We start from the raw sequence: 57,671 nt of genomic DNA on the forward strand, positions 1-57,671 counted from the left end.
TCCTGAGCCAGGATCAAACTCTCCATCAATTCCTGCACCCCGCTCCCGCAGGGTGCCTACTTACTCTCTTAAAGCCCTCGCCTTTCTCAGGGAACCCTCATACGCTGTTCAGTTTTCAAGGTTCAGTCCCTGGCTACTTCAGGTTCCAGGGTCCACCGGGTTCTAATCGTACCACCGCAAAAACCCTTTGTCAAGAAGTCGACTTGCATCAACCAAAAGGTACTCGAAATGAGGTCATTGCATCAAGACAAAAAGTACTCGAAGAAGGGAGGTGCCATGGATGGTTCGAACTCTAGATGACCATAAAACTCTAGATGACCATAACATGAGAGGAGAAGAAACCATGGCGCTCACTTCTTGGTACTGGCGTAGGAGGGCCCGCAGGATCGTACAATGATGCTCTCTGGAGAAGGTGGAGCAAGAGCAAGCCAGGAGGGAGCAGGAGGCCAAGAAGAAAGGAAAGATCTACGAGCGTCGGAAAGACACGGAGAAGACAAAAGCCGGGTCCTAAGGCACAGAGGAACTTCACCGATCCGGAGTCACGGATCATGAAGAACTCCGACAAGGCGTTCATTCAGGGGTACAATGCCCAGGCGACGGTGGATGCGGAGACTCATATCATAGTGGCTGCTGACCTCAGCAATCAGGCAAGCGACTGCCCACACTTCAAGGAGCAGATCAACAGGTCATAGAGAATACCGGCAGGAAGCCCAAGGAGACTTCGGCCGATGCAGGATACTATAGCAGTGACTTTGGGCTATACGGTTACAAAGGCATAGCCGAACTCCCCCTGTTCTCTGGGGCTGGTCTCAGGCTAGCAGCCTGTGTGGGAATGATGGATTTGTTCATTGAGGCTCCACATAAGGTCTAGCCCTATCCAGCTGAACCCCTCGGGGTCAACCTCCGTGCGGCCTCCCATCTCAACCCTGGCGCACTCCCAAGCTGGAATGATCCAAGTGCACAAGGCCGCTACAATGATGATGCCCAGCAAGATCGTAGAGGTGTGAGGGGTCTTGAAACGCATGGTCTGGTCGCTCCCTTCTCCCAATCTGGTGTCACCTGAAGAACAGAAGCCGAATGATGGCTGCCCGCAACACCCTGCCTTACCTTCATCTACCGGGCACTGTCTTTCCTCATAGACCACCTCCCTGGACCAAGAACAGGCCCAGCGTATTCTCCCATCGAGGATGAGAGCGCTAGACCTGTCTGTTAACGTGGGCGAGTTTCCTCCGCCCACCACGGGCGGTGAAATCCTGCTTTGGCACGGGAGCCACAGGCTAAATCGCACGGCCTGGACAGCGGGGGGACCGAAAGGGCCAAGCGTCGCCTCCTTGGCCCTCCCACCCGTCCATGCTATGGTATTCCCAGGTCCCCCCGGCGGATTTCCCCCAGACACTCAGTCACTGCCTGCACCGTTCTTTCGATACAATTATGGTCATGGGCCAAGGAGAGAAACATCGCCTCATAGGGGGATGGCGGCAGCCATACACCCCGGTCCAGCATACCCCAGAAGAACCGGCGATATCTCCTGGCGTCGCTTGCCATGGCGTCCCCCATGTTCCTCACCTCCCCCTCGGTAAAGAACGGTGTGAGCATCGATCCAACTCTATTCACCCTGAGAGGCAGGCCCATCCTCTCCGCTGCCTTCTCCAATCCTTCCTCCAAGGCCCTGCTATTCTCCTCTAACCGCTGGTACACGCCGGGTAATTGGAGTCGCATGAGGGTCACAAGACCCGCGGTCATGGCCAGGGGGTTTCCGGATAGGGTGCCTGCCTGGTACACAAGACCGGATGGAGCCACGTGCTGCATGATGTCGGCCCTGCCCCCGTAGGCGCCCACGGGAAGGCCCCCGCCAACGATCTTCCCAAGGCACGTGAGGTCGGGCACTACACCATAGAGCGCTTGGGCCCCACCGTAGGCCACCCTGAACCCCGTTATCACTTCATCGAAGATCAGGAGCGACCCATGCCAAGTTGTCACTGACCGGAGTACCTCCAGGAAGCCCTTCACGGGGGGAATCACCCCCATGTTCCCCGCCACCGGCTCCACGACTACGGCGGCTATCTCCTCTCCAAACCGGGCGAACACCTGGTTTACCGCGTCTATGTCGTTATAGGGGGCGATTAGGGTATCTGAGGCGACGGACCCAGGCACTCCAGGCGAATCGGGCAGGCCCAGAGTGGCCACCCCGGAGCCCGCTTTGACCAGGAAGGAGTCAGCGTGTCCATGGTAACAGCCCTCGAACTTCAACACCTTGTTCCTGCCGGTGTACCCCCGGGCCAGTCTCAAGGCGCTCATGTTGGCCTCAGTGCCTGAGTTAACCATTCTAACCTGCTGTACTGAGGGGAGAGCCTCTGCAATGGTCCGAGCCATGAGCACCTCCAGCTCTGTAGGCGCGCCGAAGCTGGTACCCCTGCCCACGGCGCCCTTCAAGGACTCCACCACCTCCGGGCAGGCATGGCCGAGAATGAGTGGACCCCAGGATAGTACGTAGTCAATGTACTCATTGCCATCGGCATCATACACGAACGAACCCAGCGCCCGTTCCAGGAACACCGGATTCCCCCCCATGGACTTGAAGGCCCGGACGGGGCTGTTCACACCCCCAGGCATCCACCGCGTGGCCTCCCGGTACAGCTCTTCAGAACACCTTCTCAACCGCCTACCCCTCCTTCAGCCACCCGGCTGCATCCTTGGCATGGTACGTTATGACCATGTCTGCGCCCGCCCTCTTCATGGACGTCAGGATCTCCATGACTACCCTGCGCTCATCCAACCAGCCGTTGGCCGCCGCCGCCTTTACCATGGAGTACTCTCCGCTCACATTGTAGGTGGCTACCGGCCGATCGGAGGCAGCCTTCACCTTGGCCATGATATCAAGGTAGGGCAGGGCAGGCTTCACCATGACGATATCGGCGCCCTCATGAATGTCCATAAATGCCTCTTTCACGGCCTCCCGAGCGTTGGCCGGGTCCATCTGGTAGGTTAGACGATCCCCAAAAGAGGGATCTGAAGCAGCAACCTCCCGGAACGGACCGTAGAAGGCCGAGGCGTACTTGGCCGAATAGGCCATGATCCCCACATCCACGAACCCCTCCGCGTCGAGGCGCTTCCGGATGGCTCCAACCCTTCCGTCCATCATGTCCGACGGGGCTACCAGGTCTGCCCCTGCCTTAGCATGGCTCAGCGCCGTTTCCGCCAGTACCTCCAGGGATTCATCATTCAGCACCCTGGACCCCCGGACCAACCCGCAGTGACCGCTGGAGCTATATTGGCAGAGACAGACATCGGTGATCACCAAGAACGAAGGGAATGCCTTCTTGAGCACGGAGACCGCCTCCTGAACAACTCCCCCGGGCTGGAAGGCCATGCTGCCTGCCTCGTCCTTCCGGTCTGGCACTCCGAACAGGATAACCGCCCCAACACCGCGATTGGCCGCCTCGAGCACCTCATTACCAAGGAGGTCAACAGAAAGGCGGGCCACCCCCGGCATAGAAGGAATTTCCTGGCGGACACCCTTCCCCGCGGTAACGAACAACGGATAGATGAGATCCTCCACGTGCAGCTTGGTTTCCCTAACCAGATTCCTCAAGGCAGGGCTGGCTCTCAGTCGCCGTCCCCTGGTTACTGGATACAAGCGCCTTTCCTCCCTTTTACGTCTTGGATGATTGCCTCCACCAAACCCTCAGCGCTATGAACAAGAGACACCGCATCAACCCTTATCCCCAGGCGGCCCGCGGCCTCAGCGGTAACCGGCCCGATGCAGGCAACACGGGCCTTCACCGGCAGACCCGTCCCTCCGTGAAGGGACTCTACCAAGCCTTCCGCCGTGGAAGGGCTGGTGAGGGCGATGTAGTCCGCAAGATTGCCGGAAAGGACCCTCCCTAGCCTCTGGGCCCCATCCGACCTGGACCGTGTCACGTAGGCAGTAACTGTCACGGGCTCATATCCCAACCCCTGGAGACCCGCTGGCAGTGTGTCATCGGCCCGGTCGCTCCTGGGCATCAACACCCTTCCCGATCCCTCGGGGAACTCGGCAAGTATGCCCTGGGAGCTGAACTTGGATGGTGTGAAATCTGCCCTGAGCCCATGTGTCTCCAATCTCCGGGATGTCTCCGGGCCGATCGCCAGGATCCGGGTACCGGCGAAGGCCCTGGCGTCGAGCTCCAGCCGGGCTAGCCGCCGCATCACGCGTTCCACTCCGTTAGAGCTGGTGAAGATCACCCATTCGAAGAGACTCAGGTCACTAAGGGCCTGGTCCAGTCCTCGGTAACTCGGCGGCTCCAGCACCTCGATGGTAGGAACGACCAGCGCGTGTCCCCCCCTGTCCCTGATGGCCTGCACCATAGCCCGGGACCACCTTCTCTCCCTGGTTACCACCACCCGCACGCCGAAGAGAGGCAGGCGCTCGTACCAGGAGAGGTGGGCCCTCAGCCCGACCACCCCACCTACTACCAGCACCGAGGGGGGTTCGAAGCCCTCCTCCCCGGCCCTCTCCCGTATCTCCCCCAGGGTGCTCACCAAAACCCTCTGAGCGGGGGTGGTGCCCTGGTGGATCAGGGCTGCAGGTGTGGATAGATCAAGTCCTCCCTCTATCAGATCCTGGGTCACACTGGCCAGGTTCTTCACGCCCATCAACACTACCCGGGTTTGCCCCGGCGGCTGCCCCTTGACCTTGCGGTGCCCAGTGGATACAGAAAACGCTGAGGCGTACTCCCGGTGGGTCACAGGGACCCCGGCGTAGGCCGGCACCGCAACGGCCGAGGTGACCCCTGGTACCACATGGAAGGCTATGCCCCGGGCAGCCAGGACCTCCGCCTCTTCACCCCCCCTTCCGAGGACGAAGGGGTCGCCCCCCTTCAGCCTCACCACGCGAAGTCCCTTGAGCGCCTTCTCCACCAGGAGGCTGGCAATCCCCTCCTGTCCCAGGCCGTGTCTTCCCGGCCACTTGCCCACGTCAATGAGTTCCGCTCCTTCCGGGGCCTCTTCCAACAGGTCTTCCGAGACAAGGCGGTCGTAAATCACCACATCGGCCTCTCTGAGATACCTGAGTCCCTTCTCAGTGATCAGCCCTGGATCACCAGGTCCTGCGCCCACCAGGTAGACAACACCGCTCATGACACCCCCGCCTCTCTCACACACCTGAGTATCTCACCGGCACCCTTCTTGAGAAGAGCATCCGCCAAGCGCTTGCCGGTGTCTTCAGGCTCCCCGCTACTCTCCCGGCAGTCATCCCTGAGAACCATGGAGCCATCGAGGCTGGCCACCATCCCGCTGAGCTGGAGTTCGCCCCCCTTGACCCTGGCCAGGGCTCCGATGGGCACCTGGCATCCGCCCTCCAGGGCTGCCAGGAAGGAGCGCTCCGCATTCACCTCTCTGGACGTGTCGGGGTGATTCAGCGCCTCTACCACCTGCCGGGCCTCCTGGTCGTCCGCCCGCACCTGCAGGGCCACCGCTCCCTGTCCTGGAGCGGGCAGGAATGCCTCCGGCTCCAGGATCTGGCCTGCCAGACCTCCCAGCCCCAACCTTACAAGGCCCGCCCGTGCCAGGATCAGGGCATCGTACGAGCCTTGCCACATCTTCCTTATACGAGTCTCCACATTCCCCCTCAGGGGAGAAACCCGGAGGTCTGGCCTGAGGTGAAGGATCTGCGCGGTCCGCCTCAGGCTAGATATCCCCACCACCTGCCCTGCCCCCAGTTGTGCCAGCCCGCCGCCCTGGGTCACCACCATATCCCTGGGATCAAGCCGTTTAGTTACCGCCGCTATCATGAGACCCTCGGGAAGGCGAGTTGGCATGTCCTTAAGGCTATGGACGGCGATGTCGATGCGTCCTTCAAGAAGCGCCTCCTCAATGTCGGCCACGAAGAACCCCAGGGTGCCGTGACCTACCAGCGGCACATCAGGTGACCGGTCTCCCTCGGTCCGTATGACTACTCTCTCCAACTCAAGATCGAAGAGCTGCCTGAGCGCCCCGACCACTTCGGCCGCCTGGACCAGGGCCAGCCTGCTACCCCTGGTCCCTATCCTCAACGTCCTCAAAGGCAACACCCCCCAGAAAACCGGTGTGAACAATGGTCCTCACCAGGTCGGGCAGACCGTCTAGCCTCCTGGCCAAGGCGGTCTCCACGGAATCCGCCATTTCCCTGGCCAACCCCGGGTCGGCCAGCATGTCCAAGACCTGGCGACGCAACCCCGGGTCTATTTCCTTGAGCTGTGGCCTCAGCCATCGCAGGGCGATGCAGAGCCGTTCCATGGAGGCCGGGATGGAGTCGGCCAGTTCCCGGACGAGCCTCGCTGCCAGGAGGGGGCTGCGTCCTCCCGTGCTCAATGAGAGGGTGAAGGGTCCCTTGCGGGCGGAGGCAGGCAGGATGAACGTCGATCCACCTAGGTCGTCCGCGACGTTAACCAGAACCCCCATTCCCCGGGCATCCCTTCTTACCGCCTCGTTTACCTCCCGGGTAGCTGCCGCTATTGCCAGGAACGCCCCCTTCAGGTGGGCCCTGCTATAGCACTCAGAGACCACCACCGCTCCTTCCACCCCGGACCCGGCTAGTCCCCCAGGGCATACCAGTGTGACGGAGGCCCCGCATTGCAGGAGACTTCTTGCCTTCCTCAAGGCCACGGGCCCACCGCCCACCACGAGACACTCCCTTCCCTCCACATCCAGGGCCAGCGGGTAGAGCCTCACTGTTCCTCACCTGCCCCAAAGGCCTCTGCTATGAGGCGAAGCCCCTCAAGGTCCCCACTGGCGGCCAGTTCCCTCATACGCACCAGGGGCTCGTGGAGCACCTGATCCAGAATGCGGTGGGAAAAGGCCGCCACATGCCTGGACTGGGCAGGGGTAAACCCACCGGCCTTCCGGTGAAGCCTATCCAGTTCCTGAAGCCTTAGGCGCTCGATCCTCTCCAGTAGGTGGGATATGGCCGGGGCCGCCATTCTCCGGTGACTCAGCCAAGCCAGGAAAGCCTCGGCCTCAGCTATCACTATGGCCTCCGCCCTCAGATACTCCTCATCAAGACTGCCCTCAGGCAGGGCCAAGCCGTCCACGTTGACCAGGTGCAGCCACTTAAGGTCCTCTATGCCCGGCTCCACGTCCCTGGGTACGGCTATGTCGACAACCGGGAGAGGTCGGTAGCCCCGGCGGGCACCAGCCCCTTCCAGGTGATGCCTTCTTATAACGGGGTGGGGTGCCCCCGTTGAACTTATGACTCCGTCCGAGAGCGCAAGCCAGTGGACCAGCCTGTCAAACCCGGCGGCCTCTCCCCCGAAGGCCCGTGCTACCTCCGAGGCTCTTCCTTGATCCCTGCTGATGACGGCCAGGGTGCCTATCCCCCTCTCTCGCAGGTGACGCGCGGCCAGCTGGCCCATGAGTCCTCCCCCTACCACCAGCACGGTGCGGTCCTGCAGCGTGCCTAGGCACATCCCCAGCACATCCACGGCCCGGTTGCTAAGGGATGCGCCCCTCCCCACTTCCGTCTCCCGGTGCACCCTCTTGCCTGCGGCTATGGCCGCCCGGAATAGGGCGTGGCCCAAGGCCTTTATCGCACCCCTGGTAGCGGACGCCTCGTAGGCGTCTCTGACTTGACCCAGCACCTGGCTTTCCCCCAAGACCATGGACTCAAGTCCAGATGACACCCGGAAAAGGTGGATGACGGTCTCGGTGCCGGAGCGGAGGTAGATGTGACTTTCTGCATCCTCCCAGGGTATCTCACGTGCTGATACCAGTCCCCTCACGGCTTGCAGGACGTGCTCTTGCTGCTGGGCCACTGCGTAAACCTCAGTCCGGTTGCAGGTGGACAGGAGGACTGCTTCATCCGCAAAGTCCAGTAGGTGAGCCAGTCCCTCGTCAAAGAGGCGCCCGGTGAAAGCCAGGCTCTCCCTGATCTCCAGGGGTGCCGTCTTGTGGCTTAGACCGCAGACGAACAGTTCCACGCTACTCCCCCCTCCGGGCCGCCCGGATCAATGCGTTCACCGCAGCAGCTGCCATGGGGCTTCCTCCCCTGGTGCCAAGGAGGGTGATATAGGGGATACCCGAGGCCACCAGTTCATCCTTGGATTCAGCGGCTCCCACGAACCCCACGGGCATGCCCACCACCAGCATAGGAGAGGCCGAGCCCTCTAGGCTTAGTCTAAGCACCTCAAGAAGGGCCGTAGGTGCGTTGCCCACCACCACTATCCCCTGGTTCCACAGGTGCTGGAGCTGGCGCATCCCCATGGATGCCCGGGTAGCGGCGGTCTTCTCAGCCTCCTCTCCAACCCCGGGTTGCTCCACGGCCACGGCTAACGGACCCCAGTAGCCCCTGATACCGCAGGCCACCATGGCCACATCGGTAACGATGGGCCTAGAGGATCGCAGGGCTGCGATCGCCCTCTCCACAGCCTCCGGGTGGAAACGGAGGCACCGGGCGATCCCGGGGTCGCCGGAGGCGTGTACCACCCTGACCACCACGTCCCCCTCCGGTGCGGAAAGGGGGTATCCGCTGAGGAGGTCCCAAATTATCCTCATGCTCTCAGCCTCTATCTCACAACCCCTCACCCTGGATCACCTCCCTGGCCCGCTCCACAATCACCTTGGCCAGTCCCCGGTCGGCGCCTATGGGCCTGGCTACCAGGCAACGGCAGCCGAGACTCGCCTCCACCTCCTGGACCATGGCGGGTATGTCCTCGGTCACGTGAACGCCCCCCGCCAGGAAGAGCGGCAGGATGACCAGGGTTGACTGCCCCTGCCTTACCGCCTCATGGCATGCCTCCTCCATGCCTTTCCTGCCAGAGTCACGGTTCAGAAAGGCCACAGCGGTCGGCAGGTCCAGGAGATCTCCGACCATCCGGCCCAGTTCCTCTATAGCATCATTGGCCTCGGGCTTAGTCGCCCTCGACCCGTGGCCCAGAACCACCACAGCCAGATCCCTCACCCTTCATCTCCTCCTCTATCATTCTCAGGGCCTCCGCCACCCCCTCTGCCGGCGGCCCTTTGGGGGCGGGCCTCTTAACCACAATCACGTCCAAGCCCAAGGCCACTGCAGCCTCCACCTTCTCGGGGGTGCCACCCTCCCGGCCGCTCTCCTTGGTGACCACCACATCCACGGAGAACTGCCGGAAAAGGGCCTCGTTGAGTGTCCTCGACACGGGACCCTGCAGAGCCACCAGGTCCGCAGGACCTAATCCCTCCTCGAAACAGGCCGCCAGCACACCCGGGTCCGGCAGGACACGGGCAATGAGCCGGACCCCCCTTAAGCGGGCCTCTTCGGCAAAGATCCGCAATCGCTTTGACCCGATGGCCAGGAACACGCAGCCATGCGCTGCCAGCTGGCAGGCGAGACGGGCCGCTTCTAGGTAGTCCGGGCAGCAATGAACCCTGGGGTGCTTTGGCACGGGCCACGGCGGCCTCTCAAGCCGCACATAGGGGACCCCCGACGCGGTAGCCGCACGGAGAGCATTTACAGAGGCCATCGCCGCATAGGGGTGGGTAGCGTCCAGCAATACGTGCACCCCGAAGGTCTCCATGACCACCCTCATCCTAGCCTCATCCATGGCCTCCTGCAGCACGGCGGCGGCACCCCAGGTTCTTAGCAGGCTGGCGCCGTGGGCCGTCACCGCCGTGGCGATCACCGGGTAACCGTGCCTTGCCAGCTCCCGGACAGCCTCCCGCGCCTCGGTCGTGCCTCCCAATACCATGATCAAGGGGCGTACCCCCTTGGCGTCACCATAAAGTCCCCCCGGATGAAGGTGTAGGAGTTACCCACTATGACCGTGGAGCTCATGTCAGCCAGTTCCGGATCGAAGCCCCCAAGGTCGGCCAGGGTCACCGTCTGACCCGGTCTCCCGGCGTTCTTCACCAACCCCACCGGGGTTGTGGGAGACCGGTGGCTCTTGAGGATGTCCAGCGCACGCCTGAGGTGGTCCCTCCGGCCGTGACTCCTGGGATTGTAGAGCACAGCCACCATGTCGCCCGTCGCCACCGCCCTGAGCCGTCTCTCGATGATATCCCACGGGACCAGGATGTCGCTGAGACTCACAATAGCGAAGTCGGCGGAAAGGGGCGCCCCCAGGGCCGCTGCGGCCGCCACCGCCGCCGTCACCCCTGGCACTACTTCAACCTGAATGCCCTCGTAGCCAGGAAGGGCCTCCAGCACCGGCCCGGCCATCCCGTACACACCGGGATCCCCTCCGCTTGCCACGACCACGCTGCGCCCGGCCCCCGCTAGGACCAGGGCGTCCCGGGCCCTGGCCATCTCCTCTCCCATAGCGTAGGGGAGCACTTCCGCATGGCCTGTCATCCCTTTGATTAACCCGAGGTAGGTACCATAGCCCAGGACTACGTCGGCTTCCTCCAGGGCCTGCCGGGCCCTGGCTGTCATGTGGCCGGGGTCTCCGGGCCCTGTGCCGACCACCAGCACCCTTCCCTGGCTACAGCCACGGTTACCCTGTTTATCCTCTGTTTTTCCACCAAGAGCACTGGTTCCAGCGCCGCTGCCATTGCCGCTGGTTGGCATACGCCTCCCACCCCCATTCTCGCCTCCACGAAGGTTGACGGCCGGTAGGACCCGTCGAAGGCCCTTAGCCGTTCCTGATTAATCAGTAACAGGGGTACCCCCAGGCGGGAAGCGGCCTCAATGAGCCCAGCCTCTCCGGCCTTAGCGTCGATGGTAGCAAGGGCCTTCACCCTGGCCATCGCCAGCCTGGCCCCAGCCAAGACGGTGGCCACAGCCTCCAGGATCTCCCCCTGGTTCACGCCCCTTCTGCATCCGATGCCCACCACGAGATCCCTGGGCCTCAGGTACACGTCTGCCCGGGTCTCCGGGTCCCCCGACACCGCCACCAGCAGGCCCGTGGCGGGCTTGCATTCCTCCGGCTCCGCCCCTAGGGCCGGGAGAGCCTGAGCCAGTGGCTCCGAGGACCTCAGGAACCGCGGGTCGGCCCGAAAGGTCACACGGTCACCACTGATGAGCCGGGACATGACCTTTGTGAAGCCCCTGGGAGGCTCCCAGGTCATGCCGATCTGGGCAGCCAGCACGTCGAGGGCTGGTAATCCCGCCAGGTCCGAAGCGGTGGTGATGACTGGCTGGCCACCGGTGATCCCAGCCACCTCCCTGGCCAGGGAATTGGCCCCTCCCAGGTGACCTGAGAGCAGGCTCACCACGAAGGTACCCCTCTCATCCACTACGACCACCGCCGGGTCCTTCGTCTTGTCCCGCACCAGAGGCCCGAAGACCCTCATGGCTATCCCTGCCGCCCCCACGAAGATGATCTCGTGGTGCTCGCGGAACACCCTTGGGGCCACCGCTGATATCTGCCCGTCAAAGGGGATTGCCTCATTGGGGCTGGTCCCCCTAACACCGAAACGACATGGAACATAGTGGGTCACCACCCTGGATGCGCTGGCTAGCCGCAGTCCCAGCGTCAAGGCGAGGTCTGTCCCTCTCCGGGTGACCGGGAGAAGCGCCATCCTCTTCACGGCATCGCGCCCCCCGGTCTGTGAGAGTGGGAGAAACGCCCGTGATAGAGCCTGGACCTCTGCCCACCGGCCTCCAGAAAACGACCCACGAGGATCAGGGCTGTGCGGGTTATCCCAGCTTCGGTGATCATGGCCGTGAGTTCGGAGAGGCGTCCCGTGATGACCCTTTCTTCCGGCCAGGATGCCTTCTCCACCACCGCAACTGGAGTGTCCGGGCTATAACCCCTGCCCAGATCCCTCTCAACCTCCGCCGCCATGGCAGCGCTCAAGAAGAGGCACAGGCTGGATCCGTGGGCTGCCAGTCCCCCCAGGGATTCCTGGTCAGGTACCGGTGTCTTCCCTGCCACCCGGGTCAATATGAGGGTCTGGGAAACCCCGGGAACCGTGAACTCCCGCTTCAGTGTCGCCGCGGCGGCCTGGAAGGAACTGACCCCCGGCACCACCTGGCATGGGACCCCCCGGGCCTCCAGGCGCTCTATCTGCTCGGCTATGGCCCCGTAAAGGCTGGACTCCCCTGTGTGGAGCCTTACCGCCAGGTGTCCCTGGCGGTGGGTCTCCTCCAGGACCGTGAGGATCTCTCCCAGGGTCATACCGGAGGAGTCCCGGAGGGAGGCGCTCGGGGGCACACCATCCAAGAGGGTGGGATTCACAAGAGAACCCGCATACACCACCACCTGGGCCGACCTCAGGAGCCTTGCGGCCTTCAGTGTAAGGAGCTCGGGATCGCCCGGCCCGGCGCCAACGAAGTAGACGGGGTGTACGGGGGGGCCTGGTGACATCTTCACGAACAGGCCCCTCCTTTCTCGTGCTTAATTAGAATGGTGGATAGATAGGCGTCATGGACCTGAGGGGCATTGTTTTGCCCTTCCAGGCCAAGATGAGTCCCCTGGAACAACTGGGCTCCGGGGTAGTGAGCCCGGAGGAAATCCTTCACCCGAGGTCCCCGGTCTCCAACTTTCAGCAAGGCCAGGGAATCGCAGATGCCCAGAAGAACGGCAAGAGCCTCCTCCTTCTGGGGACAGGGGGATATCAACAGCCTCTCCCTCCCCCTGGCCAGGGGCCACGGGACAATGGCGGCCGCGGCGAGGAAGGCAGGAACACCTGGCACCACCTCCACCGGAACCAAGGGCTCCAGGGACCGGACCTCCTCAACGAGATAGCCGAAGGTGCTATAGAGACTGGGATCCCCCAGGGTGACGTAGGCCAGGTTCTCCCCCATCTCCAGGTGCTCCAGCAAGCACCGGGCTGCCTGCTGGTGGGCCCGCCTGAGGAGGCCTTGATCCGGGGTCATGGGAAGGACAAGGCTCATGGCGTGAAGACGCTTCCTGAGCCCGGCCTCGGCAATGGCCAGCGCTCTGCTGCTCTTGCCTGGTGAAGGCACAGGGGCCACCACCAAGTCTGCTGTGTCCAATGCCTTCAAGGCCCGCAGGGTAAGGAGATTGGGGTCTCCGGGGCCAACACCTACCCCCGTGAGTGTCCCGAGGTTATCGAGACCGCTCATGTCTCACCCCCCCTTTCCGCACTGATGATAGTGACAGGGTTCAAGCCCCGCCACAGCTTAACCGGTCCCACCGGCTCGGACCGGGCAATCGTCACCATGGTGGCCTGGATGTTCCGGTAGCCACTTTCCTCAAAGACCTCCAAAAAGCGGCCTACCCCGTCGGCCGTGACTGTGACGGCAACCACCCTGAATGGGGTGTTTATGAGGGAGCACAGTGCCGCCAGGATTTCTCGCTGCCGGCCTCCCGTCCCGCTCAGGATTACCCGGTCGGCCGGGGGCAGCTCCCGCAGGCATCCTGGCGCCTCATCGTGAATAAGGGTGGCGTTCTCAACGCCAAAGCGAATAAGGTTCTCGCGGGTCAGATCCGTGGCGGAAGGGTCCCTCTCCACGGCGAACACCCTCCCCTCCGGGGCCAGGAGGGCCGCCTCCACACTGACGGAACCGGTCCCGGAACCCACGTCCCAAATGCAGTGGTGCCGGGACAGCCTCGCCTGGGAGAGCACGAGGCAGCGCACCTCGGCCTTGGTCATGGGAACAGTGCCTTTGGCGAAGAGCTCATCGGGGATCCCCGGTACAGTGAAGGGCCACAGTCTCACGGGATCACCACCACTACAGCGGGCTCCCATGGCTGGGCAACGGAACTCAGTTCCCTCACGGTCCCCTCCATCACCCGCTCCTCTGGGTAGCCCAGGTTCTCCCCCACCAGGAAGCGGTGGGATGAAAAGCCTCTCTTTAGGAGCGCCCTCGCCAAGACCTGGGGTCCAAGGCCCTGCCCGGTGAGAACAGCCACCGGATGGCGTGCCTCCAGGGCATCTTCCACGGCATCAAGATACTCTCCTAGCCGGTGCTCCCGGCCGTGCAGGCTCAGCAGGAGGGCACTGTGCCAGGGAAGGCAAGCCCTGGCGAAGGCCATCTGGAACGCACTTATGCCAGGAAACACCTGCAGGGACCCGGGCCCGAAGTATTCCCTCAGGCGTCCCAGGATCCCGTAGAGCCCTGGGTCGCCCGAGGCCAGAACCGCCACCCGGCGAGCCCTCTCCATATCCCGGAAGGCCCTGTCCAGGTCACGGTCCAGCAGAACGGCGGGCTTGTTTCCGGCATACTCCTCAAGGTGCCTCCTGCCTCCCACCAAGAGATCTGCGGAGCGAATGGCCTCCTCGGCGGCAGGTGCTAGCCATTCCCTTGGCCCCGGTCCTATGCCTACTACAGCTATGCGGTGTCTAGGTTCCAATCGTGCTCTCTCCCCATATCGCGAGCCCCTTGATCGAGCCCCAGTATAGAGCCATTTCCATCCGTCAGCACTGTGCCCGTTTCCACCTCTCCCCCGGTGTAATCAGAAGCCCGCCTTGAGGCCTCCCTGGCAATCCTGAGGAAGACCTCCCCGAGCCCAGCCTCATCTATGATCCCGATGGCCTCCTCCGTGGTAGCGCAACCCATGAGGGTCTCCAAGACGGAATGGCGCGCCCCGGCAAGGGCCGCATGGGCCACCAGGGTTTCCCTGCGGGCATCAGCAACCCGGCTGTGGGTGTCGAAGATCCCGGCAGCCATCTTCCCTATCTTGCCAATGTGGCCAAAGAGGAGGGCTCTCTTGATCCCGGTCTCCCTGCATCTTATCAGGGCGTCCCCCAAGAAGTTGCCGCACTCGCATACCCGCTCCCTCTCAATTCCGTATCTTCCCGCATGCTTCAGGCCGAGATTCCCAGGGGTGAGCACCACAGTGCAGTGACCTGACGCTGCCAGCGCATCCACCTGAAGGGCAACGGAATCCCTCATCGCCTCCCTTGACATGGGGCGCACCAACCCGGTGGTGCCAAGTATGGAGATGCCCCCCACTATGCCAAGTTTGGCATTTAGGGTGGACCTGGCGGCCCTCTCGCCTCCAGGCACCTCCAGGATAATCTCCACCGCCCTGTCCTGCGGGAGCACCTGGAGGACCTCCTGGATGATGAGATCCCTGGGAACGGGATTAATGGCTGGCTCCCCCACGGGCACCTTGAGCCCCGGCCGGGTAGCCACCCCTACTCCATTTCCCGCCTGCAGGCGAACCCGAGGGTATCCCGCCGGTGCCCAGCGGGCGGTTGCCACGATGGGCAGGCCTGATGTGACATCAGGATCATCTCCCCCGTCCTTCCTTACGGAGCAACTGGCCTCCTGGCCATTTCTGGAGCTGGCCAGAATGTTCAGGGTCAGGAGTCGCCCGAAGGGGGTCTTGATCTGGACCTGTTCGGTTGAGATCCCAGTCAAGCCAAGCACAGCAGCCTTGGCAGCAGCCGCGGCACATACTCCTGTAGTGCATCCCAGACGCATGCCCTGTCTTCCCAATAACCCCTCCTTCAGTTCCCCGAGGCTCCGGGGAAGCGCTCCCGGGAGCAGGAGGCCCTTGGCTGCCAGTTCCCGGGCTATGGCCAGGAGGAGCGGTTGCCTCAACGCCCCTGCCAAATCCTCAAAGACCTCCCTGGGTCTTCCTGATGTCATGGTGGCGCCGTCTTCGAGAACGAATAACCTGTCCGACATGGTGTAGGCCAGATCTACGTCATGGGTGGCTAGAACGATCCCCAGGCCCCGCTCCCGGAACTCTGCCAGCAGCGCCATTACCTTCTCCTGGGAGGGAGGGTCAAGGAAGCTGGTGGGCTCGTCCATCACGATCACTCTGGGTCTCATGGCTATGACCCCGGCTATGGCTGCCAGGCGTTTCTGCCCGAAACTAAGAAGATGGGCGGGCCTTTCCCTGAGGTTCTCGATCCCGGTCGCCTGAAGGGCCTCCTCCACCCTTTCCCTGGCCTGCCCCGGGGACAACCTGAGGTTCAAGGGACCGAAGGAGACGTCCTGGGCCACTGTGCCGCAGAAGAGCTGGGCCTCCGGGTTCTGGAACACCAGGCCAACAGCGCTTCTTAGCCCCCTGAGGGATTCCCGGGAGTACGTCACCTCACGCCCCAGGTAACGGAAGAGCCCCGCTTGAGGCCGCAAGAGGCCGTTGAGACACTGGAACAGGGTGGACTTGCCAGCCCCGTTAGGCCCAAGTACCGTAGTGATTTCGCCAGATCTGACTTCCAGGTAAGCCTTCTTCAGGGCTTTCGTTCCGTCCGGGTACGTATACTCCAGCGCCTCGGCGTCCAGCAGGCTCTCCATGTCACTTACCTCCCATGAGTGTAAGCAGGACCAGAACTGTGATGAAACCGGCTCCCCGGCACACCTCTGGGGTACTGAGGGAGTATTCCTCTTCCAGCACACTGATGGTTCCAGTGTAGTTCCGGGACTCCATGCTGTCGCTGAGTTGTCCTGATAGGAAAAGGCACCTAGCGAAGAGACTTGAAGTGAGGTAGGCCAGGGAGTGAAGGCTGGAAACGGCACCCTGGTAGCCCAGGCGGGAGACCTGAGCTTTTCTGATGGATTGTGAGGCCTTGAGGAAAAGGTGAATATACCGGTGACCTAGGGCGAAAAGTTCTACTGCGGTCCCGGGGACCCGTAACCGACGGAGGAGCCAAGCCAGGTCTGTAATGGGAGTGGTCAGGGCCAGGAAGTAAAGGGCCGACACGGCTGCCAGTGCCCTGGAGGCTACCACCATGGAGACCTCCAGGGCATCCGGCCTGAAGGCCAGGGTCTTGCCGAGGGAAGAGAGCCCTTCCGGCGCACCCAGGGTGAGACTCAACACCAATACCCCTGGCGCTATGGAGAGTATGGGTATTGCCATGTACCCAAGAAGGATCAGTGGCCGGACACCACCCCACCAGACGGTTATCCCCAGGAAGAGTGTGAGAATGCAAAGAAGGGTGAGGAAGGAGCCCGACACCAGCGAGCAGACGAGGCCGGCCAAGGCAACGCAGGCCTTCAAGCCAGGGTGCGTCCTTCTCATGGGACTGAGATAGGGCCAGGTATCGAACATGTCAGGACTCCTGTTTTCTCAGATTGGCCAGTGCCTTCCGGTGGCCGATGAAGTATGCTATGAAGCCCACTCCGGCGCTGGCTTGGAGTGAGAAGATGAGACTCTCTACCTCCCCGCTGGGTGGTTCCCAGATGGGTTTCGCCAGGGGCTTGTAGTCTGGATGAAGTTCCTGAGCCAACCCTGCCGCCCGGCGGTCTGCGCCTTCGAAGGCGGCCTCGCCCCCGCTAATCCAGGAGGGCAAGCCTAGGGAAAGGACGGTCAGCGCCACGACTCCCAACAGGAGCAACCCGTTTCTCACAAGAAGACTCATACCTGTTTCCCTCCTCCCACAATGAGACCCAGGGTTCTCATCTCCGAGGTACTGTAAGCTAACAGAAGGTTCACCATCATGACGGTAAGAAGTCCCTCGGTCACAGCCAGGGGCACTTGGGTGACCGCGAAGATGCCGGCGAACTTCACCAGGGACAAGATGATCCCGCCCGTGGGGTCAGGGTAGGCCAGAGCCAGCTGAAGGGAGGTAGTGAGGTAGGTGGCGATGTTCCCTGACACCGCCGCCGCAAACACACTCGGCCCGATCCCGAGACCTCCCTTGCGTGCAAGGCGAAAAACCATATAGGTGATGAGAGGGCCCACGACGCCCATGGAAAAAGTGTTCGCTCCTAGCGTGGTGATGCCGCCGTGTGCCAGCAGAAGCGCCTGGAAGAGCAGTACGACTGAACTGGTTAGGGCCATTACTAATGGTCCGAAAAGGATCGTGCCAAGCCCGACTCCGGTAGGGTGGGAGCAGCTGCCCGTCACTGAGGGTAGTTTCAGGGCAGAGAGGGCGAAGGTGAAGGCTATCGCCACCCCGAGGAGAGCCTTGAGTCTCGGCTTCTGCGCCAGACTTCTCTCAACAGAGCGAACCCCCGCCATTACAAACGGCGCTGCCACCGCGCTCCAGGCTATGGCATCCCGGGCAGGTAGGAACCCTTCCATGATGTGCACGTTCATACCCTCCTTTAACGTCTTGCTGCACGCATACAAGGTGGGGAGGTGGGGTCGACCAGTCTCCCCTTCATCGCTGATCCAGAGTCAATACGCGCAAGGCCAAATGACAGTTAGGCCTTCCACCCCTATCAGTTGTGGAAGGCCTCATGTATCAGCCTGTGTACACCGCTCTTTCCATCGAAGGGGTGACGTACACTCCCACACAGGCAGGTCTCCTGGCTTGCGGCTCATCGAGCTACCCGCTCCTTCCCATCCTCTCCAGAGGACAGTGGATTGCGTGCGGGTTCTCTCACCGTTACAGTGGCGGGACCGCTCGGGATTCTCACCCGATTCCCTTTTCACCTCATAATGAGGCTCCTATGCGGCCAGTATTCGGTTTTTGACGGGGAGTACTGCTACTCCCGTTGGCATCATTATACTAGGGCAGGGGGGCTGGCACAAGCCCCAGTTATGACCAGGGTCGTGTCAAAGCGCGGTTGGGTTAGTGGGAATATAGCAATCAGGGAAGGCTGATTGTGACCGAGAGTATGCGTCACCAAGACATACTTGCCAGACGATCCTGGGCTGCATTTAGCGTTGGCGTACGGCGGCATTTGAGGTTGCTCGAATGAACCCACCGGGCCAAGCTAGCGGAAGACTCATCTGGCCGTGGGCCTCGGATCAAGGCCATTGAAAACGGTTGCGGTGTCTACTTCACCCGTGCCAACGACCTCCTTGAAGACCTGCACCAGGCTTAAGCCTACCATCACCTCGAGCGCCGTATGCGGGTCTATCTTACCCCCAAAGTGTTCGGCCTTTGGCCTTGTGACCGGCAAGCCGCCTGCCTTGTTCTCTTTGGTATCCGCCCGTTACGAACGCGGTAGCATCATCCTCACTTCCAACAAGGGCTTCGCGAAATTCGGGGGATGTCTTAGGTGATCCGGTGATCGCCGCCGCCATACTGGATAGGCTACGTCACCATAGTCACGTCATCAACATACGTGGAGAGCTACCGTCTCCGTGAGAAGAAACGTGCAGGCTTCTTCTCCTCCTCTTCCAGACCGGGAGGTGGCTACCCAAATCCAACGTGATTGACTCTACCTCAGGGGGGTGGGTCAATTCCCAATCGGTGCCAAGAAGAGAAAAGAGAAGTGGGGGTGCGGACATTTTCTTGGACTTTTCAGGCGTAGCCTAAGCTCTGCCTGTATTCCATTGGGCTCCTTCCGCCCAGCGATATCTTGATGCGCTTCTCATTGTACCAGTGCAGGTAGCTATCGAGTCTGTCAATGAACTCCTCGATGCTCACTCCAGCCCACGATCTCCCGTAGAAGAGTTCATTCTTCAGCCGTCCGAAGAAGCCTTCGCACGCGGCGTTATCGGGGGAACAACCTTTCTTAGACATTGAGCGGGTGAGCCCAGCCGCTTTCATCCTGTCAATCCAGCCTGGCCAGCGATAGTGGCTGCCGCGGTCGCTATGGATCAGAGGACGGTCATTCTCCGCCAGCGTCGATATCGCGTTATCCAGCATGGAGTTCACCATCCCCGCGTCAGGACTAGTCCCGATACTCCAGCTAACCGCCATGCCGTCAAAGCAGTCAATTATAGGGGACAGGTAAACCTTGCCGGCAGGCAGAGGAAACTCCGTGAGATCGGTGAGCCACTTCGAATTGGGGGCCTGAGCGTGAAAGTCCCGCTCAATGATGTTGGGCACTGCGGGACTGCTCTCGCCCTTGTAAGCGCTATACCTGCGCTTCCTACGACCGACCACGACGAGGTTTTCGTCACGCATGAGGCGGCGCACTACCTTTTCGGACACGGTCTTACCATCTCCGATGAGAACGGCGTGAATCCGCCGGTAACCATATCGTCCGTCCGCCAGAGCGAATGCGGTGCGCTCGCGGAGCTCGGAATACTTATCCGGTATGGATAGGGCAGCGTAATGGTAGAAGTAGCTGCTCTTGGGCATAGAGAGACACCCCAGCAGGTCATTCAGAGGGTATCTCTCCCTCAGGGCGCCGATCGCTGCCGCCTTCTCCCGATTCGTCAGTTTCTTCGGATCGGCGCCCTGGTCTTTTTTTAGGATTTCTGCCGTCACTTCCAAGACGTCTCGTTCGAGTTGGAGTCGGTAGACCTGCTCTTCCAATGCCTCTAACTGTCCCTTGAGCGACTCCACCTTGGCCAACAATGCGTCCCTGTCGTCCCTGGTTTTGTGTTTTCCCCGTTTTGGCCTGCTCACTGGGCGCTCCTTCCCGAGCAGATCGTACTTCCATTGATACAGGGCCGTGCGACTGACGCCATACTGCCCAGCAACTTCTCGGGCTGGGCCGTCTTTGGAACACAAGTCCAGAACGGCTGCTTGTTTCTGCTCACGCGAGAATTCTACCTTGGGCTGAAGTGACCTTTTGGAGCGCAGTCCGCGCCTGTCCGGCACCGCCTCATCTAGCCATTGCCTGAGCGTTTCCCGGTTCGGGTAGCCCAAGGCCTGGATGCTCCGGCGTAAACTCCGGCCGTGTTCCAGGTAGTAATCTACCGCTGCCTGTTTCTGCTCGTTCGAGTACTTCGGTGGGCGACCGCGATATCCGTCATGAAGCGCGCCGGTGGCATTGTACTCCCTGACCCAATGTTTCAGCGTGTTCTTCGTAGGATAACCCAATTCCCGGCGAACCGCGGCCGAGTGGCCGCCATACTTGAGGTAGAGACTGACCGCCCTCATCCGGTCTTCCAGTGTGTACACGGACATCCTCCTGTCTCATTTTGAGTCCAGGTTTTTGTCCGCATCTCCAGTTTGGGTCAAATGTAAGTCGCCTTTGACACCCTCTATATAGGGATTTGGTATCGATACCTATAACTCATGGTTACACTAACTGGAAATTACTCCAGTGACTCTACTCTTCTACTCCCCGCCTCACTCTCTACCAGCGGCAATCTCCTGAGTCTTTCAGGTCGAACTACTTAGAAAAGATACATGAACGGTACCGCAAGACCCAGAGTCAATCAGCCAAAACTGCCATCATCGACGAAGTAGTGAGTGTGTTTGACCATCACAGAAAATGCGCTATTCGAGCACTTAACGGGATGCTCCTGGCAAGAAGCCTCCCGTTAAGTCCACAGGCAGGTTAAGTATCTTGAGTCTCTCCCTGGCATCCAGTTAGTCTGGGAAGCTTTGGACTATCCATGTGCCGAAAGACTCCATCCGGTTTCTTTCGGAAACCGCTGAGATACTGGCATCTCATGGTCAGATCCACCTTACAACAAGTGTTTGCCGGCAACTTGCCCAGATTAGTTGTTCCACTCTGGCAAGGCGTACATCGAGGTGGGATTGCCCGAAATTCCATCATACCCTTCACAAGAGATCCAAGTCGTCTCCAATGTCCCAACTACCACTGGGGCGCTATGATTGGGACGAAACACGCCCCGGCGCTCTAGAAGTAGATCTTGTGGAACACGACGGCGGCCCCTTTAATATAGAGAACGCCCTAAACTCTGGCGTAACAGGGGTTTCCGCCGATTAGGAACTCACGGTCCTACTGGAATTACAGTACTTTGGCCTCATTAAGGGAAACAGGATTACGTCTCTTATTGAGGGACTGTCCGTGAAAAGCATCACTATACGGTCAATGCCCATGCCCAGACCGCCTGTGGGCGCCATACCATACTCCAAGGCCATCACGTAGTCCTCATCCATGGGATGAGCTTCGTCATCCCCCTTAGCCCTCTCCGCAACCTGATCGATGAACCGTTGTCTCTGATCGTCCGGATCATTCAGCTCGGTGAAGGCGTTGGCAATCTCCCTCCCGGCCACGAAACCCTCAAACCTGTAAGTAAGGCTGGGATCCTCGGTCTTCCTCTTGGCCAGTGGCGAAACCTCCACAGGGTAGTCTATGAGGAACGCCGGTTGGATGAGTCTTGGCTCGACGTAGGTCTCCAAGAGTTTGTCCATAACTGTGCCACGGGTGGGCGGCTTCTCCATCTTTAGGCCCAACCTGTCCGCAACCGCTTTGGCCTCGGAGTCTGTGTTGACATCCCCCAGGTCCACCCCGGAGTGATTCCTGATCGCCTCCAACAAGGGAATGCGAGGCCACGGTGGCGCAAGCTCGATCTCTTGCCCCTGGTATTGGATCTTAGTGATACCCAGCGCCTCCCGGGCAGCCTGAGATACAATCTCCTCTGTTATTACCATCATGTCTTCGTAGTCGGCATTTGCCTGGTATAGCTCCAGGCTTGTGAACTCGGGGTTGTGCTTTGTCGACATACCCTCATTCCGGAATATGCGACCGATCTCATATACCTTTTCAAAGCCCCCCACGATGCAGCGTTTCAGGTGGAGTTCTGTGGCTATGCGCAGCTGGAGGTCCAGATTAAGGGTGTTGTGGTGGGTTAGAAACGGGCGGGCCGCCGCACCCCCAGCCACTCCCTGCAGAATGGGTGTCTCCACCTCATAGAAGCCCCGCTCATCAAGCCACCGCCTGATGGCCCTTATTACCTTGCTGCGGATCACGAAGGTCTCGGGCACCTTAGGAGTGACGATGAGGTCCACGTACCGCTGCCTGTAGCGAATGTCCACGTCCTTCAACCCGTGCCACTTGTCCGGCAAGGGCCTTAGGGCTTTGGTCAAGAGGCGGAAGTCATGGACTTCAACGGTGATCTCGCCCCGCCTGGTGCGAAAGACGGTCCCCGTGACCCCTATGATGTCGCCAACATCAAGCAGGCTGAAGAGTTCATAGTCATCCCCCAGGACGTCCAGGCGCGCGTAGACCTGGATCTGCCCGCTCATGTCCTGGATGTGAGCAAATGTTGCCTTGCCGTGGACTCGGACGGTCATGAGACGACCGGAAATGCTTACCGTTTTGCCCTGGAGAGATTCAAAATCCCCAAGCACGTCCGTGGCTCTGTGTGTGAACGCGAACTTGGGGCCGTAGGGATCGACATTCCGGGAGCGAAGCAACTGCAGTTTCTCTCTGCGAGCCGTGACAGCCTTGCTGAATTCTACATCGTGCTCGTGGTCCACAAGTGCACCTCCAGCCTCAGCCCTCTCTCGGGTTGATAGAGACTATCTCATACTTCAGAATGCCCACTGGCACCTTGACCTCAACTATGTCACCAACTCGGCTGTTGAGGAGTGCCTTGCCCACAGGGGACTCGTTGGAGATCCTGTTCTTGCCTGGATCGGCCTCGGTAGACCCAACCAGGACGTACTCTACCTCTTCGCCCGACTCTGGGTTCCTGAGGCGCACCCGTGAACCGATGCAGACCTGGGTCACGTCATAGTCGCATTCTTCAACCAGCCGTGCGTTCCGGAGGATCTTCTCAAGAGTAAGGATCCTGCCTTCCACGAAGGCCTGCTCGTTCTTTGCGTCCTCATATTCGGAGTTCTCGTTGATGTCTCCGAACTGCCTGGCAAACTTAATCCTCTCGGCAATCTCCCTGCGCCTCACGGTTTTTAGGTATCCCAGTTCCTCCTCCAGCTTCTGAAGCCCCGCATGGGTGAGGATGACTTCTTTCTCTACCATTCACTGCTCCGCTCCCTTACCAGTGTTTTGGTGAATGTCCAAAGCCAATAAATGACCTAAAGCCAATATATGTGAGGCAGGATTCGCCTATTCAAAGCGCCAGTGCATACGGCAAACCAAAAAGTGCCAGGCTTGTGCACCTTGACACTTCATCAGCCCTGGAAAAGATCTACGTCCCTAAGTCCTATAGTATTAACAAGTATAGCACTATCCGGCGAAATGCCTGGCAGTGCTTGAGCTGTCACTTCATTGGACCGGATACCTATTAGTACCAGTTCCCAGATTTTCGCAACACATATTATACTGGCAGGCACAAGCTCTGTCAAGGAATCGTCCGATTTTCCGATTTTTGTGTGGTCTCCGCAGGCTCACCTGAGGCCGATCTGCCACTTCCCCGGCAAAGCCCGTGAGGTCTTTAGACATCCACATCAATGGTCTCAAATATCCGGTCTATCCTCTCTCTTTCCAGGAGCACCCGGCCACTGTGGGGGTCAACCGCCTGGATAGCACCGTTCACAGCCCTGGTGACTATGGCTCCCGCGGCATGGGGGTTACCCTTAAGGTTGGGGGCATCCAGAAGGCCGACCTTCACGGCCCGGGCCAGGATCAGTGGATCACACAAGGCATCCTCTACCCCGTGCCCTCCCAGCGTCCTGACGGCATCCATGAGAACGCTGACCTCTGCTACCAGTTCCTTCTTCCTGCGGTCTATCACAGGGTCCAGGGTGATGTTGGGTAGGCCTCCGAGACTCCTGACAATGACCTGCCGCGCCAGAGTACAGCTCTCAATTACCTCGTCAGCCGTGGCAGCGTGGTCTGCCTCGCAGTAGGCCACCACGTGCACGATGTCAGGCTTCAGGAACATCTGGAGGTAGATGGAGGAACCCAGTTGCCCCCGGGCCTGTGCGATATCCACCGGGAAGCTGAGGAGCCCAGAGCGGGTTTGCTTGTAGACGCGGAAGTCTTTGTCAGCAAGTGATCCAACTAGATCCATCTTAGCAAGCATCTTCGCCAGGTCCATCCGATCGCTCATCTGGGGCGGTGTATGGAGCATGTAGGCGCCGATGAAATCCTTAACTCCCATCTTCTTCGCTATATACGCTGCAATGTATGCAGTGGCCACCGCTACGGTGTCATGGCACCCCCGGAGCTCCCAGTGGTGTGATTCGTTGGCCTCCACCGGGATATTACGATGCCCGTGCCACCTCATCAGCTGCATGTGTTCCCGTATGGATTCCTCCACCGACATGGGACCCCGTTCGTCCAGGGCATTAAACCAGAATACCGATGTGGCACACCATGTGTTGCTGATGGTTCTTTCAAGCATTTCGGCATAACGGATCAATTCATCTGTGCCCGAGTAGGACCTCATTAACGGGTAGTTGCCTGCCCTGGAGGCCTCGTATAGCCTTACTAGGTCCTTCTCGGTACGCACAGGAACCCCACCCGCACCCTTCCGCGTTGGGTCACAGCGCTCGGGATGAAAGAAGTTTTCCTGGGCATCCTGGTCCGGTCCCAGGGAGATCACATCCAGCACCTTAGCCCGGGCAATCTTTTGTATGCCCTCCACTGTAGGTTCTATATCTTGGGCCGGAACACCGAAGTGGTGCCTTATCAAAGGAAAGGGAGCCTTTTGCCTCAAGCGCTCCACCATTGTGTGGGCGTAGCTGGCTTCATCCTTAGCCACCATGGGCCTGCCCTTCAAGAAACCCATTATGTCCTCAACAGGCTCCTCGCCAGTGAAGACAGCGTCAAAGAACCCCAGCGCTTTGGCCTTTTCCGCCACAGGCTTGGTGCCGCCGAAACAGAACTTCCTGCCACGGGACAAACCTGCCTCTTCCAGCGCATGCCGGAACCCCGTCAAGAGCTTCTCAGCCACCTCCGGAGTAAGCCGGTAGCTTACCGCTACTACATCCGGGTTGGTCTCTCGGATGGCTCCGATGAAATCCCTTACCGGAGTGGCAGGCCCTAGGAATTCTGTATGGTGCCCTGCCTCTTCAGCCAGCCGGAGGAAGTTTAGCACTCCAGCCACATGCACGCACTCCCCCAGCGCGCCTGCGAGGATCCTGGTCATGTAATTCCCCCCAGTTACGGGGCGCTTTGCCCCTCCTCCACGAATTCTACCACATGGTCCACTCCCATATCAGCCAATCCCAGGTTGTTGGCGGTCCTGCCAGACTCCCACATGTCCTGGCCGAGTAGGAATCCGGCAAGGTCTGCCACACACCTCGAGGCGGGTGTGGGTACCCCCGCTAGCTCGCCCAGGCTCACCATGGGCACCAGTCCCGTGGGAACATCCTCCCACAGGTACCGAATATCGAGGCTGTCAGGAGCGTCAATCCGCTTATATACCTCGTTAGCGTTCATCATTCGGTAGAGGCTGTCCTTCTGGACACCGTAGGCGTCAATCAGCCATTCGCTGGCTGATTCCACCTGGACCCCAAGGCGCTTGGCGACAGCCAGTCGTTCAGTATCGATAGCCTCGATAAGGCGTCCCACGGCTGGAGTCACCCCGTCAGAATAGAACTTGAAGGCCTCCTTGGCATCCAACCTTGCTGCATTGAGGCAGGTGATGGCTGGGTGGAAGACCGCCCCTATGTTCATCAGGCTGGTCTCCAGAACGTTCTTAGCCGGAATGAACTGGGGGAAGGCCTGGTTCAGTATCTCCAGGACCTCCGGGGTATGCCTTGCGGGCAGAGCTGCCACCGGCACTATCTTCTTTACACCCTTAATGGATACGGTGCCCGGGGAAGTCACCCTGCACGCATATAGCAGGGACTGGGCCTCCGCTACCAGCACCCGCGCCCTGCATTGCTCCCTACGTAGGACAGCGGCAAACTCTAGGGCTCCACCTGTGCGCCCCGGATGCAGCACTATCACCTGCCCGTCCACCAGGTGAGGGGCGAGACGAGTAGCTAGAAAGGCATGGGCTGTGGCAGGAACCACTACCATGATTAGCACAGCACCCTCTATAGCCTCGGCGGGATCGAGAGTAGCCAGGGACACCGGCCCGAAGCCTTCGATTGCATCAGTGACCTGGATCCCGCCGTGCCTTCGTACCGCCTCCAACCTTGGGAGAGACCGGTTCAGCATCTTCACCTCATACCCCATGATGCCAAGATGAGCAGCGAAGGCAGCTCCTCCGTTTCCAGCGCCCACCACCGTAACAGGGAGTTGTGCCATTCCTCTCCCTCCCTCAGAGCATCAGTAGGATCAATGCTGGTAAGCCATCATACCTCCACCAGATATCTCCGGAGAATCCTTAAGGCCCTGTCGCTATCCACCTCGTCCAGCAATCCTACAGCCCACAACACGTATGAGCGGTCAACGAAGAGGCGTGGGGTCTTCGGGCGCAGGGCCAGGGGATCACTGTCATGGTAGAGGGCTTCTTCCAGTATGACCCTGGGCTCCTCCGAGTGGGCGAAGATGCCCCCCGTTCCAAGAACCTTGTTGACATGGGTCAGGTCCTTGCCCTTCTGCAGGTAGAACACCCCTGCGGGCGTGGATATTTCCTTGAGCCTTCCCACATGCCTGAACACCGCTTGTTTGACCGCAGCCTTGCCTAATCCAGTATCTACCGCCCGCTCTTCACCAGTTGTGGGGACAAAACCAACGTTATCGTGGAGCCTTCTGACCCAGGCCCCTATGTCGCACTTACCGCCCACCATCTCAGTGAGGGCCTTCGGACCAACCGTATGGAGCAAAGACTCCGCACTAACCCTGAGACCCAGATCTCCTTCAACGGTGCGCTTGGCGTAGGGTTCAGGCAAGCCCCGGAAGATGGCGCGCTCCCGGGAAGGGCGCCCGTCAGCTATGGAATGCACATCGGTCGTGGCACCTCCTACATCCACCACCATTACCTCTCCCGCCCCGGGTTCGTCGTAGGTACCGTCCGCCAGTCTTTTCGCGCCGTGTAGCACTGCTGCAGGGGTCGGCATGATGGTACCGTCAGCCCACATCTTGGCTTTGTCCAGGCCCTTCGCTTCGACAATCCGCTCCATGTAGAGCCGCCTGATTGCCTGCCGGGCTGGAATCGTGTCTATCTTGCCCAGGGCAGGCATGACATTGGAGGCAACCCTCACTTCCCTTCCCGAGCGCTTAAGCACGTCAGCCACCTGCTGGGCCACAACCTTGTTACCTGCCACCACCACCGGCGTCTTGGACTCACACTCTGATAGCGCCCTGGCGTTGTGGAGTATTACCTCTTCATCTCCTCCATCAGTGCCTCCAGCCAGCAGGATGAGATCGTGGGCACTCTCATCAATCTCCTTGGCTTCAGCAGAGGAGAGCTTGTAGGCAAACACCTTGCACACCCGTGCTCCAGCACCTAGCGCTGCCTGGCTGGCCGCCTCAGCCGTGAGTTCCCTCACAAGCCCCACTGCGATAACCCGCAACCCCCCGGCGGCACTGGAACACGCCAGCCTAGTATCAAAGTCGCTTTCTCGCAGTCCCGTTTCCCGGGTCAGGCGCTCCATGGCGCGCCTGAGTCCCAGCATTATGTCTTCTTCCACCGTCGTGACGGACTTGCTTTGCCCCAGGACGATTTCGTCGTCAAGATCCACCGCTACCAATTTGGTATAAGTGCTGCCGAAATCGACGAGAAGGATCCTTGCCATGGACCTCCTCCTTCCTCAAACGGGCTTCCCTGGCTCCCAGGAGGGCCGAAAAGGCCTCCGACATGGGGAGGCCAAGAAGATTATAACACAAGTTGCCAGGCAAAGCAAAAGAGCTTTGGGGGCTACTAGGGGCTCGCCAATGGGTAAAACGGGCACTCAACGGTTCTCAGGCACTCGCATGGCCTCTAATCATCTTGCGCCTTGCCGCTCTATCCCTTATTCTCCGGAGTTCCGTTTCGTCCAGGGCGCGGTCGAAGCTCCTCAACCCAGCCAGACGGAACCCGTGTTTCCTAGCGAGAGCACTAATCTCCTCAATCTGCCTTACCGTAAGGTCCTTCCCCAGGGTGAAGTTCTCGTGCCTTCCCTCCAGGGCAAGTAGCATGGTCTCGGCCATGCAGGCCATCGCATGCCCCGGGGGGAAACCGAAATTGAACCCGAAGTCCACTTGGCCTGGGACCTCCACAACGCCGCCCTCAATCACAAGGACATCGTCCCTGGCGGTTGCCACCCGTACGGACACATCCCGGGGCCTTGCCACGTCGCACACGACGGCCCCCGGTTTGAGATGCTCCGGGTGGATGATGCTGTCGACGGCACTGGAGACAGCCAGGATTATGTCGGCCTTGGGCAATTCCCTGTTGATGTCCGTTGATAGACGGGGGGTCAGTCCGGTGCTGGATACTAGCTGGCGGGCCAGGTGATCCAGCCTGCCGAGGTCCTTGCCTATGAGGGTCATCTTGCGGGCCTGCCGGGCCAGTATGTGAGAGCAAGCCTTGCCAATTGAGCCGGTGGCTCCCACCACGGCAATCTCCGCATGATCCCAGTCAATCCCCATGAATTCCGCAGCCTTCCTGGCTCCCTCCAGGGCAGTGGCCACAGTATAGCTGTTGCCTGTTGTCACGGAAACCCCCAGGTTCTTGGATATCGTAACACCAGCGTCGCCTACCACGGAGGTGAAGGCCCCCAGGCCTAGCACGTCCACGCCCAGTCTTTCTCCCACTCGCGCCACATTGATGATCTTGTTAATCACCAGGTCCGCTGGAAGGCTCACCATCTGTCGGGAGGTGAGAGTCAGGCCCAGGAACCAGCCCTCCGTTTCGGCATGGGGTGAACGGATCCCGGTAATATGCGAGACCAGCAGTGGCTTCATCCTGAGGCCAACGGCCTCGATCACCCAGCCCGGGAGGTACCTGGCGACCGGATACTTCCTTACCATGTCTTTTGTGTTCAGGGGGTGGATTATGAAAGCGAACCTACCCACGGACTACACCTCCGAACTTATCCCTTCCCACGGCCACCGGACTTTCAAAGGTGGACTACCCTGGGTTCGAAATTCAAGCGATCCAGCAAGGTATTGTAGTCTTCGACCGTCATGTCTTCAGGTCCCTTTCCCGCAATCGATATCAGCAGTGCCTCCATGACGTTTGTCCCGAATGACCTGCCTTCCATTTCAGGGGTTGTTGTGACAAGGATCTTGATGCCCGCGTCTCTTAGGAGCTCGAGGTCAGCAGGGGTAACAGTATTGGTTATCATGCTCTTGCCCGGGAGGTCATCTGGCATGTATCGCTTGATGAAGTGGAAGTCCCCACAGATTACCTCGGCTTCATGGAAGTAACGCACGTGCTTGGGGGAACGCTTCTCCTGCTTCTCCCCGGTGGGGTAAAGCCACTCAAAGGGGAGTTTTACCACTACTGGGGCCAAGACACGGGCCACCCAGTACATCTGGCGCAGGGTGGTCATGGGAAGCGGCAGGTTGAGAACGTAAATCAGGTCGGCGAACACCGTCCGGGCTCCCTCCTTAACCAAGGCCTCGGCCATACCTGAGCGGTCCACCGAGCTGGTAACGAGAACCCTTGTGCCCTTCAGGGGAAAGACGTTCCTGGCCACATGATGGATTACCCTGCGTTCCAGGGTGTTCTTGAGACCACTGCCATCCACAATCGGGGATTTTTTGGCCGCCCGTTTCAAGGGAAGGGCTCCCCTAATGGTGTAGACTCGATCTCCAGCCCTGATATAGAGGTCGATACCGCCCATGCCGAAGGCATCTACCTGGCCATCCAGTTCTTGTATTAGGCGCACTGCCTTCTTGACGTCCCCGTCTGTGCCGATCCTCTCGATCTGGAACCTCTCACCCAGGACGTCGACTTGCACCAGGTGGTCCCGCTTGGATGAACCTAGGCTTACGCTTACTATCCTCTTCAGGTGAACCACTCCTCGCCTTCTCGTTGAGACGATAGCATTCCTAGGCCTTGATCTCCCGGATAAGGTCCCTTAGGCGTTCCGGATCCACGTACACGTCCTCGGATAGAGGTGACTTGCCAATTTCCCATGGTATGACGTCCTTGTCAATGAGGGCTTGGATGAACCGCACTCTCTCGTCTGAGCCTATGACCACCGTCGTGTCATATGCCCTTACCTGCCCGATAAGCCTGACTATGTCGTTTACCAGCTGGGCGCCGCTCCTGTCCTGCACGTAGGCCCATCGCTCCCGGTTGTCCATCACCACGGAGAGTTCCACACCCTCCTTGGCCGCCACCGCCACTATCTCGTCCTTGTTGGCCACCGGCATGGCTATCAGGGCCAGCGAACCTCCCCGCCTGACCTCCCCCATTGACTCAAGCCTGGAGATGAAACTGCGGTCCACACCCAGCCTGTCCGCCACCTCTTGCTGCGAGAAACCCTGACCTCTAAGGGCCAGTATTTCCTTGACACGGTCCCTGATCCGAGACGGGTCTATGAGCTTGTCCCCTATGCGAAAAAAGCGACCCATTGCCCCAGTCCCCCGTGTGCTCAAAATTGTGCACAGGATCATTCTAGCACCTGACGCAGCTGATCGCAACACTCTAAGGTTCCTTGTCGAGGATTTGTGTCACGGTGACTGGATCCAGCCCGCGCTCTTTCATATCCGCTAGGATGCCCGGCAGTGCCAGCTTGGTGGGTTCGGTGGGGTGCATGAGTAAGAGGGAACCACTTGAGGCCTTGGAAGCCCGCTTGCGCACTACAGAAGGTGGTGGCCTTCTCCAGTCCACCGTATCAACCGTCCACAGTATGGTCCTGTAGCCCAAGTCCTCGGTAGCCTGGAGGCTTTCCTCCGTGTACTCCCCGTAGGGCGGGGCGTAGATCCTGGCGGGCTCACAGGCAAGCACATCCCTGAGAAGAGCCTCATTGTCTATGATGAGCCTCTCAATGCCCTTGCGGTCCAGCTCGGCTGGGTGCGCGTGAGAGTACCCGTGGTTTCCCACTTCATGGCCGGCTTCGGCTATACGCCGCAGCAGGTCGGGATGCTTCTTGGCCCAGGTTCCTGTCACAAAGAAGGTGGCTCTGGCCCGCCCGTCCTCTAAGACCTGAAGGATGTCCGGGATGTACTCTTCACCCCAGTCCACATTGAACATGAGGGCAACCCTGGGCAGCGCTGGGTTACCCATTAGGACCGGCCCCGCACCCGAAGACGCGGGGACAGCCACAGGAGTGGATACGCCAAGGAAAAAAGCCATGAGGAAGACGCAGGCCAGCGCGGGCGTCGCCCTTACGGTAAACACCTTCCAAGTCACCTTCACCGGGTATTCACCTCCCGGTAAAGGTTATGCCATCCATGGAAGTGCCATTACTCCAGGGGGCTGGCGGGAAAACGTCTCAGCACTTCTGCCATTTTGTTGGGATAATGTCCTGTATCGTCATGAAGCATACCACGCTTGAGGCCCTGCAGCACCCTAAGGCCCCAGGACGTGGAGATATCCAGGGCATCCGAGATTTGTGACAGTGTCTTCTTCCTGGCTTCATCCAGGGAACGGAAGAAACCCTCACCCTCCTTCAGTCCCCGGATTACTTCCTTCTCCAAATAGAAGTGGGCGAGATTGGTCAGCGGGTTCCCGCAAGCGCCTGAAGAGGTCATCCCGAACACCTCCGGGTATCCCAAACGGAAACCCGCTTCCACTGATTGCTTTAGCTCGCCAGTCTCCGCTTGGAGGCACTCCACAATGGTCCTTGGGCTACACAACCCGTACTGGCTAAGGGAACGAATGATGGCGTGCTCGACGCTGTGGGCTTGCTCGGGCTCAATCAGGCCTCCCACGTTGCCCTGAAGGCCTAGACGCTCACCTGTCTCCAGGTTCGTGCCATAGATTGTGATCCGGATATCCTTGGAGTCCCGGGTCTCCGTCTGCCCCCCCAGTGCCTGCCAGCCCGCTCCCTCAATCACAGGGTAGCCACGCCCCCGGAGTTCCTTGAAATCAAGCGGTTTGATCCTCCCGCCAACGAGTCTCCCCTCGTAAACCGAGAGGATTGCTGCCCTAGCCCTTGACTTGCCCGTGACCTCGCAAAAGGTTACAGCCCTGGCAGTCCCACATACCGATACGGGCACCTCCTGTGACCACACCCGGACCACCTCCGCCACAACACCAATGGGGTAGAACCCCCCGCGGTCTGGGGAGTAGGGGCACAGGAACAGGGGATGCCCCTTGGGCAATCCCTGGAGTACCGCTGCCATCTCTGGGTCCAGGAAGGCCCCCTTCATGTTGCCCCCATCTGGCCTGGGGAATATTCCGTTGGTTACGGGGATCAAGATAAGGTCCATTAGGTTACCTCCAGCCGTTCCAATAATATGCTCTTCATAGTCTCGATGTCAGGGGCCCAGTGGATCTCGGCCCTGGTCTTGGCAGCGCCTGGGAGCCCCCTGGTGTACCATGCGGCGTGCTTCCGCATCTCCAGAAGGGCAATGTGATCTCCCTTCAGGTGCCGAATCTCCTCCGCGTGTTCCAGTGCCATCCCGACTCTCTCCCTTGGGGATGGCCAGGTGATCTCCCGTCCATCCAGTGCCTCACAAACCTGCCGGAGGATCCAGGGATTGCCCAGCGCCGCCCTGCCCACCATGACGCCGTCGCACCCTGTCGCCTCCACCATGGCGAGAGCATCCTGAGGGCTCCTAAGATCGCCGTTGCCGATAAGGGGGACGGAAATCCTCTCCCTGACCCTTCGGATTACGCTCCAATCGGCCTTTCCCCCGTATAGCGCTTCCCTGGTCCTGGCATGAACTACTATGGCCGCCGCCCCGGCATCTGCAAGAAGAGCTGCCATTTCTGGGGCGTTGATGCTGGTCTCGTCCCAGCCTGACCGGATCTTCGCGGTTACCGGGACACTGACGGCCCCGGTTACAGCCGCCACGATTTCTTGGGCTAGGTCCAAGTGCTTCATCATGGCAGCCCCCTCCCCCTTCTTGACCACTTTGGGAACGGGGCAGCCCATATTGATGTCTACCACATCAGCTCCCATCTCCACAACTACCCGGGCGGCGCTTGCCATGATCCCCGGGTTCGAGCCTATCAGCTGGGCAGCCTGTGGGGAGGCAATGGGCCCCACCAGTGCGTTCCTGACACTCCGGGCGTTTCCCTCCGTGAGCGCCCTCGCGTTGATCATCTCAGTGAATAGGAGCCCTTGAGTGAACCTCCGGCATATTCTCCTGTAGGCCAGGTCCGTGACACCAGCCATCGGGGCCAGTGCCACTGGCTCCGCAATGTAAAGATCGCCGATCCTCACCGCACCAACCTCCGCCGAGCACCCCGGAAGTGCCCAGTGATTTGCCTATCCCCCCAATATTTGCTATCATTTCCCCTAGAAGTAGATAGGGGGGATACCCGTGAACATCAGGTACCTCGGCCACGCCTGCTTCACCTTGGAGGACCGGGGCAAGACACTCATCTTTGACCCTTACTTGGACGAGAACCCATCCTCGCCAGTGAAGTCGAGAGATGTGAAGGCCGATTATGTGCTGGTAAGCCACGCTCACTTCGATCACATGGGAGAAGCGGCCGCAATCGCCAAGGCCTCGGGCGGCTTGGCCATTACCACCGCGGAGGTTGCAGGTGAGCTCCAGAAACAGGGAGCCGACACCCACGCGCTTCACATCGGCGGCAAGCACGCTTTTGATTTCGGCTATGTCAGGGCTACCCCGGCCTTCCATGGATCAGGCGTTCCCGGCGGCCACGCGTGTGGATTCATCGTTAATTTCTATGGTAAACGTGTTTATTTCCCGGGTGATACGGGTCTGTTCGGAGACATGAGGCTCCTGGGAGAACTGGAACCCTTAGATATGGCGCTGCTCCCTATCGGTGACAACTTCACCATGGGCATCGACGATGCGGTGGTGGCTGTCAAGTTGCTTCGTCCTAAGGTCGCCATACCCATGCACTACAATACCTGGCCTCTAATAGAGGCCGATCCCAACCTGTTCAAAGACAAGGTAGAAGCCGAGACTGGGACGAAAGTGGTGATACTAAGACCCGGGGAGTCAATAAACCTCTAGCAGTCCAGGCACGGTCCAGGGCACAACGATACCAAGACCGTTGCGCCCTGGACTACTCTTCCCTCAATGTACTGTTGGGTCCTGGTTAGCCGCGAGACCCGCATCGTTCATAACCTGTTCCGATACGAATATCGGAGCATTGGCGCGAAGCGCAAGGGCAATGGCATCGCTCGGTCTTGAATCGATCTCCATGGTGTCCCCTTGAGACTTCAGGACGACCTGCCCAAAGAAGGTGCTGTCTTTCAGATCGTGGATTATTACCATGCACACCTCGGCCTTCAATGTGTCCAACATGCTCTTTATGAGGTCATGGGTTAGAGGTCTGGCTGGCCTGATGCCTTCCATTTCCATAGCGATGGAAGTTGCCTCCAGCATTCCGATCCAGATGGGCAACACTCGTTTCCCGTCGATGTCCTTCAGGATAACGACTCCCTGCTCCCCTCCTACCTCCATGGCAACCCTGTCAACTCTCAGCTGAAGCATACAATCACCCCCCGGGGGGATCCCACAATTGTATTATACCACAACCGGTGGCGGCGTCTTTGTCCAGGTGAAGGCCGATAGGGGTAAAGAGATGTATCCACCCAGCGATGACAGCACAAGTTCTAAGGATTGGCATCCTTACCTCATGTATTGCTTCCGTTCTTCATAGAAATTTTCGACATCATATAAAAGTCGGGTTATACCACAACCGGCGGCGTCTTTGTCCAGGTGAAGGCCAACCCTTGTCCACGAGGAGGATCCCCGTGTGGGGGGCGGAATAATAACTTGGGGCTCAGCGGACTCCATTTGGGCCCGAAATAATTATGTCTGCGGGTGATACACCTCTTGAACAGCCTGTTTGTGAGTGTGGTCAGCCTGGCACACTTCTCGATTGAGGTGGCCGATGGAGGTATCCCCCTTGTCCTTCCCCTGATCAAGGAGAGGCTCGGCATATCCCATACCCTCATAGCCACCATCATGATGGTCAGGATCATCGGCTCCTCAGTGTTCCAGCCGGTATTTGGCGTCCTGGTGGATCTGAAGCCCCAGAGTTGGCTCCTGCCCACCAGCGTCCTCCTGACCTCAGCCGGGGTGGCCGCCCTGGGCTACTCACCCCTCTACATTGCCGTCCTGGCCGCTGTGTTTTTCGGAGGCCTTGGTGCCGCTGCCTTTCACCCGGCTGCCTCCAAAGCAGTATACCTCAACAGTGGCATCAAGAAGGCCTCTGGATTGGCCCTGTTCATGGTCTGTGGGAACGTTGGATACGCCCTGGGCCCCATCGTCATGTCCCTTCTTCTTATCCAAGGGCTTCAGGGAACAATCTACATCATGATTCCAGGAATAGCGGCTACCGTGGTCTTACTCCAGTCCATGAAACGTCCGGCCGTTATGGGCCCGGAGGCCCCAGGGACTGGTAGGGATCTTCGCCTCTGGGTCTCCGAAGGGCTGTCCAAACCTGTAGTCCTGCTGACGTCATTCTCCGTCATGCGTTCCCTGGTACACCTTGGTTTTATAACCTACATCCCCTTTTACTATCCCTATGAGATGACCAGCTGGGCGCTGGCGCTTTACCTGGTGGCGGGGGCGCTAGGAACCCTAGTGGGTGGGACCCTCGCCGACCGCCATGGGCCGAAGAGAGTCACCATACTCTCCTCTTTGCTGGCGGCACCCATGAGCATTGCCTTCGCGGCTACCTCGGGGGTGTGGTCCTTCATCTTCCTGGCGCTGTCCGGCATGACCCTGGTGGCCACCGCCTCCGTGACCATCCTGCTCTGCCAGGACCTCATGCCCAAGAGCATTGGCTTGGCTTCAGGACTCATGATGGGCTTCGTTTACGGAGTAGCGGGCATTGCCTTGGTACCCTTCGGCTACCTCGCGGATCTCATCAGCGTGCATGCCACGCTCTGGAGTCTTTCCCTGACCACCATTCCTACCCTGATCCTGGCTTACCTGGCGGTATCTACAGGGGCTCCAGGGGAACCCACAGGGTCGACAGTTAAAGATAAGCCGCTGATCACTGCTTCTCCTGGAGTAAGGACGGAGAGATGACCCATGGAGAGATTGGACACCACTGCCATCGCTTCGAGGCAAGGCAAGGCCCTGGGGACCCGTGTAATCTACCGGAGGGTGTTAACCTCCACCATGGACCTGGCACGGCACTTGGCCGAACAGGGTGAACCCGAGGGTACTGTGGTGGTAGCAGATGAACAAACCCAGGGGAGGGGAAGGCGAGGGCGTTCCTGGTGGTGCCCGGCAGAAGCGGGACTCTTGTTTTCTGTCATCCTGCGCCCGGAACTGGAACCCTCGGGATTCCCATGGCTTACAGTGGCCATGGCGCTTGCCCTAGCCGCCGCCGGGCAAGTCCTAGGGGTGAACTCCAAGACCAAGTGGCCCAATGATGTGGTCTGCCCCAACGGCAAGCTGGCAGGAGTGATAGGTGAAGCCTCAGGGTCCCCTGCCTGGGTAGTCCTGGGGGCAGGTATCAACGTGAACAGACCTGGCTTATTGCACAAGGGTTTCCCTGAAACCATCGCCTTCCTGTCCGACCACCTGGGACGGCCCGTTGACCGGGCCACACTACTGGGCTTGACCTTGGACGGCCTGGAGGAGAGATGTCTCGCCCTGCGTGGTGGCCCCGGAACCCTGATGCAGGAATGGATACTCAAGAGCGCAAGTTATGGTCAAAGGGTCCAGGTTGGCACAGGGGATGCTGCGTGGGAAGGCATCGATGAGGGGCTTGACCGCCATGGGGCGCTGCTTCTCAGAACCGAGCACGGATCCCTGTTAAGGTTCCCCTGGGGCGAGGTGTCTCTAATAAGGATCCTGCCTTGAGACCACTTACGCATTCCATGAGAACATCCAGCCCCGGAAGGCAAGTTGCCAGGGCGTGGAGTCTAAGTAGTGGGCGGTAGGGAGACCCTGAGACAGCCGGGAATACCAGGTTAACCATCAAGGTTCCCATCTTCATCTTGCCTGCTAATGCAATCTAGCGGTATCATGGATCTACGGTGGAAAGGAGAAGGCGAAGGTGCTTATTGCTCTGGACATCGGCAACACGGAAATAGTGGCAGGCGTATACGAGGGATCCGCCCTTAGGAACCACTGGAGGGTCTCAACAGAACGCCGGAAGACCGCCGATGAATACGGTATCCTCTTTCTCTCTCTAATGGATCATGGGGGCCTTGACCCAGACCTCCTAGACTCAGCCATAATCGCCTCGGTGGTGCCCCCCCTCACCCAGACACTGGAGGATACGTGCTCGCGGTACCTAAGGGTACAGCCTATCGTGGTTGGCCCGGGCGTCAAGACAGGTGTCTCAGTGAAGTACGAGAACCCCAAGGAGGTCGGGGCCGACCGCATAGTTAATGCGGTTGCTGCATATGACCGCTACGGGGCACCAGCAATCGTGGTGGACTTTGGAACCGCCACGACCTATGATGCCATATCCCGGGACGGAGAGTATCTCGGGGGTGCTATCGCTCCCGGCATAGGTATCTCCCTGGAGGCCTTGTTCCAGAGGGCTGCCAAGCTCCCCCGGATAGAGCTGGTAAAACCCCCTTCCGTGGTGGGACGCAACACCGTATCCAGCATGCAGTCGGGGATCGTGTTTGGCTTCGCAGGTCAAGTTGATGAGATAGTCAGGAGGATGCGGGAGGAGATTGGCGGTGATGCCTTCGTAGTTGCCACGGGCGGCCTAGCAGAGCTCATCGCCCCTGAAACCAGGACAATACAGAAGGTGGACCGGCTCCTTACCCTGTGGGGGCTCCGTGTCATACACCAGAGAAACCGGCCAGACTGAGGAGGCGGGCATGGGCTACGAAGAGACATACCGTGCGGCATTGGAGAGGTTTGCGATGAAGAGGCCGGAAGCCATGGCCAGGGCTAAAGGCGGGCTCTACAACCCGGGGAACGGCACACTCTCCCTTCCCTATCTCGGGGCAGTGCAGCACGTTCACCATCCTAGCGGGGACATGACAACAGAAAGGCACCCCCCTGGTGGCGCTCTCTCGCCAGAGGAGCGAGTACTCCTCATACAGTACCTTTCCTGGACAGGCCGGGACACGTCGCCTGCCAGCGAGTGGCTGGCCTTCAACCAGCTGGAGGGTGGAGAATCCCACTGGGCCCTCGTCCAGCACGAGGCCGCTGACCCCCTGGGGGAAAGGTTCGGCCATAACATTCCCGGGCTTTATGATGCCTTGAAACCCTTCAAGGCCAGGGAAATGGGCCTGGGGGACGCATCCTTCATTATTGAGGCCTACCCCAAGGTGTACCTGGGAGTTGTGCTGTGGCGTGGAGATGAGGAGTTCCCCCCGAGAGCGTCCCTTCTCATTGACGAAGCCGCCCCAGCCCACTTGACAATGGCCTCACTGTTCATGTTGGGGCTCGAGGTATCGCGGAGACTCCGGACTTAGGAGGCGGCCATGCAATCACCCCCTTTCTACTTGGCTTTCATTGCTGGGATGGGCTCCATCGTATCCCCGTGTGTACTGCCGCTTATCCCTGCCTACCTGGTGTCGGTGGCATCTCAAGGGGGGGGACGCACCAGGCTGGCAGTAAATACCATGGGGTTCATCTTTGGATTCAGCCTGGTGTTTATCCTCATGGGTCTATCAGCGACGGCTGTGGGTGGCCTCTTGGCTCGGCACATTGAGGTATTGCGCAAGGTGGGAGCACTCATCGTCATCTTGCTGGGTCTCCACCTGGCCGGACTCTACCGGCTGGCCTTTCTCGAGAGGACTGCCCAGGCAAGAACCCTCCCAGTGCTGGGCCGGTGGCAGCCGTTGCTGCTGGGCATCGTGTTCGCCTTTGGCTGGACACCCTGTGTGGGGCCTATCCTGGCCTCCATCCTGATAGTGGCGAGTTCCTCAGGGGATCCCGTCACGGGGGGGCTCCTGCTAGCCTCCTATTCCGCAGGGTTCTCCCTGCCCTTTGTACTGGCAGCTGTGTTTACCGACCGGGTGACAAGGGGTTTGAAGTCGTTGGGTCCCTATCTCCCTGCGATCTCCCGGGTATCTGGGCTGGGATTGGTTTTTCTGGGCATCCTCCTGTACATGGATAGACTCTAATCGGGGGGTCACTCTGTGAAGAGCATCAGGATCTTGGTTGTGCTTGTCGTAGTACTGCTGGTGGCAACCAGTTGCCGCGGGAGGCAGGATAGCGAAGCACCACTCCCTTCAGGCGATGAGTCAGCACCGGATTTTACCCTGCCTGACCTCAAGGGCACTGAGACTAGCCTCTCCCAGTTCAGGGGCAAGGTAGTCTTCATCAACTTCTGGGCGACATGGTGCGGTTATTGCAGGGACGAGATGCCGGACCTTGACGCATTTCAGAAGGAATACGATGGCGACGTGGTGGTCTTAGCCATCGCCCTGGACGACCCCTCAACCGTGGAGGCATTTGTGCAGGAGGGTGGCTTTTCCTTTCGTGTGCTTCTTGACCCTCAGAAGGCTACCGGGAAGGCGTACGGGGTGAGATATCTTCCCACCACAGTAGTTGTGGATGCGTCCGGGCGCATCGTTGAAGAGGTCGTCGGAATGATGACCAGGGAGTCCATGGAGGCCATGCTGGAGAGAGCCCTAGACTAAGGGCAAGCCAGGGACAGCCAGGAGTGAATGTTACTGGATGGGTTATGTAGTATTGGTATGTTAACAATATTCTATCCCTTAAAATACCTTTGGGTCTTTCCCTTTACAGGGGGGCCTGGCTCTGGTAGAATAGGGATACAGTGGTAGAATAGCATACGGCCAAACGGTCTGAACGCTGAAACCCCCTGCGGGGGGTGCGGGGGACCCAGTCAACAGGGGCGAATCCCTTGCAAGAGGGTAGGGCCACACTCTTTCGGTCCGAGTCCGTCAGCTAACCTCGTAAGCGTGGAAGGAGGAGACCCCGGGTTCTGAACCTAACCCAGGGGTGTCCCTGGGTTTCGGTTTTCCTCTCACCGTTGGCCGGAAAGGAGAGGATGGCCATGAAGAAGAGGATCGTTGGAGCCGCGATAGGTGACTGCGTTCATGTGGCTGGGGTCATCAACTTCCTAAGATTAGCGGAGGATTCCGGCTACGAAACGGTGTTTCTCGGGCCGGCCGTGCCTGTGGACACCTTTCTCAAGGTGGTGGAACAGGAATCACCCTACATGGCGGCGGTGGGATACCGCCTATCCCCCGAGACCGCGAAGCCACTCCTGGAGAGACTCTCCAAGGGTGTCCGGGAGCGAAAGTGGACTAGGTTGCCTTTGCTCACCATGGGAGGCACTCCCCCCGTTGCCAGGGTGGCGGAGAGTCTAGGCATCTTTGACAGGGTATTCTCCGGGCTCGAGGACATAGACGAGGTTCTCGGCTTTCTCAAGGGGCATAGTGGCCGCAGGGAGAACTCCAAGCGCCCCCCCAGTACCCTGGTGGAACGTATAGAATTCAAGCGACCCTACCCGGTCATCCGTCACCACTTCGGCCTTCCAGACCTGGACGTGACTGTCCGGGGCGTCAAGACCCTTGCATCCTCGGGCGTCCTGGATGTAATATCCTTGGGTCCTGACCAGAACGCCCAGGAGAGCTTCTTCAGGCCCTGGGAGATGGATCCCTCACAGGATGGGGCCGGGGGTGTTCCCCTGCGGACACCCGAGGACCTCCGCAGGCTGTACGGGGCCGCCCAGTGCGGCAACTACCCACTTCTCCGGTGCTACAGCGGAACCCGGGACGTATTCAAAATGGCCGACCTGCTCCTGGCCACCATTGATAACGCTTGGAGTGCCATCCCCGTGTTCTGGTACAATGTCCTTGACGGCAGGGGCCCACGGAACTTGGAGGAGTCAATACGGGATTCCCAGCGTCTAATGGCCTGGCACGCCGCCAGGGGCGTGCCGGTGGAGGTCAACGATGCCCACCAGTGGAGCCTCAGGGATGCCCACGATGTGGTGGCGGTGGTGGCCGCATTCCTCGGAGCCTACAACGCTAAGCGGGCGGGAGTGACCACCTACGTCGCCCAGTACATGTTCAACAACCCTCCAGCCACATCGCCCATGATGGATCTGGCCAAGATGATGGCGAAGATAGAGATGATTGAGTCTCTTCACGATGAGAGTTTCCAGAGCTTCAGGGAGGTCCGGGCCGGTCTGGCCAGCTTCCCAGCAGACATGGACATGGCCAAGGGGCAGCTCGCTGCCTCCACCTACCTGGGCATGACACTGAACCCTGACATCGTGCATGTCGTGGCCCATACCGAAGGAGACCACGCAGCCACACCCCATGACATCATTGAGGCCTGCAAGATAGTGCGTGGGGTAATCAGGAACTGCATGGCCGGTCTGCCTTCAATGATCCAGGACCCGGTGGTACTCACGAGAAAGCAGCAACTCCTGGAGGAGGCCGGGGTACTCCTGGAGGCCATCCGGGGGCTTGCACCTCAGGGTACAGCGGACCCCTGGGCAGACCCGGTCACCCTTGGCCTGGCCGTCCGCGGCGGGCTGATGGACGCGCCCCACCTGAAGGGAAATCCCGTTGCCCGGGGTGAGGTGCGTACCCGAATGGTGAACGGCACGTGCTGCGCCGTGCATCCAGACACCCAGAAACCCTTGAGTGAGAGGGAAAGGATTGATCTAGCCAGGAGAGCAGCCATGGTAAAGGGCATCCCTCAGGTTGCAGCAGGCTAGGGGAGAAGCAAGGCCGCGTCATCAGGATGCGGCCTTGTCATTGGTTATGGAGGAGGTCTATAGCCCGGGCTCCTCCCCTTTCTAGCCGCTTCACCAGCCAATCGTGGCAGGTGAACAAGAAGACTTGACGGCTGGAGGAGACCTCTTGGATGATGCCTATGCCCTCCTCGAGGCGGCTCCCGTCACCCCAGTTGACCAGTACCTCATCCAGGAAGATGGGGAGCGTCTCAGACTGGTCGTCCAGGTGATCCGCCAGGGAAAGCCTTAGAGCAAGGTATATCTGGTCAAGGGTTCCCCTGCTGATGGGGGGAGCGACCGGGACGGGGAACCCCCGGGCGGTGTGCAGTGTCAGGCAGGGTCTTCCCCCTTCCTCGTCCATGGTGAGGGCTTCATAACGGCCGTCCGTAATGCGTTTGAGGTGTGCGCTGGCACGCCTCAGGACGTCTGGCTGGTGTTCTTCCCGGAAGCGCCTTTCCGCCTCCACCAGGACGGCCCTCATGATAACCAGCCGGTCCCTCCGTTCCAGGCTCTCCTCCAACTCCATCTTAAGGCTATCTACCTGGCTGTCGATGTCATCCACCGTGGGCCCCTGGGCGTACGCGAGGGCTGCCTGGATCCTTGCCGCCTCCTCCTTCAGGCTTACCTCCCTCTCCAGGGTCTCGGCCAGCTCCTGGCGGTTCCGCACCACTTCCTCGTCACTGAAAAGCCAGGTTTCGCCCTTAGTCTCGAGTTCTGCTATTTCCTCCTTGATAGTGTCAAGGTCAGGCTTACTGGATAGGTCCTCCTCCATCCTCCGGGCCTGCCTTGCAGCGTCACGCTGGCGTCCGACCTCCCTGATGGCAGCCTCCGATCCCCCGCCATGAACCTGGGCCAGTAGGGACCTGATGTCATCCAAGGCTTTCTTAATGGCTTCAGATTCCCGTTCCACATCATCCTTTTCCTTCTTGAAGGTCTCAATGGCCTGCAATGAGGCTTCTCGCCTCCTGGCCTTCTCCCGGGCCTTGGCCAGGAGCATGCAGATCTCCTCCAGGGCTTCCTCGGTCCCTTTGAACTGAATGCCAATCTCCCTCGCCAGTTCCTTGACCTGTTGCTCTCCCTGGGAGAGCCTGCCGGAGATCATGTCCATCCGGGCATCCAGAGCCTCTTGGCGAACTGCCTGCTCCCTGGCCTCCATTAGGTCCTGGAACAGCATCGTATCTGGGGCTTCCAGCCTGCCCTGGGCGATTGGAGCTGGGCCCAGCAGGCAAACAACCCTCCGCCGGTACTCATCCCTGGTTGATGCCGCTTCATCCCGGCGGGACCGTGCCACATCCAGACCCCTTGACAGCCTGCGATTCTCTTCGCGGGCCTGGTTCCACCTGGCCAAGATGGCAAGACACAGCCCCCCGAGGATGGCCCCGGAGGCGGTAAGCCACCGCATTCCCATTAGGAGGCCGGATCCAGCCAGTCCCAGCGCAAGGATAACCCCCAGCAGCGCGAGGACGGGAACCGGCCGGTGACCGGCTGCTACCTGGACTTCAAGGTCTCCCAACCGTTCCTCCTCAGACCTCAGCCTCGAATGGGTTTCTTCGAATCCCCTAATGGCAGCGAGGATCTCCGCACGGGGAAGCGTTCTCAGGAAGGAAAGGTTGGAGGTACCGGTAAGAAGCCCAGTCGCTACCTCCTCCATGCGAGCCCTGACCCCGGCAGCCTCTATGCGGGCATCCTCCAAGTGCACCCGGTCGTTAGCCCAAGCCTCCAACCGGTTCCGGGCCTCCTGTATCCTTGCCTCCAGATGCAGGACTCCCTCTAGGAGCGAGTCTAGGCTGGATACGGACTCCTGGTGTTCCTTCATCGCTCCTTCAATGGCATCCGACCGGGTAAGCAGTTCCTCCAACCGCTCCTCCCGGCTGGCGATGAACTCCCGGGGACTCTCGGGAATGGCCTCCAGCTGGGTGACGTCCCCGGCTTCCCTGCTCAGATCCTCTACCTTGCGAAGCGCCTGGTAGACGGGCATGAAGCGCTCCGCCTTCATGAGAAACGCTTTCAGGAACACTATCCTTTCAGATAGGTCTTTCTTCGACCGCTCGATCTCCGAGAGCCGTTGGGTGTTGTCCCTAAGTACGGTATCGCGTTCCTGAGCCTTCCTGCGTTCCTCCTTCAGGTCCCTGATGGATGCCTGGATGGTCTGGGCCTTCGTCCCCTTGTGCCTAGTGGGCCTCCAGAGGGTGTTGGCCTCCTTCTCCAGGGAGGCCAGCACCTCTTCAAAGGGCATGAGGAACTCGGGTGCAAGACCCGGAACCAGGCCCCCTTGGACCTCCCTCCACACCCTGTCTTTGAAGAACTCAAGGTCTCGTGCACCAATGGCGTAGACCTCCAAGAATGCTTCCCGACTCAGGCGCCCGAGAAAGGGCAGTGGACCGTTTCCCAGGTCCCGATGGGTCTCACCTGCCTGGTACCAACCCTTGGCACTTGAGGTCAAGCGCCGGGACACTGTGGCGGGCTGGCCGCTGTCCATCTCCATGCTGGCTGACACCGACAGCATGTCACCATCCCAGGGAGAGTACGGGTGGGATGACTGGCTTGCCGGGGCAAATCCGAACAGGAGTGTACAGAGGACATGGAACAGGGTGGACTTCCCGGACTCATTGGGGCCGTGAACTACCACAAGACGGCCAAGCCCGTCTGCCTGCAAATCGGATAGGCGGCCAAAGCGCTCAATCCCAAGGGCCTTAACCAACACGGGGCTTCACCATCCTGAACACCAGTTCAACCTCTGCTCCATTCATAATGCGCAGGAGATAAGCCTTCCTGGCTTCGTCATCACCAAATCCAGCCAAGCCCTGTGATTCCCCCGCCAGGGGCCTGTCTGCCAGACCAGGGGAGAGGCCTTCCCTCCTGACCTCCTCTAGGATCTCCAGGGCGGTGGCCAGGATGTGAGGGCCCTGCTTGAAGTCCTCAACCCTGGCTGGGGGAAGGAGATCCCTAGTACGCACCTCCACGCTGAGGGCCCCGGTAGCATGCTCCAGTTGGTCCTCCAGTGACAGCCTTTCCTCCTCAGACATGAGTTCCTGGTACAGGGGGCAAGGGCCCGCCAGTTCCACCCTGAGAAGGAACTCCGGAGCAGTCCTGCCTGGGAGGGACTGGACGATCCGGGGGATTAGCGTGGACTGGCTCTCCACGTCGACCAAGGAAAGGGGCCTTGCAGTGAGCCACTCCACAGGAGCCAGGGGCCTGAACTCTGCGTGGGCCCCCTGGGGGTCCACCGTGACCAGAAGGGCTCCCTTGGGGCCATCTTCCCGCGCGTTGCGACCTTGCAGGTTGCCGGGGTAGTGCACCGAAGGATAATCGCATACGACCTCCCGCCGGTGGATGTGCCCTAGCGCCCAGTATGCATACCCCTTCCCGGTGAGGTCCTGGATGGTGCAGGGTGCATACCGCTCGTGACCTTCCCGGGCTCCCGCGACGAAGGTGTGAAGTAGTCCTATGTAGGGAAGGCTGCCCTTGGACCCTGGGAATCCCTGGGCTAGGTTCCGGTCTTCCCGCTCAGTCTCGTGCCCGGCGCCAACAACACAGGCAGCCTTAGCGCCAGCCGCACCGGTAAGCGGGACTTCCTGGGGGGTACTGCTGGCCAAGAGATGGACATTGGGAGGCCACGGAATGCGCTGCGCCCTGTAGTGAGCAAGGCCCGGGTCGTGGTTCCCTGTTGCGTAGACGAAGCATACTCCTTGACTGTCCAACCGTCTTACCTGCTCCAGGAGGAATCTCTCGGTCTCCAAGGTGAGGCGGTGGTTGTCGAAGAGGTCACCGGCCACAAGCAAGGCTAGGGCACCCTCCTGGAGACAGAGGTCTACCGCCGCCCGGAATGCCTCCCTGGTAGCCCATCTCAACCTTTGCCTTATATGAGCATTCTGGCTGTGTAAAGTGGTATCGAGGTGCACATCGGCAACGTGCACCAGCTTGATAGCTGCCATTGTGAACCCCCTTCGGGACAGGCCTCTATAGGTGTTCTTCCACAGGACTTGCATTTCCTCCCAGCCTGACCTCGGAAAGGGGGTCTGCCCTAGAAAGGGAAGGGCCCCGGTCCCCTAGGGGGCGACGGGGTCCTTCCCAAAGGCCCTCTCCTCGGTAGGCTAGATGTCACCTTGTCCTGGCGGGCGTCCAGGTTCCACCTTCTACCATGTATATCGTGGAAAGGGCCAGCCAGTTTTAGGGTGAGCTCATGCGCCGACCTGGGGCAGCTCTTCCAGGGCCTTCCGCACGAGGTCATCTGGGTACTGGTAGTCCTCCAGGGAATTGGAGAAGTAGGTATCGTATGCGGCCATGTCGAAGTGCCCGTGACCGCTCAGGTTGAACAGGATCACCTTGGACTTCCCTTCCTCCTTGGCCTTCAGGGCCTCGGCAGCGGCAGCCTTTACCGCATGGGCCGTCTCAGGGGCGGGAATGATGCCCTCGCTCTGGGCAAAGGTGACCGCGGCCTTGAACACCTCTGACTGTGGATAGGCCTCGGCCCTTATCAGCCCGTCCTCAAGGAGCTGGCTGACAACCGGGGAAGCGCCGTGGTAGCGAAGACCCCCAGCATGGATGCCTGAAGGGATGAAGCTATGGCCCAGCGTGTACATGCGTAGGAGTGGCGCGAGGCCGGCGGTGTCCCCAAAGTCATAGGCGAGTGTCCCCCTGGTGAGCGTCGGGCACGCGGACGGCTCTGCCGCAACCACGTCTACCTGCCGGCCGGCGATCTTGTCCCTGACAAAGGGAAGGCTGATACCCCCCAAGTTGCTGCCCCCGCCATGGCACCCAATGACTACGTCAGGGTAGTCCCCGGCCAGAGCCATTTGCTTCTGGGCTTCCAGCCCTATCACTGTCTGGTGGAGTAGTACATAGTTGAGCACGCTCCCCAGGGAGTACTTGGTGTCTGGACGGGAGGCAGCGTCCTCCACGGCCTCACTGATGGCCAAGCCCAGGCTTCCTGGGGAATTTGGGTCCTTCTCCAGGGCATTTCTTCCGGACTGGGTCTCTGTGCTGGGGCTGGGAACCACTGTGGCCCCCCAGGTCTGTATCATTGAGCGGCGATAGGGCTTCTGCTGGTAACTAACCTTGACCATGTACACCTTGCATTCAATTCCGAACAACTTACAGGCGAGTGACAGGGCACTGCCCCACTGCCCGGCCCCGGTTTCCGTGGTGATTCGCTTCGTTCCTGCCTTCTTGTTATAGTAGGCCTGGACCACAGCAGTATTTGGCTTGTGGCTGCCAGCGGGGCTCACACCCTCGTTCTTGTAGTAGATCCTCGCAGGCGTCCCCAGGGCTTCTTCGAAGCGTCGAGCCCTGTGTAGGGGGGTCGGCCTCCAAAGGGAAAGAACCTCCAGGACACCGGCGGGAATGGGAATTTCCCTGTCTCCCGAGACCTCTTGAAGAATGAGGTCCATAGGAAATAGTGGCTCCAGGTCTTCCGGCCCCAATGGCTTTCCTGTGCCGGGATGCAGCGCTGGCTGGGGCTTGTGAGGCATGTCTGCCAGGATGTTGTACCAAGCCCTAGGGAGTTCCCTTTCATCCAGCAGTATCTTGCAGTTCTCCATACTCGACACTCCTTTCACTGGACTGGGTTTGCTGAGGCGAGAGGGCTGCAGGCACCTAGGTCATGGCTTCCTTGGCAGAGACACGCCTCGGGGTTAAGGCATTCTCCCTTGAGAACCCTCTGGGTAGCCATCGCCACAGCTATTGAACACCGGCGCCGGGCCTCACGGGTGGCAGCACCTAGATGGGGTGTAGCCAGCACGTTGGGTAGACTGAGCAGTGGGCTTGGGCCGGGTGGTTCACTTTGGAATACGTCAAGGCCAGCGCCTCCCAGGTGGCCGCAGACCAGGGCATCGTAGAGCGCGTCTTCATTCACTATTCCACCCCGGGCGCAGTTCACCAGGAGCGCCCCGCGTTTCATGGTGCGAAGCTCGCGTAGGCCGATCATCCCTCGGGTTTCGCTGGTCAGGGGTGTGTGGAGAGTAATCACGTCCGAGCACCCCAGCAGTTCACCGAGTTCCACCGGGCGTGCTCCTGCATCCAGGCAAGTTTCCTCGGGAACATAGGGGTCATGGGCCAGGACTGTCATGCCGAAGGCCAGCGCCCGGGTACAGACCTCCCGGCCGATCCTCCCCAGTCCCACAATGCCGAGCGTCTTCCCGGAGAGCTCAAATCCGTTGTGGGCTGGGGAACGCCACTTCCCGTGCCGCACAGCAAGGCTAGCCTCCCCAATGTGGCGAGCAAGGGAAAGGAGGAGCGCTAGGCAGAGCTCGGCCACAGCCACAGCATTAGCCCCGGGAACGTTTACTACCGAAATGCCTCTTCTTACCGCTTCAGCAACATCGATGTTGTCCAATCCCACCCCAGCCCTAGCCACAACTCGCAGATTTCGACCAGCGTCAAGCACCTTCCCTGTCACCCTGGTGGTGCCTCTCACGATGAGCCCGTGAACACTACTCACCTGGTCCAGAAGTTCTTCTTGGCTGAGTCCCTCTACCAGCCGGACCTCACAGTCCTTCTTCAGTATGTCTACCCCTTGCGGGTCCAGGCCGTCTGTGACCAGCACCTTGTACATGCCTGCACCTCCTCACTTATCGGCTCAGTCTACAAATGAGCAAAGGCCCTTCGTCCCTTGGGACGAAAGGCCTTACCTTCCGCGGTACCACCCGGGTTAGGCCTCTAGGGGCCTCCCTCAATCATTAGGATACGGGACTAGCGGTCCGATATCCCCTCCCCCTTAACGGCGGGAGTCCCGGCGAAGCCTACTGGGGAGGGCCCGTTCGGTTCGCGGCTCAGGAGCCCATTCATTCGGCCCGGCGGGACCGGCCTTTCACTATCGCCGGCTCGCTATGCCCCCTGCGGCTGAACTACTCTTCTCCCTCAAAGCCCGTTGCTATCCTTTGACCGAAAGTATAACACCGGGGGAAGTAGAGGTCAATACCCCGGCTTGCATCAGTGTAGTCGGCCTGTGATATTGTCACCCCATAATCAGCCTGAGAAGATGTCATTATGAGAGCAACATTCTGAGTTCAAAGGGGCTCAAGAGGGAGCAACTGGGCATCTCCCCGCTCGTCTTTCCCTTCAACGTGCTCCCCGATGGGCCAACACCCCGTACTAAGGGCTTGCCTCTTGTGTCCAGAAGAGGCCTGGGAATCCCCGTGGCTTCCCTAATCCACCCCCTCTTGATACCACAAGACCCCGAGCAGGCACCCACCTTCTCTTCCCCGCATGAAGACCAGGGCCATATTCCCCTGCAAATCCTTAGGCACTCGACCCGCCAGCAAGGCTGGATGCCCTTAGCCGTGCCTGGTCCAGAGCCTCCCGCCGGGTACCTGGAGCCGGTGCTCCACCTTCTTTCAAAAGCCAGTTTGAGCCAGATTTCCAAGTCACGCCGGACCAGGTCCGTCTAGGATTGGAGGGGGTTGACAATGTTATTATCATATCATAGACTTATGATAATGTCATTATCTCGAGGTGGACCAGGGTGAGGCTAAAGGTAAGGGTAGAGGTGGATGTTCCCCACAACGAGATGTATGTGAGGCTAGTGGAGCTGCCTCCCGAAGCCCTGACCTACAGCGTGCAGGTGGCCAACTCACTGAACCTGGATGTCGACGAGATGGGGCGGGTTGTGGGGATCGAGATAACTGACATGGAGAAGGCGCTGGGTGTCAGGGTGGCAGGGGTGGAGGTGTATGGGCCCCTGGTGGGGGTGAAGGAGGCCGCGGCGCTACTAGGGGTGAGCAGACCCAACTTCATAAGGGACTACGTGTCCAGGGACGACTTTCCAATAGCCGTTGGGGATCTGGCCAGCGGAAGGGTATGGTGGCTCATGGAGGTAGTGAACTACGCCAGGAGGAAGGGTTTCAAGAAGAAGGAGACCGTAGCCTATATGCTCATGGTGTACCTAGAGGCTAATGAGATGACCGTGGGGGCCCTGGGTGAGGAACTGGGCCTAGACTACAGGAGAGTGCTTGGCGTCCTGCAGGACCAGGTAAACCTGGACGAGGCGACGCCGGCGGTTCTGGCAAAGAAGCATGGGATGGACAATGAGAAGGCCCAAGCGCTCCTGGCGCGCCTCAAGGCCCTGAGGGCTATAAGTGAGGTTCAGTGAAGGGTGACGGGGTTGGTGGGTGCGAGCGGGGAAGGACGAGGCAGCGCGCTGGGCGTCCCAGGAGGGAAGGAAGGGCTGGGGCGGATCAAAGGGCGGTGGGGTAACACCAGCGCGACCAAGGGGGAGAGGAATAGGGATAAAAGAGCGTTGAAGGTTCCATCAATCTGCGATGACTTGGCCCGAATAGGGGAAGAGTCAAGAGAGGAAGGGCTAACAAGCGACCAGCGGACAGAGGGAGCGAAGGGGAGGGGAATCCCTGTGGTAGTGGATGATGGTAAAAGGCAGGAGAGGGGATCAGGGTTAAAGAGGAACCACCCTCATGCCCGCTTGACCACAATGGGGTCTCCCGGCCTCGCCTGGGCCAGTTCCCCGAGACCCTTCATAACCCTGCCCACGAGATTCACCGGACTCGCGGCTACAGGATCCGAGCCCTGGCTTGCCGGTGTAGGACCGAAGAACACACAGAGTGCATTGCCATCCGGCCAGAAGGCTATATCTCCAGCCTCCAGGTGAGTCCTGGCACCGGGCTCCCTGTCTCGGCGCACAGGGATACGGAAGTAGACCTCATCCCCCCACAGGCTAGCGTGGCTCGTGAGGGGAAGCGCATCGCAGATGGCCCTGGAGGTGCCAGAGGAGTTGAATAGGCACTGTAACCTGGTGTTTCCCACTTCGATCACGATGTCCATTCAAACTCCCCCTTTCCGTTCCTCCCTCCCCGTGGCAATCTAGGGAAGCCGCCATACGGTAATTCGCGCCCTTCGCACCCTTGGCCCGTCGAATTCGCAAAACAGCACGCCCTGCCAGGACCCCATTGCCGGGCGACCGTCTTCTACTGGTATCCATACGGAGGAACCTACCAAGCTGGCCTTGACATGGGCGTCTGAGTTCCCCTCCCTGTGCTGGTATCCACCGGCTGGCACCATGCTGGCGAAGGCCTTCGCCATGTCCCTGGCTACATCGGGATCAGCCACCTCGTTCAGGGTGATCCCTGCTGTTGTGTGTGGCACGAACACATGGCAAAAGCCCCGGACAATCCCGGATTCTACCACTGCCTGAGTCACTTGGTCAGTGATGTCCAGGATTTCCACCCGGGAACGGCCTTGAACCTGGATTTCCGCCATGGCAACGCCCCCCATACACGCTTGACTTCTAGAACTCAGGGGGGATTCCTCTCCTATCCTAACAGGCCTACCACTAGGATAATGGCTATGGCGGCAGGAACGGCATAGCGCACGAGAAATGCCCAGGTAGCAACACCTTTGAATGTGGGAGCTCCAAGGCTCATCTCCCTGGCCGCCCTCTTTACGCCCCATACCCAACCCACAAAGAGTGCCAGGAGTAACCCTCCTACGGGTAATAGCACATTTGATGCAAAGAAGTCCATTAGGCCTAGGAACTCGGCCCCGGTACGGGCATACCCCGCTATGGTGCCGGTTCCAATGGCTGACGGCACGCCCAGGAGAAACGCGGTTGCGCCCGTTATCAAGGTAGCCGTGGTACGGGACCACCTGCGCTCGTCGATGAATATGGCGGTTATCACCTCCATCAGGGACACGGACGAGGTCAGCGCAGCAAAGAGCAGGAGAAGGAAGAATGCGGTGCCAAAGAGCGATCCCAGGGGCAGGCTGTTCAAGATGGCGGGTATCGTGACAAAGACGAGCCCTGGACCGGTCTCCGGGGGAAACCCAAAGGCAAAGACAGCAGGAATGACAACCAGGCCCGCGAGGAGTGCAACGGCGACGTCAGCGAAGGCTACATATGCTGCGCTTTCTGGGATGTTCTCCCTTCCTGTGAGGTAGCTCCCGTAGGTTACCAGAGCGCCCATCCCCAGGCTGAAACTGAAGAAGGCCTGGCCAGTGGCAATTAGAACGCCCTGCAGGCTAAGACCGGAGAGGTCAGGCCTGAGGAACCAGTACACACCCTCCATGGCCCCCTCCAGACTCAGGGATCGCACCAGCAGGATCAGGAGTATGACAAAGATGGAAGGCATCATTATCTTGCTGTACCGTTCTATACCCTTGCCTACCCCTGTCTTCACAACGAGGGCGGTAAGGGCCATGAAGACAAAATGGAGCAAGACAGGGCCCAAGGGATTCCCGGTGAAGGTGGCAAAGACCTGGGCCAGCTGGGGTGCTGCCAGGCCCTGGAGGTCTCCGGACAGAGTAAGGTACAGGAAGTAGAGCCCCCACCCGGCTATCACTGAGTAGTAGGAGAGTATGATGAAGGCTGCCAGTCCCCCGATAGCCCCCACCAGGAACCAGGATGACCGCGGTTTCAGCACCTTGAAGGCACCCACCACGTTGCGCTGGGCTGCCCGGCCCATGACCATTTCGGACATCATCGCAGGAAGCCCGATGAACAGCACAACCACAAGATAGACGGCTACGAAGGCCCCCCCTCCGTTCTGGGCCACCACTGTGGGAAACCTCCAGATATTGCCAAGCCCCACGGCGGAGCCAGCGCTGGCCAGCACAAATCCCAATGAGGAACCCCAGTGCTCCCGGGCAGACACTTACATCACCCCCGTTCACGGACTATTGTATGGTTCCCGGGCCCCTATCATCCCTCGCAGGTACCCGTGGCCATGAGCTCGAACCATACCCACACCGGGGGAGGAATGATTCCTGTGAAACACATGTGTTATGCCTGGCGGGACCTAGCAATACCGGTGGGGTCCCGCGGGTACCTGGCGGCGCTGTGTACCGGGGACTGCCGCGGACCCACGGTCGTGGTGTGTCATGGGTTTTCCGGAACGAAGGAGGGCAGGGGCTTGGCCATTCCAATGGCGGAAGCCCTCTGGGACAGGGGATATTCCTGTGTGCTGTTTGACTTTACGGGGTGCGGTGGGAGCCCCGGGCCTTCAGAGGACATAACCCTCTCGGGGCAGGTGGAGGACCTCAGGGCCGTTGTGGACTTCGTTATTTTGGAGGGTGCCTCCCCGGTGGTAGTCGTGGGGCGAAGCCTCGGCGCGGCTACAGCGCTGTGTGAGGCGGCATTAGACCCCCGTGTAGCAGGGGTATGCGCATGGGCATGCCCAGTAGACCTCCAAGAGGTGTTCCGGCTCCCCCTAGCAGTGCAGGAGACCCTGGAGCCAGGGGCTAGCCTCTTCATACCCACACCCGGAGGCGGGTTTCGTGTGAAACACGACTTCTTCCTGGACCTGCAGAGGCATGATATTCTCCGGTGCGGGGCAGCCCTAGCGCCCCGGCCTCTCCTGGTAATCCAGGCGGGGCATGATGAGGTCGTACCCTCAACACATGGTGAATCGCTCTTCGCCGCCGCCGGCCGGCCAAAGGAGCTGTGGGCGATAGGCGGAGCTGATCACCGCTTCTCCCACAGGCACCAGGAGGTGTGGGAAGTCTTGTTCTCCTGGTTAGCCCGGCACTTCAGCCCTGGCTCAGGACGGGATTAGTAAGGCAGCCCAAACCCTGCACTTCAACGCAAACGACATCGCCCGGGTGGATGGGTGCTATGCCCTGGGGGGTTCCCGTTGCTATTACGTCCCCCGGCTCCAGCGTCATTACAAGACTTGCCGCCGCTATTATGGCAGGGATATCGAAGGCCATCATGGCCGTGTTGGACTCCTGGCGCACCTCACCGTTCACAGTGAGGCGTATGGAGAGACAATGAGGATCTGCTACTTCACTGGCGGTAACAAGGTAGGGTCCCAAGGGGCCAAAGGTGTCATAGCTCTTTGACCTGAACCAAGGATGCTTCCCCCCAGTGTCCCGGGATTGCAGATCCCGGGCGGTTACGTCATTGAAGCAGGCATAACCGGCTACATGTTCCAGGGCAGTACCCCGGCTAACACCCTTGGCCCTCTTGCCAATAACCACGGCGAGTTCAGCCTCGGGGTCAACCCTGCCGATACCTGGGGGTATAATGATGGGTTGCTGGTGACCTATGAGGGTTGTGGAAGCCTTTGAGAAGTAGATGGGCTCCACGGGCAGGCTTGAGCCAGTCTCCTCTGCGTGGAGCAGGTAGTTCCGGGCCATGCATACTAGCTTGCCCGGCCTTGAAATGGGAGGCAGGAATTGGAGCTCGCCGGTGAGAACCGGCGCACCATCCAAGGCGGCCCCAATCTTGCTGAGCTCTGGGCTCGTTGCCACGGCAACTGGGTTACTGGGCAGATCCATCCGCAGGGTGTTCGCCAGGGCCTCCAGGTCAACATAGCCCCCGCCTGTATGAGCCGCCATCACGGTTCTGCCCTCATGCAATAGCATCGCGATCTTCAATTTGGGTCCTCCTTACGCTTCTGCGTTAACCGTGCGGCTACCACCGGCAGGACACCGGGTTCTAAAGCAGGCGTCTCTACCCTCTTATCATGGTCAGCATCATCTTGAACTTGGAGGTTGCCCTGAGAGCGTGGGGCACGTTCGCGGGCATGATAACCAGGTCTCCCGCTCCTACCGTCATCTTCTCGCCGCCAATGGTGACTTCGGCTTGGCCGTCCACGACATGGACCACGGCGTCAAATGGCGCCGAGTGTTCGCTCAGGGCTTGCCCCTGGTCGAAAGCGAAGAGCGTGAGAGAGCCCGCCTTGTTGTTGACCAATGCCCTGCTCACAATGGAATCGCTGGCATAGCCGGCAAGATCGCTAACCTTCATGACCTGGCCTTTCCCACTCATTTCGTCTCCCCCTTAAACCGATCTGGTACCACTGGGCAGATTATAGTATCCCGCGCTACTTCATGTCAAAAAGCCCTGCCCGCCGGGCAAGGCTTGGTTTCGGAAAAACCGTACCGTCACTCGTCGTCGCCCCCGCCACCACCCCTCACACCTTGCTTGCCCGGGGGGGTAAACGGGGGGCCCGGCTTCTTGTCCTCCGGGCGCCCTGGCCCATGCTCCGTCTCTCCATCATCCTTCCCCGGTCTCACGGGGACCTGGGATGGCCTTTTCCCAAACACCTCCCCCGGGTGCGCATGGATCTGCTTCAGGATCCTGCTCACGGGTCCCTGGAGGTCTGATGGCTCCAGGTGGATACCCTCTGCTTCCGCTGCCTTCAGCAGGAGGAGTCTATTAGGAGACAGCCCCAGGGCTTGGGCATCCTCCCATGTCTCCATGGAAACCTGGGAAGCTCCGATCTTTCCTTCGATGCCATTCGCAGACAGGGTATCACTGACTGATCTCTCCATTTCCTCCTCCAGCGCACCGGACTGCCCTCCCGGGAACGCCCATGATACCAGAAGGACATTTTCACCCTCATCCCCTGGCCGGAGGTACTCTAAGTCCACGGCCTCCTCAATTAGCCCGTCCATGGCTTGGCCAAGCCCCATCCCCCTGGACAGGGGTCTCGTGAGAAGAGCCCCCTCTTCATCTAGGCCTTGCCACCAGACGAGGGAGAAAGCCTTGTCAAAACCCATCTCTACGCTGGGATTGATGTCTAGCGCTACGTAGGCGTGGATGGGAGCGGGGAAGAACCCGTGCCAGCCCATGAGGATGGCCACGACCAGAACGGCGGCCACGGCCGCCCAGGCCCATGAGAAGCGAGGGGCTCCAGAGGATAGCAAGACTTCCTCGCCAACTTGCGCCTGGTATCGCACGGATACACGCCTTATCTCTCCATTGGGAGTGAGAACAACCACGGTCCCGTTGTCACGCTGGATCACTATACCGCTCTCTTCTCTCACATCCCCGGACCCCCCTCCAGGTTGAGGTATTCTCTGATGCGGGGATACTGATCTGTGGCAGCAATCACTGCCAAGGCAATGACGTAGTTGCGACCCCGGTCCAGCACCCTGCGACTGACGCCGGCTACCCGGCACAGATCCTTCTTGGGCAGCCTGCCCTTGGATTCCAGGGCCTCCATGAGTCCAGGGTCCTGGCTTAGGCGGAGTGCCGCTCTGCGCAGGCGCTCCCTGGTATCCCTGTGTGAAGGAGAGGACCGTACCAGGTCGTTGAAGCTTATACCGTAGGTCTTCAGGCGCTCTCCCAGTATGGCGATCTCCTCAGCCCGCTCGTCGGCTTCCTGCTGGAGCCAGTGCCTTTGCCATGCAGCCCTTACCTCCGGTGAACTGGTGCCTGGTTCACCCTCCTGGCCGTCCAGTAAAGGCCTCTCGGCCTCAAACCGTCGCTGGCTGCGGAAGTAGTCTATGAGTCTCCGCCGGATTACCTCCTGGGCAAAGGGAAAGAAACTCTGTTCCGGCCCATTGAAGGCATCTATGGACTCGTTGAAGGCTACCATCCCTACGCTTAGCTCGTCACTGTGACAGTCTATTCGCTTTCGACAGTACCGGGCGACAACCGAGCTGATGAATGGAACGGCCACTTGTATCAGGCGGTCCCTGGCTTCAGGTATGCCCTCCCTTGCACCTGCCAGGAGAAACAGGGCCTCGGACCGGTCGAACACGGGCAGCCACCTTCCTGTGAACGTACTTCGCAAGTCTCTTGGAGGTTTTGGTGGTCGTGCCGCTGAATCCTCCCGCACCCTGAGGGAAGGGACCGGTCAGTAGTGCCTTGCCCCGAAAGGCACAGAGAAAGGGCCCGCTCCTAGGAGCTTGGCCCTGGCGCTACAGAGATCCCGGTCTACTTGGCCGCTTCACATACCCAGTCACCAGCCCGACCTTGCCCCGCTCCTCCGGTACCTCGATCTCAATTCCCAAGCAGGTGGATCCAAGACGCCTGCGGTTCAGGCCACTCCCTCCCAGGAGGGCTTCAGGCAGGATCGGGATGGCAGGCAGTACACTTCCCGGTGTCCTTGTTGACCGGGCCCTTGCACGTTGGGCACACGCGAACCTCCACGCGGCACTTCTTGACATCTATGTCTTTAGGAAGACTGTCGCACACTGGTTGACTGTCACAGAAGGGACAAGCACAATGGCCGTCCACCTTTTCACCCATCATCCTCACCACCTCCACCGGGCCTAGCCTTGGCCATATAGTCCTTTATAGCCTCTCGAAGCGCATCCGCACCTAGGTTGGAGCAGTGCATCTTGTTGGGGGGCAAGCCGCCCAGCTCTTTTGCCACATCCGCGTTGGTAATGGTAAGGGCTTCCTCCAAGGTCTTTCCTATAGCCATCTCCGTTATCATGCTGGAAACGGCTATGGCCGCCCCGCAGCCGAAGGTCTGAAACTTGACATCTGAGAGGCGCCCATCCTTCACCTTGATAAAGAATCTCATGACATCTCCGCACACAGGGTTTCCAACTTGACCAACGCCACCGGGGTCCTCCATCTCTCCCACATTGCGGGGAGCACGGAAGTGTTCCATTACCTTCTCATTGTACATTGCCATCCTTCCCCTTCTACTTCCCCTTTAGTACCATTTCTCAGACTACCACGAAGTCTTCCCAAGAAGCGGGCCTACCCCACTTCCCTTTGCTCACATGGTCTTTGATCTCTCCTTTACTGATTCTCCAGGAAGGTCGCTTCATCCTTCTGTCGAACATGGAAACACACCAAGGGTCTAGGTGGTCTTCAAGCCCCTTCTCAGCGATTTCCGCAGGCCTTGGGATGGTACCCAGCAGCTCTACGTGAAGGCGTTGGTGAACCTGGACCTTTTCACCATCCTCCAATGCTTGTCCGAATCTGGACCTGCTTCTCCTTGGGATTATCGCATTTGGGCAAACCTACGGTGGGGCACCATCCCACAACAGCTGCATGCACTGCACTTCCCAGTGCATGGGACCCCTCCTCTTAACGTGCCGTGGGTGACAAGACCAAAGGCCGGGGCGGAACTTTCTCATTGACAATGTTTTTCAATGAGTGGA

55 protein-coding genes, 2 pseudogenes, 2 riboswitches and 1 other annotated feature are annotated in these 57,671 nt (G+C 59.8%); of the genes and pseudogenes, 12 read left to right on the top strand and 45 right to left on the bottom strand.

Features of this window, described 5'->3' with window-relative positions; translation table 11 throughout:
- Positions 1 to 506: 506 nt before the first annotated feature.
- Positions 507 to 745: pseudogene (locus tag AB1576_08010) on the top strand (transposase).
- A gap of 69 nt (positions 746 to 814) precedes the next feature.
- Here the strand turns inward: AB1576_08010 and AB1576_08015 are convergent.
- From AB1576_08015 to AB1576_08110, 20 genes are all read right to left on the bottom strand, one after another.
- Positions 815 to 1,048: a hypothetical protein gene (locus AB1576_08015; GenBank protein ID MEW6081705.1), complete on the bottom strand. Its 234-nt coding sequence runs from the start codon at positions 1,046 to 1,048 to the stop codon at positions 815 to 817.
- 305 nt (positions 1,049 to 1,353) lie between these two features.
- A complete protein-coding gene (hemL, locus tag AB1576_08020) occupies positions 1,354 to 2,658 on the bottom strand; it encodes a glutamate-1-semialdehyde 2,1-aminomutase (protein ID MEW6081706.1) in 1,305 nt (434 codons plus the stop codon).
- 4 nt (positions 2,659 to 2,662) lie between these two features.
- A complete protein-coding gene (gene hemB, locus AB1576_08025) occupies positions 2,663 to 3,637 on the bottom strand; it encodes a porphobilinogen synthase (GenBank protein ID MEW6081707.1) in 975 nt (324 codons plus the stop codon).
- A complete protein-coding gene (gene cobA / locus AB1576_08030; protein MEW6081708.1) occupies positions 3,625 to 5,118 on the bottom strand; it encodes a uroporphyrinogen-III C-methyltransferase in 1,494 nt (497 codons plus the stop codon). Before cobA ends, hemB begins: the two co-directional genes overlap by 13 nt.
- On the bottom strand, positions 5,115 to 6,041 hold the full coding sequence (hemC, locus tag AB1576_08035) for a hydroxymethylbilane synthase (GenBank protein ID MEW6081709.1): 927 nt from the start codon (positions 6,039 to 6,041) through the stop codon (positions 5,115 to 5,117). Before hemC ends, cobA begins: the two co-directional genes overlap by 4 nt.
- Positions 6,010 to 6,690, bottom strand: coding sequence for a bifunctional precorrin-2 dehydrogenase/sirohydrochlorin ferrochelatase (locus tag AB1576_08040; GenBank protein MEW6081710.1), 681 nt, complete (start codon positions 6,688 to 6,690; stop codon positions 6,010 to 6,012). Before AB1576_08040 ends, hemC begins: the two co-directional genes overlap by 32 nt.
- Complete coding sequence (hemA, locus tag AB1576_08045; protein ID MEW6081711.1) at positions 6,687 to 7,934, bottom strand: glutamyl-tRNA reductase; 1,248 nt, start codon at positions 7,932 to 7,934, stop codon at positions 6,687 to 6,689. Before hemA ends, AB1576_08040 begins: the two co-directional genes overlap by 4 nt.
- Position 7,935: 1 nt before the next feature.
- Positions 7,936 to 8,538: a precorrin-8X methylmutase gene (locus AB1576_08050; protein ID MEW6081712.1), complete on the bottom strand. Its 603-nt coding sequence runs from the start codon at positions 8,536 to 8,538 to the stop codon at positions 7,936 to 7,938.
- Positions 8,525 to 8,914 (bottom strand): CbiX/SirB N-terminal domain-containing protein, encoded by a 390-nt coding sequence (locus AB1576_08055; GenBank protein MEW6081713.1) that lies wholly within the window; start codon positions 8,912 to 8,914, stop codon positions 8,525 to 8,527. The genes AB1576_08050 and AB1576_08055 overlap by 14 nt, the downstream gene beginning before the upstream one ends.
- Positions 8,865 to 9,677, bottom strand: coding sequence for a precorrin-6A reductase (cobK, locus tag AB1576_08060; GenBank protein ID MEW6081714.1), 813 nt, complete (start codon positions 9,675 to 9,677; stop codon positions 8,865 to 8,867). Before cobK ends, AB1576_08055 begins: the two co-directional genes overlap by 50 nt.
- Positions 9,678 to 9,679: 2 nt before the next feature.
- Positions 9,680 to 10,399 (bottom strand): precorrin-3B C(17)-methyltransferase, encoded by a 720-nt coding sequence (gene cobJ / locus AB1576_08065; GenBank protein MEW6081715.1) that lies wholly within the window; start codon positions 10,397 to 10,399, stop codon positions 9,680 to 9,682.
- Complete coding sequence (locus AB1576_08070; GenBank protein MEW6081716.1) at positions 10,357 to 11,448, bottom strand: cobalt-precorrin 5A hydrolase; 1,092 nt, start codon at positions 11,446 to 11,448, stop codon at positions 10,357 to 10,359. The genes cobJ and AB1576_08070 overlap by 43 nt, the downstream gene beginning before the upstream one ends.
- Positions 11,449 to 11,453: 5 nt before the next feature.
- Positions 11,454 to 12,236 carry a precorrin-4 C(11)-methyltransferase gene (gene cobM / locus AB1576_08075; GenBank protein MEW6081717.1) on the bottom strand — a complete coding sequence of 261 codons (783 nt, stop codon included), beginning with the start codon at positions 12,234 to 12,236 and terminating at the stop codon, positions 11,454 to 11,456.
- A 2-nt stretch (positions 12,237 to 12,238) separates the two neighbouring features.
- Entirely contained in the window at positions 12,239 to 12,958 is a 720-nt protein-coding gene (gene cobI / locus AB1576_08080) for a precorrin-2 C(20)-methyltransferase (GenBank protein ID MEW6081718.1), read from the bottom strand.
- Positions 12,955 to 13,554 carry a precorrin-6Y C5,15-methyltransferase (decarboxylating) subunit CbiT gene (gene cbiT, locus AB1576_08085; GenBank protein MEW6081719.1) on the bottom strand — a complete coding sequence of 200 codons (600 nt, stop codon included), beginning with the start codon at positions 13,552 to 13,554 and terminating at the stop codon, positions 12,955 to 12,957. The genes cobI and cbiT overlap by 4 nt, the downstream gene beginning before the upstream one ends.
- Positions 13,551 to 14,189, bottom strand: a complete 639-nt coding sequence (gene cbiE / locus AB1576_08090; GenBank protein MEW6081720.1) for a precorrin-6y C5,15-methyltransferase (decarboxylating) subunit CbiE — start codon at positions 14,187 to 14,189, stop codon at positions 13,551 to 13,553. Before cbiE ends, cbiT begins: the two co-directional genes overlap by 4 nt.
- Positions 14,168 to 16,087 carry a cobalt-precorrin-5B (C(1))-methyltransferase CbiD gene (gene cbiD, locus AB1576_08095; GenBank protein ID MEW6081721.1) on the bottom strand — a complete coding sequence of 640 codons (1,920 nt, stop codon included), beginning with the start codon at positions 16,085 to 16,087 and terminating at the stop codon, positions 14,168 to 14,170. The genes cbiE and cbiD overlap by 22 nt, the downstream gene beginning before the upstream one ends.
- A 1-nt stretch (position 16,088) precedes the next feature.
- Positions 16,089 to 16,841, bottom strand: coding sequence for a cobalt ECF transporter T component CbiQ (gene cbiQ, locus AB1576_08100; protein MEW6081722.1), 753 nt, complete (start codon positions 16,839 to 16,841; stop codon positions 16,089 to 16,091).
- A 1-nt stretch (position 16,842) separates the two neighbouring features.
- Complete coding sequence (locus tag AB1576_08105) at positions 16,843 to 17,151, bottom strand: energy-coupling factor ABC transporter substrate-binding protein (protein ID MEW6081723.1); 309 nt, start codon at positions 17,149 to 17,151, stop codon at positions 16,843 to 16,845.
- Positions 17,148 to 17,816: an energy-coupling factor ABC transporter permease gene (locus AB1576_08110; GenBank protein ID MEW6081724.1), complete on the bottom strand. Its 669-nt coding sequence runs from the start codon at positions 17,814 to 17,816 to the stop codon at positions 17,148 to 17,150. Before AB1576_08110 ends, AB1576_08105 begins: the two co-directional genes overlap by 4 nt.
- A gap of 199 nt (positions 17,817 to 18,015) precedes the next feature.
- Positions 18,016 to 18,204, bottom strand: a riboswitch (cobalamin riboswitch).
- Positions 18,205 to 18,461: 257 nt separating this feature from the next.
- Between AB1576_08110 and AB1576_08115 the strand changes: the two are divergent.
- Positions 18,462 to 18,898: pseudogene (locus AB1576_08115) on the top strand (ATP-binding protein).
- An 89-nt stretch (positions 18,899 to 18,987) separates the two neighbouring features.
- Here the strand turns inward: AB1576_08115 and AB1576_08120 are convergent.
- From AB1576_08120 to dusB, 12 genes are all read right to left on the bottom strand, one after another.
- On the bottom strand, positions 18,988 to 20,541 hold the full coding sequence (locus tag AB1576_08120) for an IS3 family transposase (GenBank protein MEW6081725.1): 1,554 nt from the start codon (positions 20,539 to 20,541) through the stop codon (positions 18,988 to 18,990).
- Positions 20,542 to 21,315: 774 nt separating this feature from the next.
- Entirely contained in the window at positions 21,316 to 22,815 is a 1,500-nt protein-coding gene (gene lysS, locus AB1576_08125; protein ID MEW6081726.1) for a lysine--tRNA ligase, read from the bottom strand.
- Between the two features lie 16 nt (positions 22,816 to 22,831).
- Complete coding sequence (gene greA, locus AB1576_08130; GenBank protein MEW6081727.1) at positions 22,832 to 23,317, bottom strand: transcription elongation factor GreA; 486 nt, start codon at positions 23,315 to 23,317, stop codon at positions 22,832 to 22,834.
- Positions 23,318 to 23,732: 415 nt separating this feature from the next.
- Entirely contained in the window at positions 23,733 to 25,391 is a 1,659-nt protein-coding gene (locus tag AB1576_08135) for a cobalamin-dependent protein (GenBank protein ID MEW6081728.1), read from the bottom strand.
- A gap of 14 nt (positions 25,392 to 25,405) precedes the next feature.
- Positions 25,406 to 26,500, bottom strand: a complete 1,095-nt coding sequence (locus AB1576_08140) for an NAD/NADP octopine/nopaline dehydrogenase family protein (GenBank protein ID MEW6081729.1) — start codon at positions 26,498 to 26,500, stop codon at positions 25,406 to 25,408.
- A gap of 47 nt (positions 26,501 to 26,547) precedes the next feature.
- Positions 26,548 to 27,933, bottom strand: a complete 1,386-nt coding sequence (gene glmL / locus AB1576_08145; GenBank protein ID MEW6081730.1) for a methylaspartate mutase accessory protein GlmL — start codon at positions 27,931 to 27,933, stop codon at positions 26,548 to 26,550.
- 166 nt (positions 27,934 to 28,099) lie between these two features.
- A complete protein-coding gene (locus AB1576_08150; GenBank protein MEW6081731.1) occupies positions 28,100 to 29,194 on the bottom strand; it encodes a shikimate dehydrogenase in 1,095 nt (364 codons plus the stop codon).
- Positions 29,195 to 29,238: 44 nt separating this feature from the next.
- Positions 29,239 to 30,135, bottom strand: a complete 897-nt coding sequence (locus AB1576_08155; protein MEW6081732.1) for a quinate 5-dehydrogenase — start codon at positions 30,133 to 30,135, stop codon at positions 29,239 to 29,241.
- 40 nt (positions 30,136 to 30,175) lie between these two features.
- On the bottom strand, positions 30,176 to 30,703 hold the full coding sequence (locus tag AB1576_08160) for a helix-turn-helix domain-containing protein (protein MEW6081733.1): 528 nt from the start codon (positions 30,701 to 30,703) through the stop codon (positions 30,176 to 30,178).
- Between the two features lie 73 nt (positions 30,704 to 30,776).
- On the bottom strand, positions 30,777 to 31,490 hold the full coding sequence (locus tag AB1576_08165) for a polysaccharide deacetylase family protein (GenBank protein ID MEW6081734.1): 714 nt from the start codon (positions 31,488 to 31,490) through the stop codon (positions 30,777 to 30,779).
- Between the two features lie 47 nt (positions 31,491 to 31,537).
- Positions 31,538 to 32,506, bottom strand: a complete 969-nt coding sequence (locus AB1576_08170) for a hypothetical protein (protein MEW6081735.1) — start codon at positions 32,504 to 32,506, stop codon at positions 31,538 to 31,540.
- Positions 32,506 to 33,465 carry a tRNA dihydrouridine synthase DusB gene (dusB, locus tag AB1576_08175; protein ID MEW6081736.1) on the bottom strand — a complete coding sequence of 320 codons (960 nt, stop codon included), beginning with the start codon at positions 33,463 to 33,465 and terminating at the stop codon, positions 32,506 to 32,508. The genes AB1576_08170 and dusB overlap by 1 nt, the downstream gene beginning before the upstream one ends.
- Before the next feature lie 100 nt (positions 33,466 to 33,565).
- Here dusB and AB1576_08180 point away from each other — a divergent pair, with 100 nt between their 5' ends.
- Entirely contained in the window at positions 33,566 to 34,231 is a 666-nt protein-coding gene (locus AB1576_08180; protein MEW6081737.1) for a metal-dependent hydrolase, read from the top strand.
- A 63-nt stretch (positions 34,232 to 34,294) separates the two neighbouring features.
- On the opposite strand, the gene AB1576_08185 is transcribed toward AB1576_08180, so the two are convergent.
- Positions 34,295 to 34,714: a bifunctional nuclease family protein gene (locus AB1576_08185; GenBank protein ID MEW6081738.1), complete on the bottom strand. Its 420-nt coding sequence runs from the start codon at positions 34,712 to 34,714 to the stop codon at positions 34,295 to 34,297.
- A gap of 345 nt (positions 34,715 to 35,059) precedes the next feature.
- Between AB1576_08185 and AB1576_08190 the strand changes: the two genes are divergently transcribed.
- The 7 genes from AB1576_08190 to AB1576_08220 all read left to right on the top strand — a co-directional run bounded on the left by AB1576_08190 (position 35,060) and on the right by AB1576_08220 (position 41,855).
- Positions 35,060 to 36,262, top strand: a complete 1,203-nt coding sequence (locus AB1576_08190) for an MFS transporter (protein ID MEW6081739.1) — start codon at positions 35,060 to 35,062, stop codon at positions 36,260 to 36,262.
- Positions 36,263 to 36,265: 3 nt separating this feature from the next.
- Complete coding sequence (locus AB1576_08195) at positions 36,266 to 37,045, top strand: biotin--[acetyl-CoA-carboxylase] ligase (GenBank protein ID MEW6081740.1); 780 nt, start codon at positions 36,266 to 36,268, stop codon at positions 37,043 to 37,045.
- Between the two features lie 196 nt (positions 37,046 to 37,241).
- A complete protein-coding gene (locus AB1576_08200; protein ID MEW6081741.1) occupies positions 37,242 to 38,012 on the top strand; it encodes a type III pantothenate kinase in 771 nt (256 codons plus the stop codon).
- 55 nt (positions 38,013 to 38,067) lie between these two features.
- The gene (locus tag AB1576_08205) at positions 38,068 to 38,625 is read left to right on the top strand and encodes a DUF3786 domain-containing protein (protein ID MEW6081742.1); all 558 of its coding nucleotides are present in this window, start codon (positions 38,068 to 38,070) and stop codon (positions 38,623 to 38,625) included.
- Between the two features lie 9 nt (positions 38,626 to 38,634).
- Positions 38,635 to 39,279, top strand: coding sequence for a cytochrome c biogenesis protein CcdA (locus AB1576_08210; protein ID MEW6081743.1), 645 nt, complete (start codon positions 38,635 to 38,637; stop codon positions 39,277 to 39,279).
- 15 nt (positions 39,280 to 39,294) lie between these two features.
- The gene (locus tag AB1576_08215; protein MEW6081744.1) at positions 39,295 to 39,798 is read left to right on the top strand and encodes a TlpA disulfide reductase family protein; all 504 of its coding nucleotides are present in this window, start codon (positions 39,295 to 39,297) and stop codon (positions 39,796 to 39,798) included.
- Between the two features lie 163 nt (positions 39,799 to 39,961).
- A riboswitch (cyclic di-AMP (ydaO/yuaA leader) is annotated at positions 39,962 to 40,098 on the top strand.
- A gap of 80 nt (positions 40,099 to 40,178) precedes the next feature.
- Entirely contained in the window at positions 40,179 to 41,855 is a 1,677-nt protein-coding gene (locus tag AB1576_08220) for a methionine synthase (GenBank protein MEW6081745.1), read from the top strand.
- A 37-nt stretch (positions 41,856 to 41,892) separates the two neighbouring features.
- Here the strand turns inward: AB1576_08220 and AB1576_08225 are convergent, their stop codons facing one another.
- From AB1576_08225 to AB1576_08240, 4 genes are all read right to left on the bottom strand, one after another.
- A complete protein-coding gene (locus AB1576_08225; protein ID MEW6081746.1) occupies positions 41,893 to 44,577 on the bottom strand; it encodes an AAA family ATPase in 2,685 nt (894 codons plus the stop codon).
- Positions 44,567 to 45,808 (bottom strand): DNA repair exonuclease, encoded by a 1,242-nt coding sequence (locus AB1576_08230; GenBank protein MEW6081747.1) that lies wholly within the window; start codon positions 45,806 to 45,808, stop codon positions 44,567 to 44,569. Before AB1576_08230 ends, AB1576_08225 begins: the two co-directional genes overlap by 11 nt.
- Before the next feature lie 246 nt (positions 45,809 to 46,054).
- Positions 46,055 to 47,413: a TrpB-like pyridoxal phosphate-dependent enzyme gene (locus AB1576_08235; protein ID MEW6081748.1), complete on the bottom strand. Its 1,359-nt coding sequence runs from the start codon at positions 47,411 to 47,413 to the stop codon at positions 46,055 to 46,057.
- A gap of 14 nt (positions 47,414 to 47,427) precedes the next feature.
- Positions 47,428 to 48,426, bottom strand: a complete 999-nt coding sequence (locus AB1576_08240) for a hydroxyacid dehydrogenase (protein ID MEW6081749.1) — start codon at positions 48,424 to 48,426, stop codon at positions 47,428 to 47,430.
- 55 nt (positions 48,427 to 48,481) lie between these two features.
- Positions 48,482 to 48,744: a binding site (T-box leader), on the bottom strand.
- A 591-nt stretch (positions 48,745 to 49,335) separates the two neighbouring features.
- Here AB1576_08240 and AB1576_08245 point away from each other — a divergent pair.
- On the top strand, positions 49,336 to 49,962 hold the full coding sequence (locus tag AB1576_08245) for a DUF2283 domain-containing protein (protein ID MEW6081750.1): 627 nt from the start codon (positions 49,336 to 49,338) through the stop codon (positions 49,960 to 49,962).
- A gap of 317 nt (positions 49,963 to 50,279) precedes the next feature.
- Here AB1576_08245 and AB1576_08250 read toward each other — a convergent pair whose 3' ends face one another.
- Genes AB1576_08250 through AB1576_08260 form a run of 3 tightly spaced genes read right to left on the bottom strand, consistent with a single transcriptional unit; the run spans position 50,280 to position 52,474 of the window.
- Positions 50,280 to 50,648 carry a cyclophilin-like fold protein gene (locus tag AB1576_08250; GenBank protein ID MEW6081751.1) on the bottom strand — a complete coding sequence of 123 codons (369 nt, stop codon included), beginning with the start codon at positions 50,646 to 50,648 and terminating at the stop codon, positions 50,280 to 50,282.
- 39 nt (positions 50,649 to 50,687) lie between these two features.
- Entirely contained in the window at positions 50,688 to 51,083 is a 396-nt protein-coding gene (locus AB1576_08255; protein ID MEW6081752.1) for a secondary thiamine-phosphate synthase enzyme YjbQ, read from the bottom strand.
- Between the two features lie 53 nt (positions 51,084 to 51,136).
- The gene (locus AB1576_08260) at positions 51,137 to 52,474 is read right to left on the bottom strand and encodes a sodium-dependent transporter (GenBank protein MEW6081753.1); all 1,338 of its coding nucleotides are present in this window, start codon (positions 52,472 to 52,474) and stop codon (positions 51,137 to 51,139) included.
- Between the two features lie 123 nt (positions 52,475 to 52,597).
- On the opposite strand from AB1576_08260, the gene AB1576_08265 reads away from it, so the two are divergent.
- Entirely contained in the window at positions 52,598 to 53,374 is a 777-nt protein-coding gene (locus tag AB1576_08265; protein MEW6081754.1) for an alpha/beta fold hydrolase, read from the top strand.
- On the opposite strand, the gene AB1576_08270 is transcribed toward AB1576_08265, so the two are convergent.
- The 5 genes from AB1576_08270 to nifU all read right to left on the bottom strand — a co-directional run bounded on the left by AB1576_08270 (position 53,349) and on the right by nifU (position 57,190).
- Positions 53,349 to 54,197, bottom strand: coding sequence for a fumarylacetoacetate hydrolase family protein (locus AB1576_08270; GenBank protein ID MEW6081755.1), 849 nt, complete (start codon positions 54,195 to 54,197; stop codon positions 53,349 to 53,351). The genes AB1576_08265 and AB1576_08270 overlap by 26 nt on opposite strands.
- A 76-nt stretch (positions 54,198 to 54,273) precedes the next feature.
- Positions 54,274 to 54,591, bottom strand: coding sequence for a cupin domain-containing protein (locus AB1576_08275; GenBank protein MEW6081756.1), 318 nt, complete (start codon positions 54,589 to 54,591; stop codon positions 54,274 to 54,276).
- A gap of 116 nt (positions 54,592 to 54,707) precedes the next feature.
- Positions 54,708 to 55,592, bottom strand: a complete 885-nt coding sequence (locus AB1576_08280) for an anti-sigma factor domain-containing protein (GenBank protein MEW6081757.1) — start codon at positions 55,590 to 55,592, stop codon at positions 54,708 to 54,710.
- Positions 55,589 to 56,311: a sigma-70 family RNA polymerase sigma factor gene (locus AB1576_08285; protein MEW6081758.1), complete on the bottom strand. Its 723-nt coding sequence runs from the start codon at positions 56,309 to 56,311 to the stop codon at positions 55,589 to 55,591. The genes AB1576_08280 and AB1576_08285 overlap by 4 nt, the downstream gene beginning before the upstream one ends.
- 483 nt (positions 56,312 to 56,794) lie before the next feature.
- Complete coding sequence (gene nifU / locus AB1576_08290; GenBank protein MEW6081759.1) at positions 56,795 to 57,190, bottom strand: Fe-S cluster assembly scaffold protein NifU; 396 nt, start codon at positions 57,188 to 57,190, stop codon at positions 56,795 to 56,797.
- Positions 57,191 to 57,671 lie beyond the last annotated feature (481 nt).

This window comes from Bacillota bacterium, assembly GCA_040754315.1.
In the GTDB taxonomy this organism is placed as follows: domain Bacteria; phylum Bacillota; class Sulfobacillia; order DUSP01; family JBFMCS01; genus JBFMCS01.

Excerpts from the sequence above, each read along its gene's own strand:
- cobI (MEW6081718.1), bottom strand. The coding sequence starts at position 12,958 with ATGAGCGGTCTCGATAACCTCGGGACACTCACGGGGGTAGGTGTTGGC.
- AB1576_08235 (MEW6081748.1), bottom strand. The coding sequence starts at position 47,413 with ATGGAGAACTGCAAGATACTGCTGGATGAAAGGGAACTCCCTAGGGCT.
- AB1576_08240 (MEW6081749.1), bottom strand. The coding sequence starts at position 48,426 with ATGTACAAGGTGCTGGTCACAGACGGCCTGGACCCGCAAGGGGTAGAC.
- AB1576_08230 (MEW6081747.1), bottom strand. The coding sequence starts at position 45,808 with ATGGCAGCTATCAAGCTGGTGCACGTTGCCGATGTGCACCTCGATACC.
- cbiQ (MEW6081722.1), bottom strand. The coding sequence starts at position 16,841 with ATGTTCGATACCTGGCCCTATCTCAGTCCCATGAGAAGGACGCACCCT.
- AB1576_08140 (MEW6081729.1), bottom strand. The coding sequence starts at position 26,500 with ATGGCACAACTCCCTGTTACGGTGGTGGGCGCTGGAAACGGAGGAGCT.
- AB1576_08070 (MEW6081716.1), bottom strand. The coding sequence starts at position 11,448 with ATGGCGCTTCTCCCGGTCACCCGGAGAGGGACAGACCTCGCCTTGACG.
- AB1576_08135 (MEW6081728.1), bottom strand. The coding sequence starts at position 25,391 with ATGACCAGGATCCTCGCAGGCGCGCTGGGGGAGTGCGTGCATGTGGCT.
- nifU (MEW6081759.1), bottom strand. The coding sequence starts at position 57,190 with ATGTACAATGAGAAGGTAATGGAACACTTCCGTGCTCCCCGCAATGTG.
- greA (MEW6081727.1), bottom strand. The coding sequence starts at position 23,317 with ATGGTAGAGAAAGAAGTCATCCTCACCCATGCGGGGCTTCAGAAGCTG.
- AB1576_08170 (MEW6081735.1), bottom strand. The coding sequence starts at position 32,506 with ATGGACCTTATCTTGATCCCCGTAACCAACGGAATATTCCCCAGGCCA.
- AB1576_08210 (MEW6081743.1), top strand. The coding sequence starts at position 38,635 with ATGCAATCACCCCCTTTCTACTTGGCTTTCATTGCTGGGATGGGCTCC.
- AB1576_08185 (MEW6081738.1), bottom strand. The coding sequence starts at position 34,714 with ATGCTTCAGCTGAGAGTTGACAGGGTTGCCATGGAGGTAGGAGGGGAG.
- AB1576_08275 (MEW6081756.1), bottom strand. The coding sequence starts at position 54,591 with ATGAGTGGGAAAGGCCAGGTCATGAAGGTTAGCGATCTTGCCGGCTAT.
- AB1576_08265 (MEW6081754.1), top strand. The coding sequence starts at position 52,598 with ATGTGTTATGCCTGGCGGGACCTAGCAATACCGGTGGGGTCCCGCGGG.
- AB1576_08195 (MEW6081740.1), top strand. The coding sequence starts at position 36,266 with ATGGAGAGATTGGACACCACTGCCATCGCTTCGAGGCAAGGCAAGGCC.
- AB1576_08205 (MEW6081742.1), top strand. The coding sequence starts at position 38,068 with ATGAAGAGGCCGGAAGCCATGGCCAGGGCTAAAGGCGGGCTCTACAAC.
- AB1576_08255 (MEW6081752.1), bottom strand. The coding sequence starts at position 51,083 with ATGGCGGAAATCCAGGTTCAAGGCCGTTCCCGGGTGGAAATCCTGGAC.
- AB1576_08110 (MEW6081724.1), bottom strand. The coding sequence starts at position 17,816 with ATGGAAGGGTTCCTACCTGCCCGGGATGCCATAGCCTGGAGCGCGGTG.
- AB1576_08220 (MEW6081745.1), top strand. The coding sequence starts at position 40,179 with ATGAAGAAGAGGATCGTTGGAGCCGCGATAGGTGACTGCGTTCATGTG.
- AB1576_08105 (MEW6081723.1), bottom strand. The coding sequence starts at position 17,151 with ATGAGTCTTCTTGTGAGAAACGGGTTGCTCCTGTTGGGAGTCGTGGCG.
- cobA (MEW6081708.1), bottom strand. The coding sequence starts at position 5,118 with ATGAGCGGTGTTGTCTACCTGGTGGGCGCAGGACCTGGTGATCCAGGG.
- cobK (MEW6081714.1), bottom strand. The coding sequence starts at position 9,677 with ATGGTATTGGGAGGCACGACCGAGGCGCGGGAGGCTGTCCGGGAGCTG.
- AB1576_08250 (MEW6081751.1), bottom strand. The coding sequence starts at position 50,648 with ATGGACATCGTGATCGAAGTGGGAAACACCAGGTTACAGTGCCTATTC.
- AB1576_08160 (MEW6081733.1), bottom strand. The coding sequence starts at position 30,703 with ATGGGTCGCTTTTTTCGCATAGGGGACAAGCTCATAGACCCGTCTCGG.
- glmL (MEW6081730.1), bottom strand. The coding sequence starts at position 27,933 with ATGGCAAGGATCCTTCTCGTCGATTTCGGCAGCACTTATACCAAATTG.
- cbiD (MEW6081721.1), bottom strand. The coding sequence starts at position 16,087 with ATGGAGAGCCTGCTGGACGCCGAGGCGCTGGAGTATACGTACCCGGAC.
- cobM (MEW6081717.1), bottom strand. The coding sequence starts at position 12,236 with ATGTCACCAGGCCCCCCCGTACACCCCGTCTACTTCGTTGGCGCCGGG.